The sequence below is a fragment of the Bacteroides sp. D55t1_190419_B8 genome (assembly GCF_015558905.1).
Lineage (GTDB): Bacteria > Bacteroidota > Bacteroidia > Bacteroidales > Bacteroidaceae > Bacteroides > Bacteroides vicugnae.
Window position 1 is genome coordinate 692060 of the sequence record NZ_JADMOU010000001.1, and the last position, 50825, is coordinate 742884.

Annotated in this window: 39 protein-coding genes and 1 tRNA gene (1 of these 40 cut by a window edge); 6 read left to right on the plus strand and 34 right to left on the minus strand. The window is 43.1% G+C overall.

Going from position 1 to position 50825, the window contains the following annotated elements; genetic code table 11:
• A protein-coding gene (locus I2I13_RS02370) for a hybrid sensor histidine kinase/response regulator transcription factor (protein WP_195648644.1) crosses the window boundary here: on the plus strand, positions 1-516 show its 3' end. The gene continues 3588 nt to the left of window position 1, outside the view; only the last 516 of its 4104 coding nucleotides appear in the window; its start codon lies beyond the left edge, outside the window; the stop codon is at positions 514-516.
• Between the two features lie 27 nt (positions 517-543).
• Here I2I13_RS02370 and I2I13_RS02375 read toward each other — a convergent pair whose 3' ends face one another.
• From I2I13_RS02375 to yaaA, 13 genes are all read right to left on the minus strand, one after another.
• The gene (locus I2I13_RS02375; RefSeq protein WP_195648645.1) at positions 544-3312 is read right to left on the minus strand and encodes a DUF4962 domain-containing protein; all 2769 of its coding nucleotides are present in this window, start codon (positions 3310-3312) and stop codon (positions 544-546) included.
• A gap of 42 nt (positions 3313-3354) precedes the next feature.
• Positions 3355-4755 carry a sulfatase gene (locus tag I2I13_RS02380; RefSeq protein WP_195648646.1) on the minus strand — a complete coding sequence of 467 codons (1401 nt, stop codon included), beginning with the start codon at positions 4753-4755 and terminating at the stop codon, positions 3355-3357.
• An 18-nt stretch (positions 4756-4773) separates the two neighbouring features.
• Positions 4774-6183 carry an alpha-L-fucosidase gene (locus I2I13_RS02385; protein ID WP_195630340.1) on the minus strand — a complete coding sequence of 470 codons (1410 nt, stop codon included), beginning with the start codon at positions 6181-6183 and terminating at the stop codon, positions 4774-4776.
• Between the two features lie 35 nt (positions 6184-6218).
• Positions 6219-7103 (minus strand): hypothetical protein, encoded by an 885-nt coding sequence (locus I2I13_RS02390; RefSeq protein ID WP_148366573.1) that lies wholly within the window; start codon positions 7101-7103, stop codon positions 6219-6221.
• A gap of 39 nt (positions 7104-7142) precedes the next feature.
• Positions 7143-9746 (minus strand): DUF4962 domain-containing protein, encoded by a 2604-nt coding sequence (locus I2I13_RS02395; RefSeq protein WP_195648647.1) that lies wholly within the window; start codon positions 9744-9746, stop codon positions 7143-7145.
• A gap of 59 nt (positions 9747-9805) precedes the next feature.
• A complete protein-coding gene (locus I2I13_RS02400; RefSeq protein ID WP_148366612.1) occupies positions 9806-11005 on the minus strand; it encodes a glycoside hydrolase family 88 protein in 1200 nt (399 codons plus the stop codon).
• Positions 11006-11255: 250 nt separating this feature from the next.
• Positions 11256-11747: a DUF4488 domain-containing protein gene (locus I2I13_RS02405; RefSeq protein WP_195648648.1), complete on the minus strand. Its 492-nt coding sequence runs from the start codon at positions 11745-11747 to the stop codon at positions 11256-11258.
• A 139-nt stretch (positions 11748-11886) separates the two neighbouring features.
• Positions 11887-13290, minus strand: a complete 1404-nt coding sequence (gene asnS, locus I2I13_RS02410) for an asparagine--tRNA ligase (RefSeq protein WP_148366576.1) — start codon at positions 13288-13290, stop codon at positions 11887-11889.
• 105 nt (positions 13291-13395) lie between these two features.
• Positions 13396-14874 (minus strand): pseudouridine synthase, encoded by a 1479-nt coding sequence (locus I2I13_RS02415; RefSeq protein ID WP_195648649.1) that lies wholly within the window; start codon positions 14872-14874, stop codon positions 13396-13398.
• Positions 14875-14948: 74 nt separating this feature from the next.
• Positions 14949-16295 (minus strand): adenylosuccinate lyase, encoded by a 1347-nt coding sequence (purB, locus tag I2I13_RS02420; protein WP_195648650.1) that lies wholly within the window; start codon positions 16293-16295, stop codon positions 14949-14951.
• 141 nt (positions 16296-16436) lie between these two features.
• Positions 16437-16511, minus strand: a tRNA-Val gene (locus tag I2I13_RS02425).
• Between the two features lie 186 nt (positions 16512-16697).
• Positions 16698-17243, minus strand: coding sequence for a sugar O-acetyltransferase (locus tag I2I13_RS02430; protein ID WP_148366579.1), 546 nt, complete (start codon positions 17241-17243; stop codon positions 16698-16700).
• 3 nt (positions 17244-17246) lie between these two features.
• On the minus strand, positions 17247-18020 hold the full coding sequence (gene yaaA / locus I2I13_RS02435; RefSeq protein WP_195648651.1) for a peroxide stress protein YaaA: 774 nt from the start codon (positions 18018-18020) through the stop codon (positions 17247-17249).
• Between the two features lie 145 nt (positions 18021-18165).
• Between yaaA and I2I13_RS24595 the strand changes: the two genes are divergently transcribed.
• Positions 18166-18297: a hypothetical protein gene (locus I2I13_RS24595; RefSeq protein WP_255518787.1), complete on the plus strand. Its 132-nt coding sequence runs from the start codon at positions 18166-18168 to the stop codon at positions 18295-18297.
• Between the two features lie 198 nt (positions 18298-18495).
• On the opposite strand, the gene carB is transcribed toward I2I13_RS24595, so the two are convergent.
• Positions 18496-21717, minus strand: coding sequence for a carbamoyl-phosphate synthase (glutamine-hydrolyzing) large subunit (gene carB, locus I2I13_RS02440; RefSeq protein WP_148366581.1), 3222 nt, complete (start codon positions 21715-21717; stop codon positions 18496-18498).
• 428 nt (positions 21718-22145) lie between these two features.
• Here carB and trpS point away from each other — a divergent pair, with 428 nt between their 5' ends.
• Positions 22146-23240: a tryptophan--tRNA ligase gene (gene trpS, locus I2I13_RS02445; RefSeq protein WP_004297181.1), complete on the plus strand. Its 1095-nt coding sequence runs from the start codon at positions 22146-22148 to the stop codon at positions 23238-23240.
• Between the two features lie 90 nt (positions 23241-23330).
• On the opposite strand, the gene I2I13_RS02450 is transcribed toward trpS, so the two are convergent.
• From I2I13_RS02450 to tig, 13 genes are all read right to left on the minus strand, one after another.
• Positions 23331-25718 carry a DUF2339 domain-containing protein gene (locus I2I13_RS02450; RefSeq protein WP_195648652.1) on the minus strand — a complete coding sequence of 796 codons (2388 nt, stop codon included), beginning with the start codon at positions 25716-25718 and terminating at the stop codon, positions 23331-23333.
• Positions 25719-26376: 658 nt separating this feature from the next.
• Positions 26377-27564: an OmpA family protein gene (locus I2I13_RS02455; RefSeq protein WP_148366583.1), complete on the minus strand. Its 1188-nt coding sequence runs from the start codon at positions 27562-27564 to the stop codon at positions 26377-26379.
• Between the two features lie 103 nt (positions 27565-27667).
• Positions 27668-29563: a DNA mismatch repair endonuclease MutL gene (mutL, locus tag I2I13_RS02460; RefSeq protein WP_195648653.1), complete on the minus strand. Its 1896-nt coding sequence runs from the start codon at positions 29561-29563 to the stop codon at positions 27668-27670.
• A 17-nt stretch (positions 29564-29580) separates the two neighbouring features.
• The gene (locus I2I13_RS02465; RefSeq protein ID WP_004297174.1) at positions 29581-29880 is read right to left on the minus strand and encodes a hypothetical protein; all 300 of its coding nucleotides are present in this window, start codon (positions 29878-29880) and stop codon (positions 29581-29583) included.
• A gap of 1 nt (position 29881) precedes the next feature.
• A complete protein-coding gene (locus tag I2I13_RS02470; protein WP_148366585.1) occupies positions 29882-31531 on the minus strand; it encodes an OstA-like protein in 1650 nt (549 codons plus the stop codon).
• A 22-nt stretch (positions 31532-31553) separates the two neighbouring features.
• Positions 31554-32936 carry a peptidylprolyl isomerase gene (locus tag I2I13_RS02475; RefSeq protein ID WP_122138585.1) on the minus strand — a complete coding sequence of 461 codons (1383 nt, stop codon included), beginning with the start codon at positions 32934-32936 and terminating at the stop codon, positions 31554-31556.
• Between the two features lie 9 nt (positions 32937-32945).
• Complete coding sequence (locus I2I13_RS02480) at positions 32946-33791, minus strand: peptidyl-prolyl cis-trans isomerase (protein WP_148366586.1); 846 nt, start codon at positions 33789-33791, stop codon at positions 32946-32948.
• A gap of 54 nt (positions 33792-33845) precedes the next feature.
• On the minus strand, positions 33846-35390 hold the full coding sequence (locus I2I13_RS02485; RefSeq protein ID WP_195648670.1) for a peptidylprolyl isomerase: 1545 nt from the start codon (positions 35388-35390) through the stop codon (positions 33846-33848).
• Positions 35391-35529: 139 nt separating this feature from the next.
• Positions 35530-37008 (minus strand): IMP dehydrogenase, encoded by a 1479-nt coding sequence (guaB, locus tag I2I13_RS02490; RefSeq protein WP_148366587.1) that lies wholly within the window; start codon positions 37006-37008, stop codon positions 35530-35532.
• A gap of 86 nt (positions 37009-37094) precedes the next feature.
• Positions 37095-39275 (minus strand): DNA helicase RecQ, encoded by a 2181-nt coding sequence (recQ, locus tag I2I13_RS02495; RefSeq protein ID WP_195648654.1) that lies wholly within the window; start codon positions 39273-39275, stop codon positions 37095-37097.
• Positions 39276-39443: 168 nt separating this feature from the next.
• Positions 39444-40688 carry an ATP-dependent Clp protease ATP-binding subunit ClpX gene (gene clpX, locus I2I13_RS02500; protein WP_148366589.1) on the minus strand — a complete coding sequence of 415 codons (1245 nt, stop codon included), beginning with the start codon at positions 40686-40688 and terminating at the stop codon, positions 39444-39446.
• Between the two features lie 2 nt (positions 40689-40690).
• A complete protein-coding gene (gene clpP, locus I2I13_RS02505; RefSeq protein WP_004297164.1) occupies positions 40691-41353 on the minus strand; it encodes an ATP-dependent Clp endopeptidase proteolytic subunit ClpP in 663 nt (220 codons plus the stop codon).
• Between the two features lie 143 nt (positions 41354-41496).
• A complete protein-coding gene (tig, locus tag I2I13_RS02510) occupies positions 41497-42852 on the minus strand; it encodes a trigger factor (protein WP_148366591.1) in 1356 nt (451 codons plus the stop codon).
• Positions 42853-43212: 360 nt separating this feature from the next.
• Between tig and I2I13_RS02515 the strand changes: the two genes are divergently transcribed.
• Both I2I13_RS02515 and I2I13_RS02520 read left to right on the plus strand, forming a co-directional pair.
• Complete coding sequence (locus I2I13_RS02515; protein ID WP_195648655.1) at positions 43213-43455, plus strand: hypothetical protein; 243 nt, start codon at positions 43213-43215, stop codon at positions 43453-43455.
• 84 nt (positions 43456-43539) lie between these two features.
• On the plus strand, positions 43540-43785 hold the full coding sequence (locus I2I13_RS02520; RefSeq protein WP_004297160.1) for an RNA-binding protein: 246 nt from the start codon (positions 43540-43542) through the stop codon (positions 43783-43785).
• Between the two features lie 65 nt (positions 43786-43850).
• Here the strand turns inward: I2I13_RS02520 and I2I13_RS02525 are convergent, their stop codons facing one another.
• Together I2I13_RS02525 and I2I13_RS02530 are read right to left on the minus strand one after the other, a co-directional pair.
• Complete coding sequence (locus I2I13_RS02525; RefSeq protein ID WP_195648656.1) at positions 43851-44621, minus strand: ABC transporter ATP-binding protein; 771 nt, start codon at positions 44619-44621, stop codon at positions 43851-43853.
• Positions 44618-45361: an ABC transporter permease gene (locus I2I13_RS02530; RefSeq protein ID WP_148366593.1), complete on the minus strand. Its 744-nt coding sequence runs from the start codon at positions 45359-45361 to the stop codon at positions 44618-44620. The genes I2I13_RS02525 and I2I13_RS02530 overlap by 4 nt, the downstream gene beginning before the upstream one ends.
• 75 nt (positions 45362-45436) lie before the next feature.
• On the opposite strand from I2I13_RS02530, the gene lptB reads away from it, so the two are divergent.
• The gene (gene lptB / locus I2I13_RS02535; protein WP_004297152.1) at positions 45437-46198 is read left to right on the plus strand and encodes an LPS export ABC transporter ATP-binding protein; all 762 of its coding nucleotides are present in this window, start codon (positions 45437-45439) and stop codon (positions 46196-46198) included.
• A 143-nt stretch (positions 46199-46341) separates the two neighbouring features.
• Here the strand turns inward: lptB and der are convergent, their stop codons facing one another.
• The 5 genes from der to I2I13_RS02560 form a co-directional block, all read right to left on the minus strand.
• Positions 46342-47655: a ribosome biogenesis GTPase Der gene (gene der / locus I2I13_RS02540; protein WP_004297149.1), complete on the minus strand. Its 1314-nt coding sequence runs from the start codon at positions 47653-47655 to the stop codon at positions 46342-46344.
• Between the two features lie 48 nt (positions 47656-47703).
• Positions 47704-48585: a GTPase Era gene (gene era, locus I2I13_RS02545; protein ID WP_004297147.1), complete on the minus strand. Its 882-nt coding sequence runs from the start codon at positions 48583-48585 to the stop codon at positions 47704-47706.
• A gap of 86 nt (positions 48586-48671) precedes the next feature.
• Positions 48672-49679: a beta-ketoacyl-ACP synthase III gene (locus I2I13_RS02550; RefSeq protein WP_195648657.1), complete on the minus strand. Its 1008-nt coding sequence runs from the start codon at positions 49677-49679 to the stop codon at positions 48672-48674.
• 86 nt (positions 49680-49765) lie between these two features.
• Positions 49766-49951, minus strand: a complete 186-nt coding sequence (gene rpmF, locus I2I13_RS02555; RefSeq protein WP_074559973.1) for a 50S ribosomal protein L32 — start codon at positions 49949-49951, stop codon at positions 49766-49768.
• A gap of 12 nt (positions 49952-49963) precedes the next feature.
• Positions 49964-50542, minus strand: coding sequence for a DUF177 domain-containing protein (locus tag I2I13_RS02560; protein ID WP_074559974.1), 579 nt, complete (start codon positions 50540-50542; stop codon positions 49964-49966).
• Between the last annotated feature and the right edge of the window lie 283 nt (positions 50543-50825).

Sequence of the window (50825 nt, forward strand, 5' to 3'; positions counted from 1 at the left end):
ATCGAAGCCCAGACAACCGGTATCCAGACCGGTGCGGATGACTATATCCCCAAACCTTTCTCGATGAGTCTGCTAAAAGGTAAAATCAGTAATATACTGAAAGCAAAGCAGCGGTTGAGGCACTACTATTCCAACACGATTGACATTGATACGGCGAAAATAACGTCCAATGCGCTGGATGAAGAGTTTATGAGCAAAGCGATACAGATAGTCGAGGAAAATATTGACGATGAAAATTTTACGGCGGATGATTTGGCAGAGAAACTTTGCATGAGCCGTTCTTCCTTGTACCTCAAGATGAACTCGATATCAGGGGAACCGCCGGCTAACTTTATCCGTCGTATCCGTTTTAATAAAGCCTGCAAATTATTGCTGGAAGGAAGGTATTCGATTTCCGAAATCAGTAACAAGGTCGGCTTTAGCTCGCCCTCCTATTTCTCTACCAGCTTCAAGAAACACATGGGTTGTCTGCCTTCCGACTATGTGAAAAACCAAGGAAAGAGAGAGGCTGAATAATTTTCAGCCCTCTCTCCTGTTTCATTTTTAATATCCTTTCTGACAAGGTACCATCAAAGGGTAACGGTCGATTGTCTCCTGACAACCGGAAGTCTTATTAATCAATAAAGTGCTATGCGAGAACTTCCGTCCTTTCGCTTTTACTGCTCCGTTGGCAGGGCCATAAAGCAGGTATTCTCCCGTCGTCTTGTTTTCAATTTCCAGACGGGCTTCCTGACTGGTGTCCATCTGCGCTTTGATACGATAGTTGCCGATGACAATTGTGTTATCTGCATCCGGCTTCGCATCAGCAAATGACATGGAGTTGGATTCGTCTATCTGAATAACTGCCAGGAATCTCATATCCTTGCATTTACGGACGTTCTCGAATTTACCGTGATATTGATTTTTTTCAAACTCGATTGCTTTTCTTCCACGCTGCGGGTTCAGCCAGTCGAACGGTTTGACGTACGACGTATCAACCAGGGAAGTAGTCAATTCGGAACTTCCGAAAATCCGGGCAAGCACATCACAATTATCCGTATCGGCTATCAGTGAATTCCCGGCATCGCCAATCTTCATGCCTGCACGTTCAAGCCCATTAAGCTGAAAAGTCCAGGTTACTTCTTTTTCCGCTTCCAGTTCATCATATAGTACGATGATATTAGGACGCAACATCACCAAGTGACGACGGAATTTACGGACTTGCGGATTATCATTATCATCCAGTATAAAACCGTTTTCGGAGGTGTAAGCCTGTGCATTCTTCAACACAGTAGTCCAGTTGAGGGCACTTTGGTCAAAAGGTACATATGCGTTTGAAGCATCGCCCAAAGCATAGGTAATATCGTTGCCGTCCAGATAACGGGCAATCCATCCGTAACCGCTATGCGAATAGGCCTGCGTCTTTCCGTCTACGGTAATGGCATTACGCGCCCGGCTATGCTTGTGTGCAAGCAAGTAATGCTTGTCTTGTGTCGTCACTTTATATCCTGTAGGATAAAATATCGGTTTCCCTTTGTAGGACACATTGAAACTGTTTTGCTCTGCCATTCCGTGAGAACCGGATCCGAAAGGTGAACTGCGGAACGAGACAAACAGATTGTCCGAAGCATTCAGCACATCGGTATTCATGACGACGATACCGGTTTGAGGAAATACGGCAGACTGGGGAATGTTCGCCAGATTCATTGCCTCTACCTTCCGCGGACGATGCTGCAAACGATAGGTGTCAAAGTCCGTTTTCTTAAAAGCGAATGGAGCGGCAGGCGATTGGCCGGACAGCTCATAAGCGTAATGGATAGCAAACGGATTATTCAACTCTTGCCCCAGAATGTATGCAAACTCTGCCCGGAGCCGGTTTACTTCATAGACCTTGTCGCTCCCGTCACCGAAGCCGTCACCGGCAGAATGTACAGGCATCGTGTAAGCCAATGCATTGGCACAATTGGCATACCATGGATGCTTGAAGATATTCACGTTGAAAAGATTACGAAACAAGATGAAGTTATTCACCATCGATTCCATATTCACATGGATATAGCCCATGTTTCCGTTAGGCCAGACACCGTCTGACAAGAAGCCGCCGCCCGGTGAACGTGATAACCAGATGTCATAAAGCATACCGAACCACTTCTCTGCCTGTACATCATGGCCTTTCATGACGATAGCGGAAGTAAATGCGTTATAAAAGGTATGCTGAAAGAAATGGGCGCATAGTATGCCATCCGCCGACCCGACATTTTCCTGCATGGCATCGTCTATAATCAGCCCAATGACGGTCGTGATGAAGTGCTTATAATTCTTTTTCTGTTGTTCGTTCAGATAGGCATAGGCCACGTCATAGGTCATACTCAAGGCGGACATGGACTTGGCGCCCGTAAAGTCGGCAGCCGCATACATTGCAGCCGGTTCTTTTGCCGCGATGTAATCTGCCAAGGCTACAGCTTTATCGAGATATTCCTTGTTCGAAATCAGCCGATAGCCATTCAACAAATGTTCAATATCTCTATTGATTCCTTCTACTTCGTATCTCAAACGGAATTGCATGATTTGCTTTCGTTCTACTTCAGAAGCCGTTGCAGGTATGGGGTCGCCTTTCACCTTATAACTCGCCACCTCTTTATTCAAAGCCGCATTCGCAGCTCTCCGGTAAGATGCCCTTAATTGTTTCTGATCGGCTGTCAGCACTTTGCCGGATATGGCCTCTCCGAAAATACGAGGATGCTTCTCCGGTATCATATCATACGCTTCTTCGGCATTCGGTGACTGAAATTTAGGAAGATTTTCGGGGATATTCACTTCGTATACCTTCGACCAGGATTTCCCTGACACCCGATAGCGCCAATACCACGTACCCGGTTTGAGAGGCTTGTGGTTATTATAAAAGGCCAGTTTCAACCCTGTACGGGTAAGTACATCTTTATCTGAAAAGTTTCTTGTACGTCCCATTTGGAAGTCATACTGCAAACAGCGATCCGTTTTTCCGCTTACTTTTTTTACAGGAAAGACTTTAGGATACTCGTAATCAGCCATCGGCCAAGTGAAAACCGGCGGATTGGTGATAACCTCGTGCCCCTTCACCGGGTAAGGAAACTCCCGGTTTCCCTTTTGCCGGATGCATCCCATAGTCAATGGGGTAATGCCACTCTTACTATCATCCGCCTCCTCTTCATTCACCTTGAAACCGTCGGCAAACTGATGGAAACCGCTGAATACCTGCTGAACCGTTCCATCCGACTGCGCGAATACTGACTGCACGGAAACGGACATTACCGCCACCGTTGCGCCAAGCCATACTTTGATTTTATTCTTCATGATACTCTTAACTATCTATCTGCTATAAATTCTTTTTTATATTTATTGAATACATTCCGCCATCTTTACCTGAAAATCATTCATCATGGCAGCCATTTTTTGTGCTATCTCCGGATATTGCCCAACCAAATCTACAGTCTCTTCGGGGTCTTTCTCCAAATCGAAAAGCGCAAGGCCGGTTTTGCCTCCCCTTGCAAGCTGCACGCCCGGCAGACCATCCTTGCCCGGTTCTGTCACGATGCGATATTCGTGAGGAGCCACACATTTCCATTTCCCGTCTCTCACCGCTTCTACTTTACCGTCATATAAGAAGTAAAACGGTTTATGACTCTGTGCTTGTCCGGTAAGTGTCATCCATACGTTCTCACCATCGAACTCGTTCATCCGCGGCATTTGTGAACCGGTCAGTTCTACAATGGTAGGGGTAATGTCCAAAGCCGACAGGAACTGCTCGGAAACTTTACCTGCCGGAATACGACCGGGCATCCGGGCTATGAACGGCACACGCTGCCCACCTTCAAAAGTAGTACCTTTTCCCTCACGAAGTCCGCCTGTAGAACCGCCGTGATTGCCGTAACTCAGCCACGGACCGTTGTCGGATGTAAACAATACCAGGGTATGATCGTCCAAACCGTTTTCTTTCAATGTTTTCATTATTTCACCTACCGACCAGTCTATCTCCATAATTACATCAGCATATAGCCCTTCTCCGGATTTTCCTTTGAACTTATCCGATACGCCCAGAGGAACATGAGGCTGTGTATAAGGAACATAAAGCAGGAAAGGTTCATTCTTATGCTTGTCAATGAATGCCGTTGCACGTTCTGTGATACGGGTAGTCATGTGATTCACTGTAGGATTATATTCCACCACGCGCTCATTGTCGTAAAGCGGCAATGCCCGGTACGGATGTCCCGGCTGAGGATGGAAAGGCCACATATCATTGGAATAAGGCAAACCGAAAAACTCATTGAAACCGTGTCGGAGCGGTAGGTGTTCGGGAAGACATCCCAAATGCCATTTGCCGAAAATGCCGGTAGCATAATTATTCTGTTTCAGGTAGTCGGCAAGGGTAAATTCATCGCTTTCCAATCCGTTTACGGACAGGTCGTCTACAACTCCCTGTAAGCCTGCCCGTTCGGCATATCGCCCTGTCAGTAAGGCGGCGCGCGATGGAGTAGAGGCTGCCGCACCTGCATAAAAGTTAGTGAAACGGATACCCTCCGCCGCCAGTTGGTCCAGATTGGGAGTTTGCAAACGAGAGTTGCCGTAACACTTCATGTCTCCATAGCCTTGGTCGTCAGTCAGTATAATAACGATGTTGGGCTTTTCTGCAGCGTTGCTTCTTGAAGAAGCATTCGCTGTTTCAGATGATTTTGAGTTTGAACCGTTGCAGGCGGATAATCCTGCAACAGCCAAACATAAGACTGATAAATTATTCATAAAACTTACTGTAAACTATCATTTTTTTACTTTAAAGCTAAAGGCTAACGGTTCATTCTTCAACCCTTTGGGCAGAGTAACAGTCACCTTGCCACCCTTACAGGAATACTTCACGCTCTTGCCGTTTTGCAACAGAGTCATTCTGCCTGTCGGCTCGTTACCTTCCCACTCAATGGTGGCAGGCAATGTCTCTTTTTCGGGCAGGGCGTAGATGGCATATAATGTTTTACCGTCTTTATTGGCAGTAAACCATACTTTACCGCAGTTATAGTTTGGTGTAGTACGGGTGGCGTAGATAGCCGCACCATTCTGCTTCAACCAATCACCAACTTCTTTCAAGCGGTCGATAGCGCCTTGCTCAATCTCTCCTTCCGGAGTAGGTCCGATGTTCAGTGCCAGGTTTCCGCCTTTGGCTACAATTTCAGCCAGCATATTGATTACCCATGAACAGGATTTGTATTCAGAGTCCGGACTCCAGCCCCAAGTTTTAGCCAAAGGGATACAAGTTTCCCAGGGGTTGTTTATCTGTTTTTCAGGAATGACACGTTCCGGTGTCTGGTAGTTCTCGTTACGTCCCGGCACGGTTCTGTCCGCCACGATAAGACCCGGTTGTTTCCGGCGTGCTTTGTCTACGATTTCATCCATCTTGATATCCTGTTCCGGTTTACGCACCCATCCTCCATCAAGCCACAAAATGTCGACATTGCCGTAATTGCTCATCAGTTCGTCAATCTGGTTGGCGGTAAACTTCTGGAAGTTCGCCCATTTCTTATGGTATTTCTTTACGTCATAGTTTACGTTACGTGTGGGAGTAGCCCAAAACGGATCCCAATAATCTTTGTGATGCCAATCCGGTTTGGAAAAGTAAGTACCAATCATGAAACCTTTCTGCCGGAAAGCATCGAACAGGTGCTTGGTGACATCACTGTATTTTCCATTCTTATACGGCCCTTTTGTAATGCCGTAATCCGTGTATTTAGAGTCGTACATACAGAATCCATCATGATGCTTAGTGGTGAAGACAAGGTATTTGCATCCGGCATCTGCCGCAATGTCTGCCCAACGGGAAGGTTCGAACTTGACCGGATTGAATGAATCCGCCAATCCCCAGTACCATTTTTTAAATTCGTCGTAAGGTTTGTCCGGAGCTACTCTCTCTCTGCGCTTGGTAAAGCGGTCTTCCGAACAAAGCAACCATGATTCCGTAATACCCGGCACTGAGTAAATGCCCCAGTGGTACATGATACCGAATTTCACGTCTTGCCATTTATCCAGTTTTTCCAGTACTTTCGCATCCGTAGGCCATTCATAGCTTTCCGAACTTTCGTGTATCAGTTCTCCGTCTTTCGTTCCGAAAACTTTTTTGTTTTGCGCATTCAGTGCCAGCGACAGACCGATACACGCAACGAGTGATAAAACTTTTTTCATAAATAATTCTTGTTATTGCATTAGTAATAGATATTTTAGTTCTTTGAGTCAGAAACGCTTTCTATAAAAGCAGGTTCGCCCTGCAATTGCTTCACGATATTTTCCGCTTTCTCAACTTCTGCTTTTGTGCCGCAAATTAGTAATGACACGCCACCTTCAGCACCGTCCACACCACCTTTCGCCGTGACGTGAACATCTACATCGGCAAATTCTTTCATGGCTTCGATTTCAGTATAGATATTGCCTTGCGTTACATTGAGACGCACTGTACCCTTACCGCGTTGTATATCACCATTTGTTATCTTCTGAATTTCAAACAGGTCTTGCGTTGTTTCTTTTTCGAGGCCTACCGGCACAATCCAGCGTCCTTTACCTTCATCTGTGTATTTGCGCAGCTTCGCTACAGTGCCTCCGTCGGGTGCTCCTACACATACGGCTGCCTGACGTTTGGCGTAGTTCACCATGTTAGCACCTTTAAACACGATGTCCTTCGCATTCATACGTGCTAAAGCATCGGCATAAGATATGTCAGCAGGCTTCCCTTTCATTAATACTATTTCCGACTGACGTTTCATCCCTCTAGCAAAATCTTCTTTCGAACTCGGGAAGATTCGTCCTGTGACGAAACTCCCCCGGGGAGCTGACAGTCCGGCAAGTTCTTCTGCAAGATAAGTATTAGTTGTTCCCAAAGTTATGATGACAATGCCGTTCTCCAATCTGTCCTTGACATCTTTATTTGCCGCAATACCCTTAGCTATCAGACGTTTGCTTTCACTGACCGTCAACCGTGCGGTTGTCATATACTCATATGCTTTCTGCGGAATAGTTCCCGCCGCTTCTTTTTTTTCTTTAAGTTGCTGCATACAGCTACTGAATGAAAGTGCTATCGCAGTTAGTAGGATATAGTTGATTGTTTTCATATTTAATGTCTTTACCTGATATTTAATATCTTTATCTGATTAGATTTCCAGTTCGGGTACTTTATCAACCAAGACTTTTTCAGTACCGTTTTCTTTGACAATGGTAGCTTTACCTTTATAGTCAATGCTTACGTTCTCACCTTTCTTCGTATTGCGAACGAAAAAAGAGGGAGCACCTTTAGAGGATAAATTAACCTTGATATTCCAGTCACCTATCTCAATACAGCCATCTTTCAACATTCGTGGCTGCGCGGTGGGGGACAGTTTGGCATGAGTATCGATAATTGTAGCAAAACGATATACTTTCTGCTTGTCTGACGTAGCTGTGAAATGCCAATGATTTGCGTACGTTTTAAAATTACCTTTCTCGTCAGCAATCAGCCAATTGACGGCAGGCGTAAAGAATTGGCTGGTCGTATCGGTTTTCAATACTCCGGTGGAAAAAAGGTAAGCATCAGAGATTCCTTCTTTGTTGGTAGCCTGTACGTGTACCCAATCCGGATTGCTTTTATCCACATTCATCGGATTAGTAACCGTATGCAGCAAGTAACTCCAAGTGACAGGCTGTTCAGCTTCCAATTCGTCATAGATAAAGGTAAGACCTGTTTTTCCGAGTTCCACGATATGACGGCGGTAAGTTTTCAGTCCGACTTCGTCCCAACCATTCTCAGGGGTATATTCCAGCCCGGCAACTTTGCCACGTTCTATCCAAAGCGGAGAGATTACTTTTCCATATGCATTAGACGCATCCCCTACCACATAACCTATGTTTTCACTTATATAATGACGGGGAATCCATCCGTAACCTTCGGTACCGATACGCTGTCCCATACCATTAACCAGTATCGTATTGTGAGCACGAGTTGCACGGTAACAATAAACAGAATGTTTATCAATAAAAGAAGTACCATGACCTGAGCTATAAAAGAGCGACTGTCCGCCCCAAAAGGTATTGAACGCATTCTGATTGGTTAGTGCATGGGATGTGCCACCGTAAGGACTGCTACGAAAACTAATCATGGCACTGTTTTCTGTCTGCGATAAACGGGTGGAGAATGAAGCCAGACCGGATTGCGGGAAAACGTGTCCCATAGGCAGGTCGGCAAGACCAGCCCCCACAGGCAATGGTTTGTCACACTGCAAACGGAACCATGCCAGTCCGCCTGCTTTGGACGTACTGCCTTCATTCAAAATGTTCGGCTGACGTGCCCGGATAGTACGCACATAATCAGCAGCATACGTATTGCCTGTCATCCGGGCGACAGCATCCGCATAACCGACTCTTACTCCTCTGGGCGTTAACACCTTTTCATGGGAACTACCATTTCCGCCCGATTTGGAAAATGGGGGTTGCTGATAGATAGTGTACAACACCGAACCTTGATACCAGGGATCAGAGAAGAAATCAAATCCGGTCAGCCTGCTGTAAAAATAAGGAACTTCTATCAATGTACGTGTGTTTACAGTGAAATAAGAGTCACCATTATGCCATGCACCATCCTTATTCAGACCGGGGAAACGGGCAAGCCACACGTTATAGCAGTAATCTACCCAAGTATCAGCCTCGGGCAGTTCACCGTAAACAGTGAAGGCCGCCATTGTAAGAATCCGGAGCGTCATTTGCCAGACGTGATTCTCAGCGATATGATTTTCCAGATAATTATTATAATGGTCATACATCTTGTTTCCATACTTCCGGATGCAAGCAAGCAGGTCTTTTCGGGTATCTTCATCCAGAAGGTCATAGAGAGCATCATAAGCCAATGTGCCAAGTGATACGAAAGTAGCGTCATTAAAATCGCCTTTCACATTATCACTTTCCCCCCAAGTGATAATTTCCTTGATACGCTTGATGGCTTCATCGGCATAGCGACGTTCTTTAGTCAGCATATAAGCACGTATGATAACATCCAGGTTCGACTCTTCTCTGTCAACAATACGGCGACTTTCACGAGTAAGCATTGCGTTGCGCTCCATTTCGCTGTTCAAATTTGCGAGCAGCTTGGTGTTGACGTCATTGATAGACTTCATAGGTGTCTTCATCGCCTTGTTGGCAGCCGAGATATAAATCTTGCGTTCCGGAGTGGAAATGCTACGACGGATAAAGTGCTCCCACTCTTTTTTATCAAGCCAGACGCGGGGATGTTCATGTGGAACTTTGGCGAGGACTTCTTTCAGGGAAGGCGGACAGAACTTGTCAGGATTGGTTTCCACCGTAAATTGCTGAACCGTAGCCCATTTTGTCTTTCCATCCTTTACGTTGCCATATTGCCAGTACCACACGCCGGGTGTCAAGTCTTTCTCCGGATTGTAAAAAGGCCAACGGGTTTCCACCTGTACCACCCCGGTCTTGAAAGTGGGATCTTGAGAGTAGCGCAAGCTATAACGGACTTTACTCTTGTCAACCTTATGCTTAGTATCCAGCCCGTCCAGCCCGCTCTCTACCACATAAAGCCCTTCCTGCAACGGCCATTGAAAAGAAACGATACGGTCGGCAACCACTGCTTTGTCCGACGGCGAGGGAGTAGCACGCATTTCGTGCATCAAAGTGACATCTTTCAGCCGGATATTAACAGGCGACTGTTGAGCATACAGTCCGGATGCCAATAAACAAATTGTAAGAGTATATAAAGTAAGTTTCATGGTTATTTGTTATTTATAATCTAGCAGTTAAGCGTTTTTCATTCTATATTCATTCTTGTTTAGCCGAACTTCTTCAATTCTTTATATCGTCTTAATGCTTCCAGATAATAATAATCCGCATAGTTTAACGGTACATCCACCTCGCTATCATGTGGAAAACTACCCACCGAGTGTTTCAGGATGAATCCTTTATTCTCATTCTCCTTCGCCAGATAATCCGGTGAAGAAAGCTGTTTTAATATATTTTCCGCATACTCCATATAACTGTTACTTAGATTCTTATCATCTGTATATCCGCATAGTTCGAGCAAAGCGGAAGCGGTAACAGCCGCGGCGGAAGCATCACGCGGGGCGTTCGGAATATCCGGCGCATCATAATCCCAGTAAGGAATATAATCATTTTCCGAAGGACGGTTCTCCATTATAAATCGGGCAATCTTATGCGCAGCTTCCAGATAAGCGGAATTTTTCGTAAAGCGGTAACACATCGTGTAACCATACACTCCCCATGCTTGTCCGCGTGCCCAGGCGGAAGAATCGGAATATCCTTGGAAAGTTCCTTTAGACTCCACTTTCCCGCTAGGTACGGAATAGCTGACTACATGATAGGAAGTCATGTTCTCACGAAAATGATTCTTCAAGGTTTTGTCAGCGTGAGCCATCGCAATATCACGATATTTAGAATTTCCGGTTTGTTCGGATGCCCAGAAAAGCATCTCAAGATTCATCATATTATCAATAATCACCGGGTAACTCCAATCCCCAAAATCCCAGGAACGAATCAAGCCGACTTCCGGACTGAAACGCGTACAAAGGCTCTCGGAAGAATTTACCAAAACCTGTTTATCTTTCGGTTCCGGTTTCAAACGAAGCGCCTGTCCGTAGCTACAATACATCATAAAGCCAATATCATGGTTTCCTGTATAATATTGAATATCTTCCAGACGGTTCGTATATTTACGGGCCTCCTTCGCCAACGCCTCATCCCCTGTCATCTCATAGGCCAGCCACATGGAACCGGGATAAAAACCACTTGTCCAGTCTTTGGCATTTTCCAGACGGTAACTTCCATCCGCCTTGGTAGAACGTGGAAAACAAACTGTGTCCGGTACATTTTTCAACTGATCCGCCATATAAAGTAACTGATGACCGGATGTTTTCACCGCAGTTTCAAACCATTCCGGCGTACCCGCTTTAGGAATATCACAAGCGGTCAGCAGACCTATTCCCAAAACCGCCATATACAACTCTCTTTTCATTTCCATATTTATAGTTTTAATGATTTATTTTAGATTTAATGTCTCATCTTTACCGATAGCAAAATTAGGGATTGCCGAAAAGAAAGGCTTTATATATCTATTTTTTCATCCTTGATTCCATATGCGTCAATGTAGATTTCGTCCAAAACACTTTTGTTTTTGTCTATTCTCATATTATTATACAAAAATTGCGCACACCTTCTTTAAAAAAGAGGATGTGCGCAATTTTGTTTCAGTCTGCGAACCTTGCTTATCTCACAATATCTTCCGGAAATTTAGCCGGCATCTCCACCCGTTTCCAAGTTTCATAATACCAGGTATTCAACTCGTTTCCATTCAAATCATTCTTGATGAAATATTTCAGACACAGATAATCATTGTCTTTTATTTCAAATTCGAGGATATTATCCTGATTATCCAACATTGGCAGATGAATATTCTTCTCGATACTTTCTTTATAAGAATCATCCGTCAGTTGTTTCCACATTCCATATCCTGTAATGATGGCATCCGAACCGGGGATAATGGTAAAGTTCACGATCCGTCCGTCATCACTCAACACTTTAAATGTATTACTGGGTTTCAATGCTCCCGGAACATCGGGAGATTCCGACACATAGTGGCAGAGCTGCCAAATACCTTTTAAATCGGCCGCTTTGAATTTTGTTTTCTTTTGGGCCATCGCACCTGTTACCGCTAACAACATCATTGAAAGCATGGTAAAGAAAAAGAGCTTTTTCATTGTCGTATGATTTTAGTTAACACTCTCGAAGGCGTATGTCCAAATATAAATATTTATTTTGAGAATATAACTATCAAAGACATAAAAAAACTCGCATAACCCAAAGATTATGCGAGTTTTACATAAATATACCGAAATATTAGAAATCAGCATTTCTCGGTGTACGCGGGAACGGTATCACGTCACGGATGTTCGCCATACCTGTAACGAATAATAACAGACGTTCAAAACCAAGTCCGAAACCGGAATGAGGACACGTACCAAACTTACGGGTATCCAGATACCACCACATATCTTTCATCGGGATGTGCATTTCTTCAATACGGGTCAGCAGCTTGTCATAGTCCGCTTCACGTTCGGAACCACCGATAATTTCACCGATCTTCGGGAAAAGAACGTCCATTGCACGTACAGTCTTACCATCTTCGTTCTGCTTCATATAGAAGGCTTTGATTTCTTTCGGATAGTCAGTCAGAATCACCGGACGTTTGAAGTGTTCTTCCACCAGGAAGCGTTCGTGTTCAGAAGCCAAATCCACGCCCCAGTAAACCGGGAACTCGAACTTATGGCCTTTCGCAACAGCTTCTTCCAGAATCTTGATACCGTCTGTATAAGGCAGACGTACGAACTCATCTTTCAATACACCTTGCAGACGTTCAATCAAGCCCTTGTCGAACATATCGTTGAGGAACTTCACATCATCCGCACAGTTATCCAACGCCCATTTCACACAATATTTGATGAACTCTTCCGCCAAGTCCATATTGTCTGTAATATCGTTGAAAGCAACTTCCGGCTCAACCATCCAGAACTCTGCCAAGTGGCGGGGAGTGTTGGAGTTTTCGGCACGGAACGTAGGACCGAATGTGTAGATAGCTCCCAAAGCAGTAGCAGCCAATTCACCTTCCAGCTGACCGGAAACGGTCAAACTTGCCTGCTTACCGAAGAAATCATCTTCATAAGAGATAGAGCCTCTCTCGTCTTTCTTCAAGTCATACAGGTTCATGGTAGTCACCTGGAACATCTGTCCGGCACCTTCACAATCGGAAGCCGTAATGATCGGCGTATGGAAATAGAAGAAGCCCTTTTCATGGAAGAACTTGTGAATAGCAATCGCCATGTTGTGACGGATGCGGAACACAGCACCAAACGTATTCGTACGCGGACGCAAGTGAGCAATCTCGCGCAGGAACTCCATAGAGTGACCTTTCTTCTGCAATGGATATGTATTATCACAAGTACCCAGCACTTCGATTTCACGAGCCTGTACTTCCACTTTCTGACCGGAACCTACTGACTCTACCATTTCTCCGTTCACGCTAATACAAGCGCCGGTAGTAATCAGTTTCAGCATCTCTTCATCGAAATTAGCCAAATCTACTACGACCTGCAAATTATTTATTGTAGAACCGTCATTCAGTGCGATAAAGTTTACTTGTTTGCTACCTCTGCGGGTGCGAACCCATCCTTTCACATTGACCATCGCGCCAATATCTGTGCGCTTCAACAGATCAACAATTTTTGTTCTACCAATCTTTTCCATTTAACTTTTTCTTTTTAGATACAAGAAGACGAGGTTTCAATTACAGGGTTCATTCTTTCCTGCTCTCTTTCCTCGTCCTCTGTCAAGTTGTTATTTATTGACTTATTATTCAAACGATCCCATACGGAGGTAGTTTACTTCTGCTTCCGACAGGTAACGCCAGTCTCCGCGACGCAGCCCTTTTTTGGTCAGTCCGGCGAAGAACACACGGTCGAGTTTTACTACTTTGTAACCCAGTGATTCGAAAATACGGCGAACGATACGATTCTTACCGGAGTGAATTTCGATACCTACCTGGTCTTTTTTGAAATCATCTGTATAGCTGATTGCATCTGCATGGATTTCGCCATCTTCCAACTGGATACCAGCTGCAATCTGATCCATATCCGCTTTTGTCAGGTTCTTGTCCAGATGAACATGATATATTTTCTTCTTCAGGAATTTCGGGTGTGTCAGCTTGGAAGCCAGATCACCGTCATTCGTCAGCAAGAGTACACCAGTCGTGTTACGGTCAAGACGTCCTACGGGATAAATACGTTCGTTGCAAGCGCCTTTTACCAGATCCATTACCGTACGGCGTTCCTGCGGATCATCCGATGTAGTAACCGTATCTTTCGGCTTATTCAACAATACGTATACCTTACGTTCGATGCTTACCGGTTCATCGTGGAACTTAACCACATCCGAACGTTTGATCTTTGTACCCAATTCCGTTACTATTTCACCGTTTACAGAAACCACACCTGCCGTGATAAATTCATCAGCCTCGCGACGTGAACAAACACCGGCATTAGCCAGGAACTTATTCAGACGGATCGGCTCATTCGGATCAATAAACTGTTCCTTGTACTCGATCTGTTTCTTTACGCTATACTTAGCATTCGGATCATAATCGCCGGTACGCGGACGAGGACGATAGCCTCCTTGTGAACGGTCATTGTTGTATCTCGGACGATAGCCGCCACCACCGTTGTTGCTACGATAGCCACCACCTTCACCGTTGTTGAAACGGGGACGATACGGACGGTCACCACCTTCACGGTTGTAAGAAGGACGTTGAGGACGGTCGCTACCTTCGCCGTTATTGAAACGGGGACGGTACGGACGGTCACCACCTTCACGGTTGTAAGAAGGACGTTGAGGACGGTCACTACCTTCGCCGCTATTGAAACGGGGACGCTGGGGACGGTCATAAGAACCACCTTCACGATTGTAGGAAGGACGTTGGGGACGGTCATAAGAACCACCTTCGCGGTTGTAAGAACGTTGCGGGCGTTCGCCTCCTTCATTATTGTTATTGAAGCGAGGACGATACGGACGATCGCCACCTTCACGATTGTAAGAAGGACGTTGGGGACGGTCGCCATAAGAGCGGTCACCATACGAACGCTGCGGGCGTTCGCCTCCTTCATTGTTGGCATTAAATCGCGGGCGATACGGACGATCCCCGCCTTCACGGTTGTAAGAAGGACGATACGGACGTTCTCCACCTTCTCTGTTGTAAGACCTGTTACCATCACGGCCGGCACCTGTATTCTCTTCATTGAAAGAATTTTCGCGCCATTCTTCGTTTTCTGTGCTCATTTTTTTTATTCGAATAAAATTAGACTTTGGCCTCACGGCCTATTTAAAAACACGTTTATTATATAAGTAAACAATTAAAGCCCCGTATAAGTATGGGGAGTGATTGCTCTTAACTCTTTTTTAATATCTTCGCTTACATTCAATTCTTCGATAAACTCTTTAATAGAACTTTCTGTAATAGCCTGATTAGTCCGGGTTAAAGCTTTCAAAGCTTCATACGGATGCGGATAAGCCTCACGGCGCAGAATAGTTTGAATAGCTTCTGCCACTACGCTCCAGCAGTTATCCAAGTCACGATAGATAGCCGGTTCGTTCAGCAACAGTTTACGCAATCCCTTCAAAGAACTCTGAATGGCAATCACGATATGACCGAAAGGCACACCTACATTACGCAGCACTGTCGAGTCTGTCAAGTCGCGCTGCAAACGGGAAACAGGAAGTTTCACAGCCAAGTGTTCCAGGATAGACGTTGCTATACCCAGGTTACCTTCCGCATTTTCAAAGTCAATCGGATTCACTTTATGCGGCATGGCGCTTGAGCCCACTTCTCCGGCTTTGATCTTCTGTTTAAAGTACTCCATAGAGATATACTGCCAGAAGTCACGATTCATATCGACCATAATTGTATTGATACGCTTCATGCTATCAAAAACAGCAGAGAGGTTATCATAGTTCGAAATCTGCGTAGTATATTCTTCACGTTCCAGCCCCAGTTTTTCTGCAACAAACCGATTACCGAATTGTTTCCAGTCATATTGAGGATAAGCTACATGATGCGCATTGTAATTTCCGGTAGCACCACCAAACTTAGCGGTAATCGGACATGCTTTCAACATGGCCAGCTGACGTTCGAGACGGTAAACGAATACCATCACTTCCTTGCCTAAACGAGTAGGAGAAGCCGGTTGACCGTGAGTTTTGGCAAGCATCGGAATGTTAGCCCATTCTGTTGCATAAGTTTTCAACTGCGCAATCAACTCTTCAATCAACGGATAGTAAACCTGTTCCAATGCTTCTTTGATAGAAAGAGGAACAGACGTATTGTTAATATCCTGAGAAGTCAGTCCGAAGTGGATGAATTCTTTATAGTCATCCATTCCGCCCATCTTGTCAAATTCTTCTTTCAGGAAGTATTCTACGGCCTTCACGTCGTGGTTAGTTACACTTTCGATATCTTTAATGCGCTGTGCGTCTGCTTCAGAGAAGTTACGGTAGATATTCCGTAAAGTTTCAAACACGTTGCTATCGATTCCTTTTAATTGCGGCAAAGGGAGTTCGCACAAGGTGATAAAGTATTCCACCTCTACCTGTACACGGTATTTAATCAGTGCAAATTCAGAGAAATAAGCTGCCAAAGCTTTAGTTTTGCCTCTATATCGACCATCAATCGGAGATATGGCCGTCAATACATCAAGTTCCATACGTTTTCTTAGATAATTATCAGACTGCAAAATTAACTCTTTTTCCTGAGTTATAAGGTAAAAGGAAAAAGAAAGTTTGTATAAAAGAGGTAAGAAATAAAAAAAAGTCTCACGAATTCATCCGTAAGACTTCTTTTTGTGTGGGCGTTGACGGATTCGAACCGCCGACCCTCTGCTTGTAAGGCAGATGCTCTGAACCAGCTGAGCTAAACGCCCTTACACTTCCGTTTCAAAAGCGATGCAAAGGTACGGCATTTTTTGAATTCTGCAAACATTTCATGTATTATTTTTCAAGAAAGTTTTTGTCTAATAAAGGAAAGCTCTGATTATCAACAAATAATATAAAAAAGTTTTTTTCTTGCAACTTTCACTTCGTCCAGTCCTTCTAATAGATAAAACAACCTATTTACGAATCACACGTGCCGGATTCCCGACTGCAACACTGTCGTCGGGAATATCTTTCGTCACAACACTCCCCGCTCCTATCACACAACGATTACCGATCGTCACGCCGGGACAGATAATAGCGCCGCCGCCAATCCAGCAGTCTTCACCAATCGTCACCGGATAAGCATATTCCTTAGAGCCTCTTCTTTCCTGATAATCCATTGGATGATGCGGCGTATAAATTTGCACGCAAGGGCCGACCAGTGTGTGAGCACCAATCGTGATATATCCTCCATCGAGGAAAGTGCAATTGGCATTAACAAACACATGTTCACCCAACTTAATTCCGTCTCCGTGGTCGCAATGGAAAGGCGGGCATATAATAGAAGTTTCAGGAATCCCCGGCACCAACTTTTCCAATAATTCCCTATACCCCGCATCGTATGTACTCATTCCCCGCATACGTGCCAATAGCTTTTTGGCATGTTCAAAACGTACCTGCAATTCCGGTGCAGACATATCAGCCAACTGGCTACTACGCATCTTCTCAACTTCCGTCATACTTTATACTTCTTTACCGTTAGTAAATACAAACTTCTTTTCATTCGAAAGAGATTCGTTAAACTCAAATCCTTCCCAAGAGAAGCCTTTCAGATCCTCCGGATTTTCAACTCGATTCTTCAGAATGAATCGTGTCATTTCACCACGGGACATTTTGATATATATCACTATTGAAGCCAATTTTCCATTCTTCCAGACCTGAAATTCGGGAGTGATGACACGCACCTCTTTTTCTACCCGCTTCCAATCAAACAAACTCTTCATCTCGTCACTAGCCAAATTGCAAAGTATGCCGCCGGCTTTCTTTATATCTTCTATGAACACATCCGTCAGGTGAGACTGCCAATAAGAGAACATCGTCTGATTGCCCAGTTCAGGCAACACTATATCTCCTTCCAACCGATAGGAACGAATGACATCCAAAGGCCTCAACAACCCATAACAAAAGGAAGTCAGCCGCAGGTGTTCCTGTGCATATTCAAATTCTTCTTTCGAGAAATCTTTTGCATTCAGCCGTTTGAACACAATTCCGGTATAAGCCAATAAAGCTGGCAGTTCCGGTGTACCCTCTGCATGAAAAGCCTGATAACGCTTGTAATTTTCCACAGCTATCTTAGCATTCACACGCAACAGACGCTCCAGTTCGTCCACCGAAAACTGTGACATTTGCAAAGCAACCCCGGAAGCTTCTTTTTGAAATCGTGGAACCGTCTTCAAAGGAACTTTTACCTTTGAAGTTTCACTCATAGTCTTGGCACAAGATAGAAGTACTAACATCGCTAAATCTGATTTTATCTTTTCAAGAAACAAAAGTAAATAATAAAAAGCAAAAAAACATTCTACTAGAGATTTTAAATATTACAAGTTGCTGTCATCCGTCACCCAAAGCCTAATAATGCATTGACTATAAACAAGTAAGACTGTGACAGCAAGACGTGATGGCATGGTGACAGCACCATTTTCCGTCACCATGCCGTCACACTTTATCAATGCATCCTTCCGCTATAAGACTTTCATCCCTTCGGATGATGAAATCAAGGAAGCCTTAGTTTAGTTAGTTTCCAGCCACTGAAACTTTAGTTTCTCACTGGTGAAACTCCAGTTTCTCACCGATGAAACTTTAGTTTCACACCGACGAAACTCTAGTTTCACAGTGCGGAACTACCAGTAGCAAGGCACATAAAAAAAAGAACCCTCTCTTTGAACAAGCCAAAGAAAGAGTTCTTTTTCTTAAATAAACGACTAAAACAGTTTATTTATATTCCTGCCAGCTCTTGATCTGAATATCACCCAATTTCAATTCGCAGAATGCTTCGATAAAGGCACTTGCCAGACGAGCATTTGTAATCAATGGAATGTTGTGATCAATCGCACCGCGACGGATACGATAGCCGTTCGTCAATTCACGCTTACTATGATTCTTCGGAATGTTAACGATCAAATCAAACTTATGGTCAGCAATCATCTTCATCACGTTGTTCTCTGCACCCGGTTTTTCATCCGGCCAATAAACCGGAATTGTGTCTACTCCATGAGCGTTCAGGAAAGCTGCAGTTCCGGCAGTAGCATAAATCTGATATCCCTTAGCAAACAACATACGGCTAGCATCCAGCAAATCCACCTTCGACTTCATGGCACCGGAAGAGAACATAACCGCTTTTTCAGGAATCTTGAATCCGGTAGCAATCATCGAATTCAGTAATGCTTCAGAGAAATCGTCCCCAATACATCCAACTTCACCCGTAGAAGACATATCCACACCCAATACCGGGTCGGCATTGTGCAGACGAGAGAAAGAAAATTGAGAAGCTTTTACACCAATCCAGTCGATATCAAACGCAGATTTGTCCGGACGTGAGTACGGAGCATCCAGCATGATACGGGTAGCTGTTTCGATGAAGTTACGTTTCAGAACTTTAGACACAAACGGGAAGCTACGAGAAGCACGCAAGTTACATTCGATAACTTTCACTTCGTTGTTACGAGCCAGGAACTGGATATTGAACGGACCGGAGATATTGAGTTCTTTGGCAATCTGACGGCTGATCTTCTTGATACGGCGTGCCGTTGCAAAGTAAATCTTCTGTGCCGGGAATACCAGTGTAGCGTCACCGGAGTGAACACCGGCAAATTCCACGTGTTCGGAAATTGCGTATTCCACCACTTCACCATTCTGGGCAACAGCGTCAAATTCAATTTCTTTTGTATTTTCAAGGAATTGAGAAACAACTACCGGGTATTCTTTAGAAACTTCGGCAGCCATCTTCAGGAAGTTCTCCAATTCTTCATCATCGTAGCAAACATTCATTGCAGCTCCCGAAAGAACATAAGAAGGACGAACCAATACCGGATAGCCTACTTTTTCTACGAATCCTTTCACCTCTTCGAGACTAGTAAGTTCCATCCATGCCGGTTGGTCGATACCTAGTTGGTCGAGCATAGCGGAGAACTTGTTACGGTTTTCAGCACGGTCGATAGAGATCGGAGAAGTACCTAGTACAGGAACCGACTGGCGGTAAAGTTTCATAGCCAGGTTGTTCGGAATCTGTCCACCTACAGAGACAATCACACCGCGAGGTTGTTCCAGATCGATTACGTCGAGTACACGTTCGAACGAAAGTTCGTCGAAGTACAGACGGTCGCACATATCATAGTCAGTAGAAACCGTTTCAGGGTTGTAGTTGATCATGATTGACTTGTAACCCAATTTGCGGGCTGTCTGAACGGCATTTACCGAACACCAGTCAAACTCAACCGAGCTACCGATGCGGTAAGCACCCGAACCCAGTACCACTACTGATTTTTCATTCTTATAATAGTTTACATCATAACCTTCTACTGCATAAGTCATATACAGGTAGTTAGTCAGTTCCGGATGTTCGGAAGCGACGGTATTGATACGTTTCACAGCCGGAAGAATACCCAAAGCTTTTCGATGAGCACGTACAGCCAAGTTTTCTTTCTCCATATTTCCAGTCGGGTTCAAGACGAAGCGGGCAATCTGGAAGTCAGAGAAACCTAAGATCTTCGCTTCACGCATCACGTCAGCCGGAATATCTTCTACCTTATTATAAGCAGACAATTTAGCTTTGTAGTCTACGATATTTTTCAGTTTGCCAAGGAACCAGGGATCGATCTTAGTCAGGTCGTGGATACGTTCGATAGTGTAACCTTCTTCCATGGCCTGTGCGATAGAGAAGATACGTAAGTCAGTCGGACAGGAAAGTTCTTTATCCAAATCGTCAAAGTGCAGTTCGTCGTTACCTACGAAACCGTGCATCCCCTGACCAATCATACGAAGTCCTTTCTGGATGATTTCTTCGAAAGAACGGCCGATAGACATAATTTCACCTACCGACTTCATGCTTGAACCGATCTCACGAGATACACCGGCAAACTTAGTCAAGTCCCAACGAGGAATCTTACAGATGTAATAGTCAAGTTCAGGAGCTGAATATGCTGAATTCGGAGTACCCATTTCACCGATCTGGTCGAGTGTATAGCCGAGTGCAACTTTAGCGGCTACGAATGCCAACGGATAACCGGTAGCTTTAGACGCCAATGCAGAAGAACGGCTCAAACGGGCATTTACTTCAATCACACGGTAGTCGTCCGTATCAGAGTTGAAAGCATACTGAATGTTACACTCACCCACGATGCCGAGGTGACGGATACATTTAGTAGAAAGTTCTTTCAACAGAGTCAATTCTTTATCATCCAGTGAACAAGTAGGAGCCACAACGATTGATTCACCGGTATGGATACCCAGCGGGTCAAAGTTTTCCATGCTGGCTACTGTGAAGCAATGGTCGTTAGCGTCACGGATCACTTCAAATTCGATTTCTTTCCAGCCTTTCAAAGATTCTTCTACCAGAATTTGTTTAGAGAAAGCAAAGGAACTTTCAGCCAGTTTCAGGAATTCTTCTTCGTCGGCACAGATACCGCTACCAAGACCACCCAATGCATAAGCAGAACGTACCATGACAGGATAACCGATTCTGCGTGCAGCAGCGATGGCATCTTCCATGTTTTCTACTGCCTGGCTAACCGGAGTCTTCATCTCGATTTCGTTCAGTTTCTTCACGAACAAATCACGGTCTTCTGTATACATGATAGCTTCTACCGATGTACCAAGCACCTTTACTCCGTATTTATCAAGAATACCCTGTGTGTAGAGTTCCGCACCGCAGTTCAATGCAGTCTGTCCGCCGAATGCCAGCAAGATACCATCAGGACGTTCTTTCTTGATAATTTCTTCTACAAAATAAGTATTTACGGGAAGGAAATACACTTTATCGGCAATACCTTCAGAAGTCTGAATGGTTGCGATGTTCGGGTTTACCAATACTGAGCTGATACCTTCTTCTTTCAAAGCTTTCAGTGCTTGTGAGCCTGAGTAGTCGAACTCTCCGGCTTGTCCGATTTTGAGTGCTCCAGAACCCAAAACGAGAACTTTCTTGATTTCCTTTTCCATTTCTTTTGTTGTTATAATAAGTTGTTATTTCTAAGTTCGTCCATAAAAAAAATGCGTTACCCTCAAAAAAGGATTAACGCATTACCAAAGAACTAAAATATCGTTTTTGGAGAAAAGAGAAGAAGTCTGCCGTTTCCGGGTGCAAAACATCCGAATGTAGATAATACTTACTTCTGATTTCCTGTTGATTCATTGTCGATTTCAAAATTTGTGCAAAGTAACGACATATTTTGCACATGACAAAAAGAAACGTTCACTTTTTTACCGAAATAGTTTACCGCGTCAATGAAACGGTTGTTTTTCCATTGGCTTTTTTAATGAATACTTTCTCGTCATAGTAAGCACAAATCACGAAGTAACTACATTTTGATGTATCTTTCAGTTTTTATCCTTATCTTTGTTGCCATTATATAATAAGGTAATAAAATATGGGAAAAGAAAAAATCATATTGACGGGCGACCGTCCTACCGGAAGACTTCATATCGGTCACTATGTAGGTTCGTTGAAACGCAGAGTTGACCTGCAAAACGCAGGTGATTATAGCAAGATGTTTATCTTCATTGCCGATTCGCAAGCATTGACAGACAATATAGACAATCCGGAAAAGGTGCGTCAGAATGTAATTGAAGTAGCCCTTGACTATCTGGCTTGTGGCATAGATCCGTCTAAAGCTACCATCTTCATACAGTCGCAAATTCCGGAATTATGCGAGCTTAGTTTCTATTATATGGACCTTGTAAGCGTATCCCGACTGCAACGTAACCCGACTGTGAAATCGGAAATCCAGATGCGTAACTTTGAAGCTAGTATTCCCGTAGGTTTCTTCACTTATCCTATCAGCCAGGCAGCGGACATCACAGCATTCCGTGCAACAACTGTCCCTGTGGGTGAAGACCAGGAACCAATGCTCGAACAGGCTCGTGAAATCGTTCGCCGTTTCAACTATATATATGGTGAGACATTGGTAGAACCCGAAATCCTGTTGCCGGACAATGCAGCCTGCCTGCGTCTTCCGGGAACTGACGGTAAAGCTAAAATGAGTAAATCACTCGGAAACTGTATCTACCTTTCGGAAGAACCGGAAGAAATCCAGAAGAAGATTATGAGTATGTATACCGATCCGGGACATCTCCGTGTACAAGACCCGGGAAAGATTGAAGGTAACACCGTATTCACTTACCTTGACGCTTTCTGCCTTCCCGAACATTTCGAACGCTACTTACCGGATTATCCGAACCTGGCAGAATTGAAAGCACATTATCAACGCGGCGGACTGGGCGACGTAAAAGTGAAACGTTTCCTGAACTCTATTATGCAAGAAATACTCGAACCGATTCGGAACCGTCGTAAAGAGTTCAGCAAAGATATTCCGGCTATCTACGACATGCTTCAGCAAGGATGCGAAGTAGCCAGAGCTGCTGCTGCCGAGACTTTGGCAGATGTGAAAAAAGCAATGAAGATTAATTATTTCGATGACAAGGAGTTAATCGAGGAACAGGTAAAACGTTTCTCACAGGAATAAGGAAGTTTGCATAAAAACGTATCATATAAAGTAAAGGCTGCCTACTCTAAGAAAGAATGGCAGCCTTTATTATAATATACAATTTAAGATTTAGCTAACTTCATCTTCGTCATTCTTGAATAATACATCCTTTAGTTTCTGATAAAGGAATGAAAGTATCAGTAATATCAGTCCGAGAATGATGAACACAATGATTTTACCAATAGTAGGCATTGCCCACAAATCGTCAAATACAAGTTTAAGCAGAACGATTCCGAAAGTCGAAAGGCTTATCATGCGCATGACTTTCTGATGCAAACGCATCCCTAGTCCCATCTGAACAAATCCGGCAATACTTAATGAAAGCGAAAGTCCGGCACTGAAATCACCCACTCCTACCTGCCAGAGAAAAGAGCGTACCATTGTCACCCAAAGAAGAGTGACCAGAATATTGAGATAAATAGTGAAACGACTCTTGATGCCGATTAATAGATAGTATTGGCGTGCCACATAATAGATATTCGCTATTACAAAGGCTGCCGTGAACCATCGCAGTACAACAGGCACAAAAGCCATGTTCTCCCATTGGTCTCCCCATATATTTATGATGTATACAAGCGAATTTACCCCAATAGCCAGCATATAGAAAGTCAGATATCGGGTGATCGGGAATCTTTTTCTGAAAGCATAACAAACACTCGAAATAGCAATGGCAGTAAACAAGAACATTGCTCCGCTCCTCGTAGCTCCCTCAAAATGCAGGTGGAACTCCATCATAAATGTATAATAGAGTATAGCTACAGAGACAAAAAGCATGAAAGGATTCCAGAAACCATATTTCAGTTGACGGGCTGTAGAGAAGAATGAGCTATAATGTCCCATCAACAAAGCAAATGCTCCGGTAGCCAGCCCTACAAACAAAGAGGTGACAAATGAACTGTTCAGGAAAATAGTGCCGACAACATGATGTTCATACATTACTACATTATATATATCCATCAGGTAAGAAATAAAGGTGAGTCCCACCAGTATCTTTGCCGCATATTCATATACCCGGATTCTCGACTTGATATAAAGCCATAACAATAACACCATTTCTGACGCCCAAACTAATGTTATATAATTTCCATCCAACTGAATCGGGACGGTAATAGAGACAAATGTCAACACAAGTCCCAAAGTGGTATACACCAAGAATTTATAGTCCTTCCGGCTCTTCCATAACCAAAGCACCAGCCCTAAATTAACAAGAGCGATAAACAGGCTCAACAAACCGCTTGCTTTGAAAGACCATCCCATATTCCGCAAGAACAAAGCTCCCGAAAGCAAATAAATAAAATTATTCGTTATAATGACGAATACCAGTCCCCGACTCATTGTTCGCATATCTTCCCCACGAAGAATGGAGAACACCGGAAGCAGAAAAATAAAATAAAACAGAGTGGTAAACAAAAACAAGTGCCCCGAAATAACTGTAGAACTGGAGGTATAGCTAAATAAAAGAAAGATTCCCATTATCAGCCAGGTAAAGACAAATGAGATAATCGGAAGCTCACCCCACTTCTTATAAATGGAAAGTCCGAACATACCGAGATTCAGGATACTTACATAAGTGAACAGTACCAGATAACTTCCCTCTCCACTGCTTACGATGAAAGGTGCAAGAAATCCTCCGACAAGTGAAATGATAGCCAGTTCACGCCGATTGTACACCACAGACAGAACAGACATAAATACAGTGACGCCTATCAGAATGATAAACGCCATAGTCTGCGAGAAGATATGATAATAATGGAATGCAATGGCAACCGTAAGATAGAATACAGCAAAAGCGCCACCCGCAAGTAGCGAGCTAAATGTACGATATTTCTTTTGCAACCGTTCGGCAACGGCCAGCAATACAGCTCCCGTCAGGAAACCAAGTACGGTACGGAAAGTCTCATTGATCCAATTCTTATCAATAGCATACTTCACAAAGAAACCTACACCGATGACGAATATAAGGATACCGATCTTTCCGAAGAGATTCTCACCGATGAACCTCTCGTAATTCACTTGCTTCTTTTGTCTTGAAACAGCCGGAGCAACCGGGATAACCGGAACAGTCGGAGATTTAGCAGATTCTTTTCGAACAGCCTCAATACAAACTTCTTCCAGTTCTGTTTCAACCGTCTTTTCTAGTGTCTCACGTACTGTTTCAACAACCGATTCTTGTTTTTCCGGAACAACTTTCCCTTGTTGTGCAGCCTTTATTACCGTAACATGCTCTGTCATTTGAGAGATCAAAGGGACATCTTCTGTTTCTTTTACAACTATTTCCTCTTTAGGTTTATGCTCTTCAGTAGCAGCCTTTTGCTGAAGTTTGAGATAATCGTCCATTCGTTTCTTTATCTCATTCAATTCTCTCTCTACTTTCCCGAAGCGATTATCCAACCTACTCAATAGCACAAATAGCATAACTAAAACAAGTAGCGCATATACAGTATTAAAATCGTCCATAATATTCCAGATTTGAGTTCGATATCACAAATATAGATAATAATTAATAGTCTCAATCAATTGTTATTAAATTATTTGGATTATCGCAACAATGTAAGTTTACATCAATTACACAAATCAGACTACAGATCTCAAAGTCTGAAGATAGCAATCGCCCTTTACCTTTATCCCAGGCCCCCGATGAATAAAGAGTTGGCGGGTGAATGGCGACTCTTACACCAGCTTTTTCACTTTGCTTTGCATGCAATATCATTATAGCTAATCAGAATATCATTATAGCTAACAGGAATATGCTAATAGCAAAAACAAATATGCTAATAGATTATTTTTTTCATTGGGATGATTAAAAAAAACATTGCAGTGTTTTCTCCAATTAATACAAGGATTTTAGAAAACACTGTAATGACATTTTTTCGATATGTAATGTGATGAATACAGTAATGAAAAGGACTTCCTTCACCCGCAAACAGTGTATTCATCGAGAGTTCAGAAAAAAGGTGAAGGGGATGGGAAAATTACAACTCGCATTCACATTCTCTACCAAACTAATAAAAAGGCAGCTGAAAGCGAAAATACCTTATTTCAGGATTCGCTTTCAGCCGCCTTCTCTCTTTCAGCAGGCGATCACAAAGAATCGCCGGATACTGAAATTATATGATTACTGTGCTGATTCGACCAATACTACACGGTTCAGAATCGGTTGACCGAATTTGTCAACACCACCACCGGCTGCAACTTTCAATCTATCGGCAGAGATGCCATACTTTTTAACGAGCAGGTCTTTAACAACTTGCGCACGTTCCAAGCTCAACTTCTGGTTGAAAGCCGGAGTACCTGTTGCAGAGTCTGCATATCCGTTGATTGTGTATGTAGCATTCGGAGTATCTTTTATCTTGCTGGCAAGATATGACAAGTTCATTTCTTCCTGCGGAGATAATTTATCAGAACCAATCTTGAAGAATACAGTACGCGGAGCAATGTTAGTATCTGTTATAACAACTTCTTCAGTATCTTCTACTTCAACCGGTTGTTGTGCATTTGCCAACTGCTGTTGTAATTGCATATTAGCTGCTGCCATTGCATTCATCTGATTACGCATCTGGTTCAATTCGAGTTCAGAGATAATCTGTGGAACCGGACGTTGGAATCCGCGAGTTGGGAAATAATAAGTTACACCAATAGTAGCACCTAAGATACCATCGTAATCAGGTTTACTTCCGTGTTCGCCGTCAAACTTGCCTTCCAGACCTGTTGCACTCAATTCCAAGTTCAAGTCAACAGCATTCGACAAACGGAAGCGGTTGATAATACCTGCATTGAAAGTAGCGGAGTTAGTGTGAGGACGAGAATAAGCATGAGCCCAACCAGCACCAATATAAGGGATAATTTCATATACACGGTTCGGATTGTATCCACCGAAAAGTGCGTTCAGGTTAATCATCAAATCACCATGCAAGTTCATGTAGTCCCATCTTTGTTTGTAAGAGCCATCTTCTCTCGGACCGCCAACCACATAATTAGCAGTTTCGCTGGTGGTGAATCCTTTGGCCTGTAGACCGCTGTACTGCAAACGCAATCCGAATCCCGGAGTTACCCATTTACCAACAGACACGTTGAATGTAGGAGCGACACGATCTCTGAACTTACCGATATGGTCATTGTTTCCATACAATACCTGAGCACCTCCTCCTACAGAGAAGAACCAGTTACTCCAGAAAGGATTAGTTATTACTTGATATTTATCTTGCACCTGAATCACTTCGTATTCAGTTACAGTCATTGTCTGCTGCGCAGAAGCGACAGACGCAACGCCGGCAAATGCCAGCAACATCAGAATCTTTTTCATATACCTAATAGTTAAGTGGTTATTTAAATCTTTTTCTTTGTTGAACTATTTAAATAACACGAACTGGACTAAAAGGTTTTAGGAAAAGATGAATTTATTTGTTTTATTTGAATAATCTTTCGATGTCCTCCTCCTTAATAGTTGTCAAAACGATTTTCCCGTCGGGTGTGTAATTCGGTGAGGGACAGGCAAAAAGGTTGTCTACAAGGCTTACCATTTCTTCATTACTCAACACCTGTCCGTAGACAATAGCCGCTGCCCGCGCCAATGTAATTGCCAGAATACTTTGAATCTCTTCTTTAACGTCACTTCCTTTTTCCATCGCTGTATGTAGCATATTACGCACCAGCTCGACCGGATTCAGTCCTTCAATACCCGAAGGAATACCATTAATGGCATAACTACCGCCTCCCAGATTGCTCAAATCGAAGCCAACTGCCGACAAATCATCCATAATACTTTGAAGAACAGCAGCTTCCGAAGCCGGTAATTGTAATATTTCCGGAAAAAGAACGCCCTGCGATACTCCCTGTTTCTGCTGTATCTGTATCATATAGCGATCAAAAAGCACCCGTATGTGTGCCCGGTGTTGGTCGATTAACATCAAACCGGATTTAACTGAAGTCAGAATAAACCGCCCTTTGAACTGTAAATGCTGATTCCCCTTTTCCATCACCGGTTCATTGGCATACAAAGTAGAAGAAGCAGCGGATGTCATCGTCTCTATCTTTTCTTCCACAAAGGCCGATTCGCCTCCAATAGAAGAATCCGCCCAATCCATTTCGGGTTCCGGCTGCGGATTATTCATCTTACTGGCTTTTGTCAGCCCTCCGTACAAATCCTCCCATTCTACTTTCGAACGGCTATACGATCCGCCGCCACCGGTAGAGACTTTAAACGGATTATATTCTGTATTATAATGTACCTTCGGAGGTTCGGAAGATATCTTTTCCTCAAATGCCGGAATGTCAGGCATATCCTCCGTATCAAAATCAATGGAAGGGATAGCACTGAACTTACCCAACGATTCCTTAACGGATGCTGAAAGTATCTGCCAGATGGCCTGCTCATTCTCAAACTTGATTTCGGTCTTTGTCGGATGAATATTTACGTCAATATTGGCCGGATTCACATCAAAATAGATAAAATAAGAAATCTGTTCACCGACGGGAATCAACTGCTCATAAGCCTCCATGACTGCCTTATGGAAATAAGGATGGCGCATATAGCGTCCGTTGACAAAGAAATACTGATGGGCTCCTTTCTTACGGGCAGTCTCCGGTTTGGCTACGTATCCGGAGATTTTCACCATGGTAGTATTCACGTCTATATTCAGTAATTGCTGGTTGAGCTTCTTACCGAAAATAGCAAGAATACGCTGACGCAACTGTGATACCGGAAGATTGAAAAGTTCCGAATCATTACTATAAAGCGAAAAGGCAACTTCCGGATGCACCAAAGCGATACGCTCAAATTCGGCAAGGATGTTACTCAATTCAGTGGAATTAGCCTTTAGAAATTTACGACGGGCAGGCACATTAAAGAACAGGTTCTTTACAGAGAAGTTGCTTCCTTTAGAACAGGATATAGCCTCCTGACTCTCCACTTGAGAACCTGCAATCACCAGCTTCGTTCCCAGTTCTTCCGATTCCGGGCGCGTCTTTAGTTCTACCTGCGCCACTGCTGCGATGGATGCCAATGCTTCTCCGCGAAATCCCATGGTACGCAAAGCAAACAAGTCCGCAGCTTCCCGTATCTTGGAAGTAGCATGCCGCTCAAAAGAGAGACGGGCATCCGTTTCGGACATTCCTTTTCCATCGTCAATCACCTGAATACAGGTTTTACCCGCATCAGTCACTAACACATGTATATTTTGCGCATCTGCATCAATCGCATTCTCCACTAGCTCCTTGATAACAGATGCCGGACGTTGTATTACTTCACCGGCAGCAATCTGGTTAGCTACCGAATCAGGTAACAAATGAATGATATCGCTCATACTTCGTAAATTAACAATTAAAAACTCCAGCTTCCTGTTGCTAAATAATGCCACAGATAGAGAAGGAAGGCTATGATTATCAGTATGATTCCGAAAGAGACTGGTTTGCGGCCACTTGCTTTTCTTCTTTTCAAATGTGTAGTACCTTCGACGAATTTACCGCGAATATCTTCCGGATTAAATTCTTTCTCCGGCAGCATTCCCAAGTCACGTTTGGCGTTCTCCTCCATCTTAGCGAGCTTTTCTTTCCGCTCATCCACATAAATGTATTGATGATTAAAGCCCCGGGGCTTTCTCATTGAGTTAAACATTCCCATACTACTTCATATTTATTAAGTTTCGCTTTTCTGTCTTTGGTCGCCGGTCGGTAGTCGGCTTCAATGTTTCTCCCGCACGCTTGCTGCGCCAGTTGAAAATATCGTCCTTATTCAGCGGACGGACATAGTCGAACCAGGCAAAAGTGGGAAGACGCAGTTTATCAGGCGGTATCTGGTCCATCGGATACATCGTTCCGTTGGATTTGCCGATAAAGAGTCCTTTTTCCATTTTCTTATCCTTCATATAAAGATGGAGCATACTACCTTCCAGACAATTAAATCCGGTCATCGTACTGTCTTTCTCTTCAGGATAAAAAGCTGTCAATACATTACCGATCACCTCAATATGGCGCATATCTCCATTAACGAAATAGGCTTTCATCTCCTTGCCGGACACTTGATTATAGTGAATAGAGTCTTTCATCTCTACTGTCAATGCCTGGTTGATAATGTGCGCCCAGTCAATCGTACTGTCATTCATATAAATCTTGATCTGCTCACCAAGCAGTTGCTGTCCGTCATTCCAAAGAATAGGGTCAGTATACATGGTCATACAGGAATCTTTCGAATTATAAACCAGTGAGTCACATACTCCCTGAACATCTGTACGATACATACGTACTTTATGGTAAGCCTTCATCAACCGGTACAAAGAATCGGTATTCAGATTATAGGACACCATCTGCAAAGTATCTCCATGCAGATAAAGACTGTCTCCCTGTGAATAATCGATAGCAACAGCGCGTTTTGTTGCAAATGCGGAGTCCGTCAATTCATTATAGAAACAATAATCACCCGTCAGCATATTCTTATTAATGGAATCTGTCATCTTCACATTATCGAATGCTTCTCCGTAACCGATTATCCGGTCATAGAAGAGACTGTCGCCTACAAGTTTCTTCCCCTGATTGGTCAGGACCGAACGGTCCAACAATTCCGCTTGTTCGGTCAATGTGTTATAGAATCCCCGTTCCGAATAGATATGATTATTATCACTGACGATATTGGAAGGTCCGAGAATCACTGCTATTTTGTTCTCCGTATTATACCTCAATGTATCGGAGGTCAACACAAACTTAGGATTCACCAGCTTCACATCATGGTTGAATACCGACTGTTTCGTTGCAGGACTATATTCACCCCAGTCAGAAGTCAATACATTCTCTTCATCCATCAAAGTTCCTCCCTCGAAATAATATCCGAGGTCGTAGAGACGGTCATAGTTCAAACTGTCCGTCAGCAAAGTAGTGTTCCGGTTAATCATCTTCACATTTTCACGAAGTTGCGCAATTTGCGTCATTCCGTCATAATAAAGATAATCACCATAGATGAACAAGGTATCTCCCTGTTCCATACGCACATTACTGAAGGCTTCTACGGAGTTGGTTTTCTCAAAAATCAGTGCACTGTCACAGTACATATACATACTGTCATGGCGCAACTTCACGTTACCAATCAACACCTGCACATCCGGACGTGCCAGCTTATCCGCCTGTCCTTCGTCAGCATGAAGCAAGTAAACTTTGGTCTTTTTATTCTCCGGTTGCTTCTTGTTGTCTTGCGCAAGACATACACCAAACAGGCATAGAAAGCCTATAAGGAGCCATCTATGCCTGTCTTGTTGTTTATTTTTCTTATTCTTTTTCAGCATATAAAGTCAAAGCAAGGTTATATCAGTCATTCTTGACCCAACCCGGATACTTGAAGTCACACTTCTGCCAGTTTTCGTTGATGCGTACATAAGTGTGTTTTTGCTTGTTCAGAATCCATTTCTGCAACACCTCTTCGCGACGCTTATCCATTACGATTTCTTTCAGATCCTGATAGTCTTCCGCGATGGTTGCTTTATGACCATTGATTTTCGTTTTCAATTTCACGATAGCGCATACTTCTTTTCCATCTTTCTCATTAATCATTGTAAAAGCTTTGGAAATCTCGCCAACATTCATCTTATCCACTACCTTAGCAACGTCTTGAGGAAGATCCTGCATCTGGAACTTAGAGGTAGTGATACCTGAATGTTCATTGATGTTCACCATGATACCATGATTGTTACGGGTATCCTTATCTTGTGAGATAACGGCAGCCGCATCATCAAATGTGAATTTGTTAGCACGAATATCATCTGCAATAGAATCCAGACGGGCACAAGCCTCGGTCAGTTCTTTTTCCGATACTTTCGGACGCAACAGGATATGGCGAGTATTAACACGGTCACCACGCTTCTCAATCAACTGGATAATATGGAAACCAAATTCCGATTCTACAATTTTGGAAACTTTCTTCGGGTCCTGCAAGCTGAATGCCACATTCGCATAAGCGGGGTCCATCATACCACGTCCCATAAATCCACATTCACCACCTTTAATGGCAGAAGCCTTGTCTTCAGAATACAAACGTGCCAATGTGGAGAAGTCGATTTCTCCTTTTGTCACACGATCCGTATAATCACGCAGTGTCTTCTTTACATCCTCGATTTCCGAAACGGGTATTTTGGGTTGCAAAGTAATAATCTGCACTTCCACCTGTGTAGGAATGTAAGGGATGCTATCCTGTGGAAGGTCTTTGAAATAACGGCGTACTTCTGCCGGAGTCACTTTGATATCTCCTGCCAGTTTCTGCTGCATCTTCTGAACCGTCAATCCGTCACGTGCATTATCACGCAAAGTCTCACGAATCTGGGTGGATGTTTTATTGAAATACTCCTCCATTTTCTCTCTGGAACCGATCTGCTGGATGTACATATTGGTCATCATATCCACACGCTGAATGATTTCCGCTTCGGAAACCTCGATACTGTCCAACTTTGCCTGATGCAGGAATAACTTCTGCACAGCAATCTCTTCAGGAATTACACAATAAGGATCGCCTTCGAATCTGCGTCCATTATACAAGGCATCCATACGGGCCTCTTCTACATCTGATTTTAAAATAGCTTCGTCACCTACAACCCAAACTACTTCATCAACCACATTATCTTGTGCATAGGTTGCCACATTAGCAAATATTGCCAGGACAAGGGTAACAACAAATCTAAAGTTCACAAACTTCTTCATTCTTTGTATTTAATAATTATATATAATCTTCTTCTTACTTACCGCCTGCTGATACAAGTCGTTCTTTACCTGTTCCATAAAGCTCACCCGTTTCTGATTCACCAGTAAGTCTTTCACTTCCGACCGGGCAAATTCATACGGTTTCTCCTCACCAACTCCACGATAATCGCTCACATTCAGGAAATAATAATAAGCCGTATCTTTCAATTCTACCTGACGGTGTTTGTTTACGTACTCTTCCGGTGCCTCTACTTTCAACGGAATCATGTCCAGGACATCGGTCACAGACACCCATTTATCATAGAAATATTCATATTTCACCGCATTCTGCAAACTATATTTTTCCAGACTCTCAATAGCATCCTGTTTTTCCGACTTATACCATCTGCGCACATTGTTCAACTGCGGAGCTGTCAACGGCACTTTAATAAACAATCCCTTAATCAACGGGCTTTCCAGTTTAAACAATTCCTTGTTTTTGCCGTAATACTCTGCTATCTCGTGTTCGGAAATATCATTCGTCAACTTCTGGTTAATCAACTCCTGCTGATAAGTATGCATGATCAACGCTTTCCGATAATTCTCCACCAGTTTGTCTACATCCACATTATCAGGGATATTGTTCGCAGCTTTCTCATACAATAAAATCTCTTCCGCCCAACTACGAATATAGTGCTCGGCGAAGAGAATGCTATCATCTTTTGACAATCCGACCGGAAGCACGGACATCAAATCTTCTTTATATAAAAAGTTACCATCCACCTCTACCAAAGGAGTCTTTCCTTTGTGGTCGCGCTGTTCCTTGCACGCTCCACAACCAAGAAGGGTAATCAGTAAGAGGACTAATATTCGCATCGGCAACTAAAATCTACTTATTTAAGGTACGAAGATAGTGAATAATCGGTTACATCAGTTATTATTAACTGTTTTTAAAACCTCTTGGTTTATTTCAACCTTACCGGACTCACTCAATTCCCGCATCCAGCACGTGTCAAGATAGCTTCGATAATCCTTTCGAACCCGATCAATTACTTCCCGATAATCCTCCGGACCTTTCATTTTTTTGCCTACAACAATAGTAAAAGGATAAGACACCAAAGGGTCAAAATCACCCTTCTTAAAAACCAGTTTATCTATATATTTATTGTCTCCGTCGGCAAAAATTCCTTGTTCAACTTGTATCTTTTCCTCCCCGGATGTATTAAAAGTTTGCCGAAGCTTTTCCGCCCACTCTTTTTCCGGCACTTTCTTCAGCATTTTTTTGGCTTGCTTTGCCGTCTTTTTATCAACGCAATGAAGCACGACTCCTCTATACCGGGGACTCTCCCACCGATAATCCGACGAATGAAATTTAAAATAAGTAGCCAATCCCGCGCGGTCATTGGCTGCGGGCAAATCTATTTTCTGACGTGTCATCTCTTCCACCAAATAGTTTTCATCAGATTCCCGCAAGGCATAAGGTATTTCAGGATGCTTTTTATCGATGTTCCGGCTTTCATAATCCAGCAATGACTTGGCTATAAATCCTTCCAACTGCCGTTTGACAGCTTGAGGATGGGAAGAGGCAAAATGAGTGAACATAGTTCCGGTGTACGCTTGTCCGTCAATCGTAAACAGGGTTTGTTCTGTACGGCCTTTCGCCAGCAATTCTTCCATTGCCGCCTGATTGGGAATATACTGCCATGCTTTTTTCAATCGCTCGAGCACCGCACCTGTACCTTTGTCCAAAATTTCCTTGCGCCGTAACCGTTCCATTAATCTGACACTGACATTTTCATAAGCAGCCGTTTCCTCCCGATCGACCACTTTCAAGATATGAATCCCTTCAGGAGTGAAAAAAGGCTGGGATACCATACCTTTTGCCAAAGAGAAAGCAACATTCTCAAACTCACTCGTTGTTTCCAGACATTCAATCCATCTACTTTGCTTATCATCCGAGTATATTTCGACCAAACGGTTAAAATTCAAATCCGGCTGATTCTGTATCACCCGGTATATAGAATCCATCCGCGTTTTTTCTTCTTCTAAATGCCTGGAAGTGATTATCTGCGGCAAACGTTTGAAAATCTGCATCACCTGTACCCTGCCGCTACGTGCCTTCAGTCCCATTTTCTGATAGATAGCACGGGCACAGCTATCCATCACTTGCCTGTCTATCAGATAAGATTCCACCAATTCGGTCCGGCATTTCTCCTGTTGTTTACGAAAAACAGAAGTCGTATCAAGTCCGGCAGCCCTGGCAGCTTCCACTTTCAATTTCGATTGAGCGAAAAGTGCTGCATACTCTTTCGGTGAAAGTTCGACATTTGAACGTTCCGCATAACGGTGGTACGCATATTCAAATTCCGAACGGAGTATCTCTCTTCCGTTCACACGCATCAATACGGGATCTTCCCGCGCAAAGGCCACGACTACAAAAAGAGAAATACATCCCAACAACAGGCTTCTTTTCATCATCTATTTTATTTTCCAATCAATTAAACAACAAGCATCATGACAATAACAGATAAATAACAAACGGTGAGCAGTGAACACCCTGCTGACAACACAGCCTGTTCACCGTTCACCGTTACTAGTTCACCGTATTTATCTATTACTCCGGACGACTATAGTTCGGCGATTCACTAGTAATCGTCACGTCGTGCGGATGACTTTCCATTACACCTGCATTGGTAATGCGGGTAAATTTAGCGTCATGAAGTTTCTCAATATTGGCAGCACCGCAGTATCCCATACCTGCACGCAAACCACCACTCAGTTGATAAACAACTTCGAAAAGCGTACCTTTATAAGGAACACGGGCAGCGATTCCTTCCGGAACAAGCTTCTTCACATCAGCAGTTCCACTCTGGAAGTAGCGGTCTTTCGAACCATTCTCCATTGCTTCCAACGAACCCATACCACGATAGGATTTGAATTTACGACCATTGAAGATAATAGTGTCACCCGGAGATTCCTCTGTTCCGGCAACTAATGATCCGATCATTACGCAATATCCTCCAGCGGCCAACGCTTTCACCACGTCGCCCGAATAACGCAAACCACCATCGGCAATCAAAGGAATACCTGTACCCTTCAACGCTTTTGCAACATCATAGACAGCAGATAACTGCGGAACACCTACACCGGCAACCACACGAGTTGTACAGATAGAACCCGGACCGATACCTACTTTCACAGCATCCGCACCAGCTTCCACCAAAGCTTTGGCAGCTTCTCCGGTAGCAATGTTACCTACCACAATATCAATATTCGGGAAGCGTTTCTTTGCTTCTTTCAGTTTTTCAATCACAAATTTAGAGTGTCCGTGAGCTGTATCAATCACGATTGCGTCCGCACCGGCATCCACCAATGCTTGCATACGCTCCAATGTATCGGCAGTAACACCTACACCGGCAGCTACACGCAGACGACCTTTGGCATCTTTACAAGCCATCGGTTTATCTTTTGCTTTTGTAATATCTTTATAAGTGACAAGACCGATCAACTTTCCATCCATTCCGACAATCGGAAGTTTCTCAATCTTATGTTTCTGAAGAATCTGTGCAGCAGATTCCAAGTCTGTAGACTGGTTGGTAGTCACCAATCTTTCTTTCGGAGTCATGACAAGATCAATATGTTTTGCCATGTCTCTTTCGAAACGCAAATCTCTGTTGGTAACAATACCCACCAGATAACCTTCATCATCTACCACAGGGATACCACCGATTTTATATTCTGCCATAATGTCCAGTGCATCCTGAACAGTAGAACCTCTTTTGATCGTTACAGGGTCATAAATCATACCATTTTCGGCACGCTTTACGATAGCAACTTGTCTTGCCTGTTCTTCGATAGACATATTTTTGTGAATCACACCGATACCACCTTCACGGGCAATGGCAATAGCCATTTTCGCTTCGGTAACCGTATCCATGGCAGCCGTCACAAAAGGTATTTTTAACTCAATGTTTTTTGAAAACTTTGTCGAGAGATCGACAGTGCGCGGTAAAACTTCAGAATAAGCGGGGATCAACAATACATCATCGTAAGTCAACCCATCCATTACAATCTTATCAGCAATAAATGACATAGGGCTATGCGTTTAAAATTTATTGCGTGCAAATATACGGTTTTTATTCAAAACCGCATACCTGCACGCCTATTTTTTTCGCTTTTTTAATTAGCCATTTCAGAGATGAACTTAATACGTACCAAGCGAACTTCCTCTTCCGTAAAGTCATCGCCTAATTCATCAAGCGCATCATCAATCTTATCAGTGGTAGATTCTTTGAAATAATCGTAGATATCGAGCATATGATCTTCGTCCATGATTTCTTCCAGGAAGTAATCTATGTTCAGCTTGGTTCCCGAATAAACGATAGCTTCTACCTCGTCCAACAGTTCACCAAATTCAATCCCTTTGGAAAGAGCGATATCATCTAACGCCACTTTACGGTCGATAGCCTGAATAATAGCTACCTTCATCTTAGATTTATTGGCAACTGTACGTACCCGCAGGTCTTCAGGGCGTTCTATCTCGTTCTCTTCACAGTGGCGTTTGATTAATTTACAGAATTCTTCACCGTAACGTTTTGCTTTTCCGGCACCTACGCCAGGTATATTCTGCAACTCTTCTAATGTCACCGGATAAATGGTAGCCATCGCTTCCAAAGACGGATCCTGGAAGATCACATAAGGCGGTACTTCCAGTTTCTTCGAGAGTTTCTTCCGCAAGTCCTTCAACATAGAATAAAGAGCCGGGTCCACCGCACAGGAACCACCGCCACGTGCCGGCACTTCTTCTTCCGTCTCTTCGAAGTCGTTGTCCTCGGTAATCTTGAATGACTTCGGCTTCTTCAGGAACTTATGTCCTTCCTCCGTCACTTTCAGGAGTCCGTAATGCTCCACATCTTTGCTCAAGTAACCTGCAATCAGCGCCTGACGAATCACTGCGTTCCATGTCTTATCCTCTTCACCCATACCGGAGCCGAAGACTTCGAGGTCTTCATGCAAATGCGCCTGTACTTCGGAAGTTTCTTTACCTTGTAGTATGTCTATAATATAATCTGCCTTAAAATTTTCTTTCACCGCGATAATCGCTTCAATCACGGCACACAATAACTCTTGAGCCTCCACTTGTTTTTTAGGGTTTAAACAGTTGTCACAATTTCCACAATTTTCTTCCGTATATTCTTCACCGAAATAATGTAGCAACGTCTTGCGTCGGCATACGGAAGATTCGGCATAAGCAGCGGTTTCCAACAGAAGCTGCTTGCCAATTTCCTGCTCTGCCACAGGTTTTCCTTGCATGAACTTTTCCAGTTTCTGCAAGTCTTTGTTTGTATAAAAGGTTATGCACTGACCTTCACCGCCATCTCTACCGGCGCGCCCGGTCTCCTGGTAATACCCTTCCAGACTCTTTGGAATATCGTAGTGAATCACAAACCTCACATCCGGCTTGTCAATTCCCATACCGAAAGCGATAGTTGCTACAATAACGTCCACTTTTTCCATCAGGAAATCATCCTGATTCTTAGTCCTGGTCAACGAATCCATACCAGCATGATAAGGACGTGCATTGATACCGTTTGCTTGCAGGATTTCGGCAAGTTCCTCCACTTTTTTCCGGCTAAGGCAATAGATAATGCCTGATTTCTCCGGATTGTTTTTGATAAACTTGATAATATCCCTGTCAATATTAGCGGTCTTCGCACGTACCTCATAATAAAGGTTCGGACGGTTGAACGAAGATTTGAAGACTTGAGCATCTACCATTCCCAGATTTTTCTGGATATCATGCTGCACCTTCGGTGTCGCTGTTGCGGTAAGCGCAATCAACGGAGCTTTTCCTATTTCATTGATAATAGGGCGAATCCGCCGGTATTCCGGTCGAAAGTCATGACCCCATTCCGAAATACAATGAGCTTCATCCACTGCATAAAACGAAATCTTTACCGAACGCAAAAACTCTACGTTTTCTTCTTTCGTCAGCGACTCCGGCGCTACATATAGCAATTTTGTCTTTCCGGCAAGGATGTCCGACCTCACTTGGTCTATCGCACCTTTGTTTAATGAAGAATTGATAAAATGGGCGACGCCATCTTCTTCACTGAAATTGCGCATTGCATCCACTTGATTCTTCATCAACGCAATAAGCGGAGAAATTACGATTGCTGTACCTTCCATCAAGAGCGAAGGTAGCTGATAGCATAAAGATTTCCCGCCACCGGTAGGCATCAGTACAAAGGTATCTTTACCATCGAGCAAGTTATTAATGATCGCTTCCTGGTTTCCCTTGAACTTATTAAATCCGAAATACTTTTTCAGTTCATCTGTTAAATTAATCTTCCTTGCCATCTTAACTTAGGTTGTTTTATTCAGTTCATGGTTTAACTTTAAGTATGTTCTCTTCTTCAAGAGAGCCAAACAAAGTTATAAACAACTTCGTAATTACCAAGCAAAATGCGACTAATATTTTCAAGAAAATACAGTTACGATCATTTTCTGTAGCCTTACTCTTTGATTTTAAGCAGTTTGTAGTCGTGCCATATTCGCTTTTTCCAGTTGCATCTTTGCATAATCCAGCGTCACCTTATACTCTTTTTTGTTCTCTGAAGGGATTTCAAACATGACATCCATCATGATTGTTTCCACAATAGAGCGCAATCCGCGGGCACCCAGCTTATATTCTACCGCCTTGTCAACGATATATTCGAAGACATCATCTTCAAATGTCAGCTTGATACCATCCATTTCAAACAGTTTGATGTATTGTTTGATGATAGAGTTTTTCGGTTCGGTAAGGATCGCACGAAGCGCATCCCGATCCAGCGGATTCAAATAGGTCAGTACCGGAAGACGTCCGATAATTTCGGGAATCAGTCCGAATGACTTCAAATCCTGCGGAGCGATGTACTGCATCATGTTATTCTTGTCCACCGTCGCTGTTTTCTGCGATGCCGTATAACCTACGACATGGGTGTTCAACCGTTGGGCGATCTTCTTCTCGATACCGTCGAACGCACCGCCACAGATAAAGAGAATATTCTTGGTATTTACCGGAATCATCTTCTGGTCCGGATGCTTACGGCCTCCCTGGGGAGGTACATTCACTACAGAACCTTCGAGCAATTTCAATAATCCCTGCTGTACACCCTCACCGCTCACGTCGCGAGTGATCGAAGGGTTATCTCCTTTACGGGCAATTTTGTCGATCTCGTCGATAAACACGATACCCTGTTCTGCTTCAGGTACATTATAATCTGCTACCTGAAGTAAACGGGTTAAAATACTTTCGATATCTTCGCCCACATAACCGGCCTCCGTCAGCACCGTAGCATCTACAATGGTAAACGGCACGTGCAGTAACTTGGCAATCGTGCGTGCTAGCAATGTTTTTCCGGTTCCGGTACTGCCCACCATAATAATGTTCGACTTTTCAATCTCCACATCATCACCGCTGTCTTTTTGCAACAGGCGTTTATAATGGTTATAGACCGATACAGAAAGGAAGCGTTTCGCATCATCCTGTCCGATCACATACTGGTCGAGGAATTTCTTGATTTCTACCGGCTTGGGTAGTTCTTTTAAGTTGAGTTTGGTAGCTCCTGTGCTTTTCTTGCCTTCTCCCAATGCCTCCTGAGTAATCTCATAAGCCTGGGTAGCACAGCTGTCGCAAATATAGCCATTCATTCCCGTAATCAGGAATCCGACTTCATTCTCCGACCGTCCACAGAAGCTACATCTTTTCTTTGTTTTTGAATCAGCCATTTTTATTTCTTAATCAATACCTCATCAATCATACCGTACTCTTTCGCTTCCTGAGCTGTCATCCAGTAGTCGCGGTCAGAGTCCGCCCATACTTTATCGAAATCAGTATGCGAATGATCAGCGATGATCGTATAAAGTTCTTTCTTCAATTTCTGAATCTCACGCGCTGTGATTTCAATGTCTGACGCTTGTCCTTGCGCACCACCCATCGGCTGATGAATCATCACACGTGAGTGAGGCAATGCAGAACGTTTGCCTTCAGCACCGGCAACCAGCAATACAGCCGCCATTGAAGCTGCCATACCTGTACAGATGGTAGCAACATCACTTGAAATAAACTGCATCGTATCATAAATGCCCAGTCCGGCATATACACTTCCGCCCGGAGAGTTGATATAGATAGAGATATCCTTACCCGGATCCACAGAATCCAGATACAACAACTGTGCCTGAAGCGTATTAGCTGTATAGTCATCAACTTGTGTACCGAGGAAAATGATGCGGTCCATCATCAAACGGGAGAAAACGTCGAGTTGAGTTACGTTCAACTGTCTTTCTTCCAGAATATAGGGATTCAAATACCCGGCCTGCGACTTAATCACATCATCCAATACCATGCCATTCATTCCTAAATGCTTGGTTGCGTATTTTCTAAAATCATCCATGTTAATTGTTCCTTTCTTATAAATTAAAAATAAACGTAAGTACAAAGAAACGAAAAAGAATACAGAGACACAAAAAAACACAGAGTTATAATTTTATAAAAACTCTGTGTTTCTGTGACTTTATATTTTATTCAACCGAATGATTACTCAAACATTTTATTGAATTCTTCGATCGAAACGTTCTTGTTTTCCAAAGTAACCTGCGCTTTCAGAGCAGCAGCAAGCTTCACTTCTACCACACGACTTACCAAATTATTGATAGTTTCTTTCTTCTTCAACATTTCCTGTGCATAGTTGTCAAGCACATCGTCAGGAATAGACAACATACCGTATTGAGCAAACTGTGCCTTCGTTGTTTCTCTAGCCATCTTCAGAACATCTTCCTGTTCTACTTTGATATCGTTTGCTTCAACCAACTGCTCCTTAATCAGGTGCCAAGTCAGTTCTTCGATGCTCTTATCATAGTTTTCAGCAACATATTCTTCTCCCTTTTCTTCGTTGTTCAGCAACATGATACGTTTCAGCAGGGTATCAGAGAATTCCAGCTTACCTACTTTTTCCATCATCACCTTACGAATGTCGATCAGGAATTTATAATCGCTGTCAGCCACAAATCTAGCTGCGATTTCTTCTTTAATCTTAGCGCGGAATTCTTCTTCAGTCTTCACAACACCTTCGCCGAATGCCTGGTCGAATACTTCCTGAGTCAATTCACCCGGAACAAAACGAGTGATTTCTTCTACCTGGAAGCTGAAATCAGATTTCACGTCTTTTGCGATTTCCTTGTCAATCTTCAACAAAGAACCCAGTTCGGCAGCATGTCCGTCATAAGCCACATTCGGATTGAACACCAATACATCATTTACTTTTGCATTAGCAAAAATAGCTTTCTGATCGTCGTTCTTCATGTAAGCAGGCATCAACACAGCAGCTTCTACCTGAATACCACCTTCTTTTGTGTTACCTTCTTCATCCAACTGTGCCAGCAGACCTTTCAACATATCATTATCTTCGTAAGAGTCTACCTTATCATACTTGCCAGTGCGTTGAGTATACATCTTCACCTGGTTGTCGATCATTTCGTCAGAAACTTCGATAGTATAATAATCCACTTTATCTTTAGCACTTACTTCTGCTTTAAATTCAGGTGCTAAAGCGATGTCGAATACGAAATCGAATTCTTCCATTGTATCGAAATCAATATTCTGTTGCTTTTCTTCGTTAGGCAACGGCTCGCCCAACATATTCACCTTATTTTCTTTAATATAATTGTAAACAGCTTCTTGCAGTGCCTTATTCACAACCTCTGCAATTACCGACTTACCATACATCTTTTTAATAAGACTTGTCGGAACCATACCTTTACGGAATCCCGGAATCTGTGCCTTCTGACGGAGCGACTTCAACTCTTTATCTACTTTCTCCTGATAATCGGCTTTCTCAAGCTTTACAGTAAGCTCTGCGCTTACTTTGTCAATGTTTTGTAATGAAACGTTCATTCTGACAATTATTTATTTGATTTATACTTTGTTCTATACTCAAAGAGGGTGCAAAATTAGTGCTAATCTTTCAAATTTCAAAAGACATTGCAGATTTATTTCAGCAACGCCACCCATCTTTCACACATCTTTTATTGATATTTCACTGATATTCTGCTCATACCCACACCTAAACAATGAAAATTCCCCATCAACACCCACCCCGCCAGGTTCCCCCGGCCTACTTTTTTCTCCGTCAAGCGAGTGCCCGTAACGGAGCGTTAAGAAGGGCAGATTGTTTGAGCGTAGCGAGTTTCTGCCCTTTAGCGTAGTGTAGGAAGCGAGTAGGAGAAAAAAGTCAGCCTTGAAAAGCCCGATTTAATGAGTGTAGCCGCAAGCTCGCTTGAGGATACCGAGCGTAAGGGCTTTCTCCAACTTTTCTTTGGTTCTTTCTTTTCTTTCAAGAGAAAAGGAAAGAACTTTTTTTCTGATAATCCGCAAATTAACTTTCCAAAAAGATGGTTAATCCAAAAATTATTCTTTTCTTTGTTGCGGATTGATGGACCATTAGTTTCTCGATTTGATTACAAGGTTTTTACTTCCGTTACCAGAACGCATTTGTAAACTCTCTGTCGTTTTAATCTTTTTATTAGTAACCATCTATCCAGAGAGTTTTATTCATTTATTTATTTTTTTATCATTTTCATTATGAACATTTATGTTGGAAACCTTAACTACCGTGTTAAGGAAGGAGATCTGCAACAAGTGATGGAAGATTACGGAGCAGTATCATCAGTTAAAGTTGTTATGGACCGTGAAACCGGTAAATCCAAAGGATTCGCTTTCATCGAAATGGAAGACGACGCTGCAGCTGCAAAGGCTATTGCTGAATTGAACGGAGCTGAATACATGGGTCGTACAATGGTAGTTAAAGAAGCTAGACCTAGAGCTTAATTGCCGACGCTAACATAGCTAAGAAAAAAAGAAACTTCTGTCACCTGATGACAGAAGTTTTTTTATTACCCTTCCATTCCTTGCACTTCCACGTCCTTCACCTTACGGAGCAAGTCGGAAGCAAAGATAAAGTTATTCAGTCGTTCATTGGTAGAAGTAAAGATGTCATCTTTCGTACCTTCCCACTCTTTATGTCCCTCATAAATATAAATCACCTTCTCACCAATCCCCAATACAGAGTTCATATCATGCGTATTGATAATGGTCGTCATGTTATATTCCTGCGTAATATCGTGGATCAGATCATCAATCACCAATGACGTTTTCGGGTCCAGCCCCGAGTTCGGCTCATCACAAAACAGATATTGCGGATTCAAGGCAATCGCACGCGCAATAGCGACACGCTTCTGCATACCACCACTGATTTCTCCCGGAAACTTATCTTTCGCTTCCCCCAGATTCACACGATCCAGACAGAACATCGCCCGTTTGACCCGGTCACGCAAGATATCGTTGCTAAACATATTCAGTGGAAACATCACATTATCAAATACGGTCATAGAGTCAAAAAGAGCCGCACTCTGGAAAATCATTCCCATTTCCTTGCGAAGCATCTTCTTCTCCTTCTTCCCCATCAGGACAAGGTTACGTCCGTCATACAAGACTTCTCCTTTCTCCGGAGTCAGCAATCCTACAATACATTTCATCAACACCGTCTTACCGGAACCACTCTGACCGATAATCAAGTTTGTCTTTCCATTTTCAAAGTCAGCATTGATATCACTCAATACTGTCTTGTCATCAAATGATTTATAAAGTTCTTTAATCTCAATCATCCCATCAAAAGTTTAGTTAATATCAAGTCTGAAAACAGAATCAATACACTGCTGGACACTACGGCATCCGTAGAAGCCTTTCCTACAGCAATCGAACCTCCCTCTACCGTGTATCCGAAGAAAGCGGACACACTTGCAATGATAAACGCAAAAAAGAGGGATTTGATGATACCCGCCCAGATAAACCATTCGTTAAACATATACTGCAAACCATATTCGAGATCGACAGCATTCATAACCCCGGCAAACCAACATGTGCAAAAGGCACCGATGATTCCGGCAAAGATACTAAACGTCACTAGAATAGGGATAACAGTCACCATCGCCGTAATCTTAGGCAAAATCAGGTAGTTCGCCGAATTGATACCCATAATTTCGAGCGCATCAATCTGTTGTGTCACCCGCATCGTTCCTAATTCGGAAGCGATATTCGACCCGACTTTTCCGGCAAGAATCAAGCACATGATGGAGGAAGAAAATTCCAGCAACATAATTTCACGTGTCACATATCCCACTGTCCAGCGGGGCATCCATGGACTTTCGATATTCAACTTAATCTGAATGGTAATCACTGCGCCAATGAAAAACGAAATCAACAGCACAATACCGATGGAGTTCACACCTAGCTGCTCCAACTCGTTAAGGTATTGCCGGAAGAACATACGCATACGCTCGGGGCGGGAAAAAGTCCGTCCCATCAGTATAAAATATCTCCCGACGGTTCTCAATGCTTTTATCATAACTCACACTATTTGTCTGCAAATGTACATTATTTCAGCTTATTTTTACTACATTTGCCGCAAAATAACTAGAATATGGAAGAAAGCAAGATGGTGCTCCGCACGGAAGACCTGGTTAAGAAGTACGGTAAACGCACCGTTGTAAGCCACGTTTCCATCAATGTGAAGCAGGGTGAGATTGTAGGTTTGCTGGGACCGAACGGTGCCGGTAAGACGACTTCATTCTATATGACTGTAGGGCTGATTACTCCTAATGAAGGACGTATTTTCCTCGATGACCTGGAAATTACCAAATATCCGGTTTACAAACGCGCACAAACGGGAATCGGCTACCTTGCACAGGAAGCTTCCGTTTTCCGCCAGATGAGCGTGGAAGATAATATCGCCTCTGTACTGGAAATGACCAACAAGCCCAAAGAATATCAAAAAGAGAAACTCGAAAGCCTGATTGCAGAGTTCCGCCTGCAAAAGGTACGCAAAAATAAAGGTAACCAGTTGTCGGGAGGTGAGCGCCGCCGTACAGAAATTGCCCGTTGTCTTGCCATCGACCCCAAATTCATCATGCTTGACGAACCTTTTGCCGGTGTCGACCCGATTGCCGTAGAAGATATCCAGCAAATTGTATGGAAACTGAAAGACAAGAATATCGGAATCCTGATTACCGACCACAACGTACAGGAAACGCTTAGTATCACAGACCGCGCCTATCTGCTGTTCGAAGGAAAGATCCTTTTCCAGGGGACACCGGAAGAACTATCGGAAAATCAGATTGTGCGTGAAAAATACTTGAGTAATAGTTTCGTGTTACGCCGAAAAGATTTCCAGTTGGAAAAATAGGTTCACCACAGAGGACACGGAGGACACAGAGTTTTATTTTATAAGAAGACACGGATTGCCCCAATCTATATTTATATAGTTGAGACAGTCCGTGTCTTTGATTTATTATTTCTCTGTGTCCTCCGTGTCCTCTGTGGTGAATTTTATTTCTGTCGAATATAAATATTAACCGGCGTACCTGTCAGATTCCATTTCTCACGCATCTTATTTTCGAGGAAACGTTTGTATGGCTCTTTCACATACTGCGGCAAGTTGGCGAAATATACAAATGAAGGCACTTGTGTGTTCGGCAACTGTGTGATATATTTAATTTTGATATACTTACCTTTATTGGAAGGAGGCGGATAAGCCTCGATCAACGGAAGCATTTCTTCATTCAAACGTGCGGTCGGGATCTTTGTCGTCCGGTTTTCATACACACTACGTGCTTCTTCAAGCACTTTTAGAATACGTTGTTTAGTCAGTGCAGAAGCAAAGATGATCGGGAAATCGACAAACGGAGCAAAACGCGAGCGAACAGCTTCCTCAAACGCTTTCTGTACTTTCACAGATTTATCTTCCACCAAATCCCACTTATTGATAACAACTACCAGTCCTTTCTGATTCTTCTGAATCAGAGAGAAGATATTCAAGTCCTGCCCCTCAACACCTCTTGTAGCATCCAACATCAAAATACAAACATCCGAACCTTCGATAGAACGAATCGAACGAACGACTGAATAATATTCCAAATCTTCATTTACCTTGTTTTTCTTACGGATACCCGCTGTATCCACCAGGTAAAAATCAAATCCGAATTTATTGTAACGAGTATAGATAGAGTCGCGGGTAGTTCCGGCAATCTCTGTTACGATATTACGTTCTTCCCCAATAAATGCATTTACAATGGAAGACTTTCCGGCGTTCGGACGTCCTACCACAGCAAAACGAGGAATATCATCATCCAGAATTTCAGATGATTCTTTCTTGAAATTGCTGACAATCAAGTCCATCAAATCACCCGTACCACTTCCTGTCATGGCAGAGACGCAATACGGATCGCCCAATCCCAGTTTATAGAATTCGGGAGCGTTATATTGTAAATCGTGATTATCCGTTTTATTAGCAACCATAATCACCGGACTATTAGCACGACGCAGAATAGCAGCTACCTGCATATCCAAGTCAGTCACTCCATTCATCACATCCACTACAAACAGAATGACATCCGCTTCTTCCACGGCCAATAATACCTGCTTACGGATTTCCTCTTCAAAGACATCATCCGAGTTGACCACCCATCCACCGGTGTCCACCACAGAGAATTCACGGCCCAGCCACTCAGACTTGCCATATTGTCTGTCGCGGGTTGTACCCGCTTCTTCATTCACAATAGCCTGACGAGTCTTCGTCAGACGGTTAAATAAGGTAGACTTGCCCACATTCGGGCGTCCTACAATTGCAACTAAATTACCCATAGTTCAATACCTTGTTTTTTCACGACTATCACAGTCGCATGAATACTCTTAATCTAACTGATAACCAAAATTGCGGAGTTCCTTATCCGAACTACGCCAATCCTTATCCACTTTCACATACGTTTCGAGGAAAATAGTCTTTCCAAAGAAACGTTCCAGTTCACGGCGAGCCTCGGTAGCCACCTTCTTCAACGCCTTTCCCTGTTTACCGATAATGATTCCTTTCTGCGAATCACGTTCCACGTTAATCACCGCCCGAATATGAATCTTCTTCGGTTCTTCCTTAAACTCTTCTACGACAACCTCCACCGAATAGGGGATCTCTTTATCGTAGTAGAGCAGAATCTTTTCCCGGATAATCTCATTCACGAAGAAACGGGCAGGCTTATCCGTCCACTGATCCTTTCCAAAATAAGGAGGAGAATCGGGCAGCAGTTCTTTGATCCGCTTCATTACATAGTCTACATTGAACTTTGATGTAGCAGAAATCGGAATAATTTCGGCTTGGGGAAGCAACTCTTTCCACTCTTCCACCAGCTTTACCAGTTTTTCCTGATCTGTAAGATCTATCTTATTGATGAGCAAGAGAACAGGCACCGTCATCTGACGCACCTTTTCCATAAACTCATTATTCTTATCCGGCGTCTCCACCACGTCCGTTACATAAAGCAAGATATCCGCATCCGTCAATGCCGAAGTAGAAAAATTCAACATAGACTCCTGTAGTTTATAATTGGGCTTCAACACACCCGGAGTATCAGAAAAAACAATCTGCATTTCATCCGTATTATAGATTCCCATAATCCGGTGACGAGTAGTCTGCGCTTTGAAGGTAGCGATCGAAATACGTTCGCCTACCAAGACATTCATCAATGTCGATTTTCCGACATTCGGATTTCCTACGATGTTTACAAAACCTGCTTTATGCATTTCTCTTTATTTTATTGGTTGAGACAAAAAAACGCATCGAATCGAAATAGGATGCGTTTTTGAGTGTTATAGTTCAGTAACTTACGTTACGATTCCTTCTTTCCATCATAACCCCATTTCACATATACTGCGCCCCAAGTAAATCCGGCACCGAATGCAGTGAAAATGATGTTATCGCCTTTCTTGAGTTTATCTTCATAATCCCAGATACACAGAGGAAGTGTAGCGGCACTCGTGTTACCGTAATGCTCAATATTTATCAACACTTTATCCATTGGCACCTCCATACGGTGTGCCACAGCCTCGATGATACGGACATTCGCCTGATGCGGAACAATCCAGTCAATACTATCTTTCGTCAGGCCATTCTTTTCTGCGATTGCAGCAGAGACATCCGACATGTTGGATACAGCATATTTAAATACTGTTCTTCCTTCCTGGTGCAAATAGTGCATCTTATTGTCTACTGTGAAATAAGACGGAGGACAAACCGAACCACCAGCTTTCATGTGGAGGAAAGGCAATCCCTTACCATCTGTTCTCAGTATCGAATCCATGATCCCGTAATCTTCCGTAGTCGGTTCCACCATAAAGGCAGCAGCACCGTCACCGAAGATAGGGCATGTAGCACGATCTGTATAGTTAACCATTGACGACATCTTATCGGCACCGACAATGATAATTTTCTTATATCTTCCCGAACGGATGAAATTAGCAGCTGTCTCCATCAAATACAGGAATCCGCTACAAGCAGCCTGCAAATCGAAGGCAAAAGCATTCTTCAGTCCGAGTTTATCACAAAGAATAGAAGCTGTAGAAGGGAAGTGATAGTCAGGAGTAGTAGTAGCAACAACAACTAAATCAATGTCATCAGGATTAGCGCCAGTCTTCTTCATCAACTGTTTGGCAGCTTTGCGCGCCATATATGAACTACCTAATCCTTCCTCATTCAGAATATGTCTTTCCTTTACTCCGATACGAGTCATAATCCATTCGTCGTTGGTATCCACCATTTTTGATATCTCATCGTTAGTCAAGATATAATCGGGTACGTACCCGCCGACTCCTGTGATTACTGCATTTATTTTTTCCATCAAACCTATTTTTAATTAGCAATACTATAATACTTAAAGCAGCCGGAGAGTTTCACCCCCAGGCTGTTTCAGTATAACTGTACTAATTATACAGCTGCTTCTTTCACAATAGCGAGCTTACCTCTGTAATAGCCGCAAGCACCACATACAGTGTGGTAAACGTGCCATTCGCCGCAATTCGGACAAATAGCCAATGTAGGAGCTACTGCCTTATCATGAGTTCTTCTCTTCGCTTGTCTCGTACTTGATTGTCTTCTCTTAGGATGTGCCATTTTCTTAAAACTTTAATTATTATCTAATATTTTTTTTAATTCATTCCAACGAGGATCAATTTGTTCCTCCACTTCTTCCTCAATTACGATGTCATCTCCACCTGTGTCGAAAGTATCATCGCTATCCTCATTCGCATTCGTTTTCAAATGCTTGTTCAATTTACTGGTTACCGCTTTATTACACTTACCGGGAGCATGTACATGCTTCATGGGTATAGAGAGTGCAATAAACTCATACATGAACCATGCAACGTTGATTTCCCCTTCTTCCTCGGGAATCACAATCAGGTTGTCACCTTCTTCTGCATATTCATGTCCAAACTTTACCATCAGTTTATCAGAAGAACTGATAGGCAGCTCCATATCATCCAGACAACGGTCACATGGTACCCATACCATTCCCTCAGTCTGAAAACTCAGCTCGAAAGCACGAGAGGTTCTTTTCACGGTCAATGTAACATTCACCTTTCCTTTCTGAACTTCAGGACCATCAATGTGAGCGAAGTAAAGGTTATCCAATACAAACTCATACTTAGCAGAGTCTGTTTGCATTCCTTTCAAGTCAATTTTGTATTTATCAAACTTTCCCAAAGCTTCTCTCTTTTTTAAATCGTTAGCTTACAATTCGGGCGACAAAGATACAAATAAATATCCTCATAACATACAAATTATCAGTAAATATTCACTTTTTTAATAGGTATTATGAGGTTTGTATCTGTTAAAAATGGCGATATAAATACCAAAGTAATAAAAAAACAGAAAGCCTCGCCCGTCCAATAGACAAGCGAGGCTTCTTTAAAAACGGCGGCTACCTACTCTCCCACTGTTACGCAGTACCATCGGCGTGACGAGGCTTAACTTCTCTGTTCGGAAT

Excerpts from the sequence above, each read along its gene's own strand:
- I2I13_RS02375 (WP_195648645.1), bottom strand. The coding sequence starts at position 3,312 with ATGAAGAATAAAATCAAAGTATGGCTTGGCGCAACGGTGGCGGTAATG.
- I2I13_RS02380 (WP_195648646.1), bottom strand. The coding sequence starts at position 4,755 with ATGAATAATTTATCAGTCTTATGTTTGGCTGTTGCAGGATTATCCGCC.
- I2I13_RS02385 (WP_195630340.1), bottom strand. The coding sequence starts at position 6,183 with ATGAAAAAAGTTTTATCACTCGTTGCGTGTATCGGTCTGTCGCTGGCA.
- I2I13_RS02390 (WP_148366573.1), bottom strand. The coding sequence starts at position 7,103 with ATGAAAACAATCAACTATATCCTACTAACTGCGATAGCACTTTCATTC.
- I2I13_RS02395 (WP_195648647.1), bottom strand. The coding sequence starts at position 9,746 with ATGAAACTTACTTTATATACTCTTACAATTTGTTTATTGGCATCCGGA.
- I2I13_RS02400 (WP_148366612.1), bottom strand. The coding sequence starts at position 11,005 with ATGAAAAGAGAGTTGTATATGGCGGTTTTGGGAATAGGTCTGCTGACC.
- I2I13_RS02405 (WP_195648648.1), bottom strand. The coding sequence starts at position 11,747 with ATGAAAAAGCTCTTTTTCTTTACCATGCTTTCAATGATGTTGTTAGCG.
- asnS (WP_148366576.1), bottom strand. The coding sequence starts at position 13,290 with ATGGAAAAGATTGGTAGAACAAAAATTGTTGATCTGTTGAAGCGCACA.
- I2I13_RS02415 (WP_195648649.1), bottom strand. The coding sequence starts at position 14,874 with ATGAGCACAGAAAACGAAGAATGGCGCGAAAATTCTTTCAATGAAGAG.
- purB (WP_195648650.1), bottom strand. The coding sequence starts at position 16,295 with ATGGAACTTGATGTATTGACGGCCATATCTCCGATTGATGGTCGATAT.
- I2I13_RS02430 (WP_148366579.1), bottom strand. The coding sequence starts at position 17,243 with ATGACGGAAGTTGAGAAGATGCGTAGTAGCCAGTTGGCTGATATGTCT.
- yaaA (WP_195648651.1), bottom strand. The coding sequence starts at position 18,020 with ATGTTAGTACTTCTATCTTGTGCCAAGACTATGAGTGAAACTTCAAAG.
- carB (WP_148366581.1), bottom strand. The coding sequence starts at position 21,717 with ATGGAAAAGGAAATCAAGAAAGTTCTCGTTTTGGGTTCTGGAGCACTC.
- trpS (WP_004297181.1), top strand. The coding sequence starts at position 22,146 with ATGGGAAAAGAAAAAATCATATTGACGGGCGACCGTCCTACCGGAAGA.
- I2I13_RS02450 (WP_195648652.1), bottom strand. The coding sequence starts at position 25,718 with ATGGACGATTTTAATACTGTATATGCGCTACTTGTTTTAGTTATGCTA.
- I2I13_RS02455 (WP_148366583.1), bottom strand. The coding sequence starts at position 27,564 with ATGAAAAAGATTCTGATGTTGCTGGCATTTGCCGGCGTTGCGTCTGTC.
- mutL (WP_195648653.1), bottom strand. The coding sequence starts at position 29,563 with ATGAGCGATATCATTCATTTGTTACCTGATTCGGTAGCTAACCAGATT.
- I2I13_RS02465 (WP_004297174.1), bottom strand. The coding sequence starts at position 29,880 with ATGGGAATGTTTAACTCAATGAGAAAGCCCCGGGGCTTTAATCATCAA.
- I2I13_RS02470 (WP_148366585.1), bottom strand. The coding sequence starts at position 31,531 with ATGCTGAAAAAGAATAAGAAAAATAAACAACAAGACAGGCATAGATGG.
- I2I13_RS02475 (WP_122138585.1), bottom strand. The coding sequence starts at position 32,936 with ATGAAGAAGTTTGTGAACTTTAGATTTGTTGTTACCCTTGTCCTGGCA.
- I2I13_RS02480 (WP_148366586.1), bottom strand. The coding sequence starts at position 33,791 with ATGCGAATATTAGTCCTCTTACTGATTACCCTTCTTGGTTGTGGAGCG.
- I2I13_RS02485 (WP_195648670.1), bottom strand. The coding sequence starts at position 35,390 with ATGAAAAGAAGCCTGTTGTTGGGATGTATTTCTCTTTTTGTAGTCGTG.
- guaB (WP_148366587.1), bottom strand. The coding sequence starts at position 37,008 with ATGTCATTTATTGCTGATAAGATTGTAATGGATGGGTTGACTTACGAT.
- recQ (WP_195648654.1), bottom strand. The coding sequence starts at position 39,275 with ATGGCAAGGAAGATTAATTTAACAGATGAACTGAAAAAGTATTTCGGA.
- clpX (WP_148366589.1), bottom strand. The coding sequence starts at position 40,688 with ATGGCTGATTCAAAAACAAAGAAAAGATGTAGCTTCTGTGGACGGTCG.
- clpP (WP_004297164.1), bottom strand. The coding sequence starts at position 41,353 with ATGGATGATTTTAGAAAATACGCAACCAAGCATTTAGGAATGAATGGC.
- tig (WP_148366591.1), bottom strand. The coding sequence starts at position 42,852 with ATGAACGTTTCATTACAAAACATTGACAAAGTAAGCGCAGAGCTTACT.
- I2I13_RS02515 (WP_195648655.1), top strand. The coding sequence starts at position 43,213 with ATGAGTGTAGCCGCAAGCTCGCTTGAGGATACCGAGCGTAAGGGCTTT.
- I2I13_RS02520 (WP_004297160.1), top strand. The coding sequence starts at position 43,540 with ATGAACATTTATGTTGGAAACCTTAACTACCGTGTTAAGGAAGGAGAT.
- I2I13_RS02525 (WP_195648656.1), bottom strand. The coding sequence starts at position 44,621 with ATGATTGAGATTAAAGAACTTTATAAATCATTTGATGACAAGACAGTA.
- I2I13_RS02530 (WP_148366593.1), bottom strand. The coding sequence starts at position 45,361 with ATGATAAAAGCATTGAGAACCGTCGGGAGATATTTTATACTGATGGGA.
- lptB (WP_004297152.1), top strand. The coding sequence starts at position 45,437 with ATGGAAGAAAGCAAGATGGTGCTCCGCACGGAAGACCTGGTTAAGAAG.
- der (WP_004297149.1), bottom strand. The coding sequence starts at position 47,655 with ATGGGTAATTTAGTTGCAATTGTAGGACGCCCGAATGTGGGCAAGTCT.
- era (WP_004297147.1), bottom strand. The coding sequence starts at position 48,585 with ATGCATAAAGCAGGTTTTGTAAACATCGTAGGAAATCCGAATGTCGGA.
- I2I13_RS02550 (WP_195648657.1), bottom strand. The coding sequence starts at position 49,679 with ATGGAAAAAATAAATGCAGTAATCACAGGAGTCGGCGGGTACGTACCC.
- rpmF (WP_074559973.1), bottom strand. The coding sequence starts at position 49,951 with ATGGCACATCCTAAGAGAAGACAATCAAGTACGAGACAAGCGAAGAGA.